Here is a 50873-nt window from a genome sequence, read left to right on the forward strand (position 1 = left end):
CCTTTGGTTATCGGCTCAGGCCGTTCGACAAGTCCCAATATGTTTTCGTTCAGAAAAGGAGATGCCATCCTGAAATACCTGCGCGTGTCGTCAAACTTTTTCAGTACAGGCTATTTCCGGAGTGAGGGCCTCAAAAAAGAAGGAGAAAAGTATGTTTTATACAAAAAGCTGGAAGTGCCTTACTACCAGCCGCTGTCTGCTGCGCTGCGAAAGGAAAATGGGGATTATGCCTTGTCTCAAAGTATAGATGGCCGGTTCTGGAATAAGATGGATTTTGAGAACAGGCCGGTTAGTAATGTGAAAACGCTGGAAACGACAGTAACGGTGGAGGAAAAGGAGGGCAATAACGAATTAACCTTCAAGGTAGCAGGCTCGGATAATGTGCCGGTCACCATTGAACTTTGCTTTAAGGAGGGCGGGAAGTTAGTGGGTGTTACTCCTTCAGATGACCAGACGGGTAATAACTTTTTGGAGCAGGGAATGGGGAAGTACCAGTTCGGGGAGCAAACGATAACCTTTGGGCCAGGTACGCTGGCACATAAAAGGCTTCGAGGACTGGAGGGTGAAATGTATACCTCCCATTTCGGGTCTTTACGAACGGAAGGCATGCATGTATACCTTACGGGGTTTACTCCTTTTGAACATAAAATAACCATTAGCTAAGCGATATAAATGCGTTTTCAGAGAAACAGATACAGGATGAGCAAAAGAATTACCCTATTGGCATGCCTTCTTGGCTGTCTTACTTCCTGCCAGTCAGAAAAGGATTCGGGAGGACAGGAAGTCACCCTTACCAATACTTCTTCAGTGAATTTAGTTGAAAAAGCTATCTCGATTAAGAGAGGTGAATTGACGGGGGCACCTGATGGAGAACTTTACCCTTTGGTGCTGAGCCAAAGGGGCGATACCATTCCCGCACAGCTGGATGACCTGGATGGAGACAACAAATGGGACGAGTTATTTTTTGTAAAAGATCTGCCTGCGAACGGGGAAGAAACGGTTCACCTCAAATGGATAGATACTCCTGTTAATTTTGAAAAGCGCACCAGTGTACGTTTTGGGGTACGCTCCTCTGTGGAAGGCAAGGTGCAGCCTGCCACCAGCGACACCTTTTATGCACATGAATTACCCGGGGTAATGGGCTATCAGCCATATCAGACAGACGGGCCCTCCTGGGAGAATGATAAAGTAGGCTTCAGGCATTACTTGGATGGCCGTAACTCAAAAGATGTGTTCGGGAAGAAGGTGTCCTATATGTCACCGGATAGTGTGGGAATAAACCAGGAGGGCGTAACAGAAGATAATTACCACGTGATGGAGGCTTGGGGGAGAGACATCTTATCAGTGGGGAATTCAGTAGGAATTGGCGGAATTGCCCTGATGATAGGGGATACACTGGCCCGCCTTGGCGTAACACAAGCGGATTCCCTGAACAATGTAGACAGTACTTTCTTTCAGATCCTCTCAGAGGGACCGGCGCGTTCGGTGATAAACTACCAGTACCACAACTGGAAGCCCCTCAACAGAAACTATGAGGTAGAAGAGACCACCAGCATCTGGCCAGGTATGTATGCCTATAAAAACTCCGCCCGCTTCTCTCATCTTCAGGGCGATGAAACGCTGTTAATAGGTCTTGTGAATTCTGAAACACAGCAGCCCTTAACAGAAATTGCGACGGATGACAAGTATGTTATACTGCTTACCCATGACAAACAAAGCTATAACAAAGAGTGGTGGCTGGGGCTGGCGTTGATTCTTCCAAAGGAAGCCTATAGGGGATATATGAAAGCACCGGAAACAGGTAGCCTGTCCAAATCCTACCTGGCTAAGCTAAAGGTGGAGAAAGACAAACCTGTAGAATACTACGCAGTGGCAGGTTGGGAGCTTAGTGATGAGGGGTTTAGGAACCCGGCCTATTTCCAGGAATATGTTCGCAGCTTAGCTAAAAAGTTAAGTGCAGAGGTGAAGATAACTGTTGAAGAATAGGCATTCATTTTACAGGCAATCAAAAGAATGGAAGCTTATGATATTTATAGTTAAGCCGCTTCGCTTAAGCAACTGTTGGAAGTGTAATTCTAACAGTGTCATCTTCACTGCGGTAACTCCCATTGAAGCCCCCTCAACAATGCCGCTTTAGCATTAGCTTCTCTAGCTTGAGCTGCACGGATTGCAGAACTGGTACAGGATAATAAACTGACAGTGCAGCGGTGGCTGCAGCGTTACTAGGCTTCTTTGTTCATTATGCTTCCAGCCTTAGAAATCTGTCTTTGATTATCCTTTTATAAGCTTCTTTATATGAATGGCTGAGAAAGCTGGTATCTATTAAATCCACCCATTTAGCTTTTGCCTTTTCCATCTTCCTGAAGATGTTTTCCTGTTGCCTCTCACCCAGTTTCAATGTGCGGAAGGCAGCGGTAAAATCCTGGCGTTTTATTTTCTTCTTTCTGCCGTTCAGGGTTAGCGCTAGGTCTTCGTCATCGGCTGGATTTACCAGTGCCGTTGCCACCATGTCGTAGGCCGGTGAAAGTGCCGGGCCAACCATAGGCTGGTAAATCAATGAGAAGTTCTTTAAGTGCATGTCTGCATTACCCGTCAGAAAAGAAAACAAGACCTGCTCAAAGAAGTTGACCACATCCAGCCCCGGGTTAGCGGAGTACTTTAGTATGGCTTTGGCTATTTGTTCGTAAGAGCCATGGTATTTGTCTTCCGTTAACCGTTCCGTGAGCTGGCACATGTCTTCCATGTGCAGTTTGGTTTTGCAGGTACGGTCAATGCGCTTTGTGATATAAGCCAGAGAGCCTGACTGCAAGCGTATCAGGCTATGGGGTACTGCGTTTATCCTGGCTATGCTGGCCAGGTGCATCGTTACATCCTCCAGCTCCGGCAACTCCGGGTAACGAAGGGTTGGAGGTTTCAGAATATAGCCTCCCCACAACCCGACAATTGTGAAACGACCGGGTTCATTTGCGTTCTCTGCAGGAGACAGGTCCAATGATAACTTAGGCTGAACCCCTGTGACTGTTACCTGGCTGCGTACCACCTGCCTGGCCAGCTCCTCCATCTGGGCTTCGCTATAGGGTAGTACAGGAGGAGGAGTTCGCCCGAACATCTTTCTACTGCATGCAGCATGAAAATCTACTTCGTTTTCAGGCAAAAGCTTGTAACAGAACAAACACCTGCTCATAAGTCCTTGTCCTCCTGTAAAGGGTACACACTTACAGCTCCAATGCAATCCTTGCAGCAGGTCATTAGCAGTCCCATCCGGTCTCGCGGATTCAGTTTCCAGTTTCTTTCGGCAATGTCAAGCAGCCAGCCTTCCGGGATGAGCCCATCAAAAAACGGGAACAGCACGTTGTTGCTGAATGGAGCATCCTGCAAGGGCAGCGTAAGGCTGACTGGCTCCGGGTTTGGTGTTTGCAGATAAGCAGCATCATATACAAAGTGATACCCGTTTTCATCTTGTGTCAGCCAACCGGCCGTGGCTTTCTGCATTTTTATCTCAGCTTTTCTCATCTATCAACTCATTGCGGTTCAAAGGAACGGGCCCCGCCTGGTACCCGAAAAGTTGTAATACCTGGTTTACTTTGTCCAGGCGGAGCGTTTCTTTTCCCTGCTCCAGGTCTCTGATGAACCGAAGGCCCACTCCCGCTTTTTCCGCTAATTCAGGTTGCGTTAGATGAGCAGTAGCTCGTTTGTCTTTTACAAATTTGCTTAACTCCATATAATATACCTTATCGGGTATAAATATAGTTCTTTATTTTGTATTATACCTTATCGGGTATAAAAAAATGTTTTCAGTAGTTGTTATACCCGATAAGGTATAAGTGTTTCGGATAGAATAGATGATTGAACAGTGGCATCTGGATGAACTCCACAGTATTGTTGAAGCTCTATAATACTCACCGGGTTTATTGCCACTACTTTGACTGAAGATTAAAATTAAGTTAGTGGAACAATGAAAGGAGAAAGAAGGAATTTCAGTGCAGCCTTTTGAGCATTCACCGCAACGGTCTCAATCACGCGCCCGCTCAGGAGAGCGAGGAGAACCTGGAGATAATGCGCCGAAGGATGAGCATCACCTGGATAAACCCATGCACGTGGTCTTGCAGATGCAGGACTACCTGCGGTATGAGGGACATCGGGTGAATCACAAGCGGGTCAGAACGTCCAGGGCAGCCATTTCACCTGTAAGGAGTGGGTGGAGTATCTGAAGGGGAAGACATCTGCAGCAGCATGGATGGCGAAGGCAGAGCGTTCGACAATGTTTACATCGAGCGGCTGTGGCAGAGGCTGAAGCGGGACTATGTTTACTTATACCCGGCAAAGGATGGATGGGAGCTGTATCAGGGGGTGAAGAGCTTCTTCAGTTTCTACAACCATGAGAAGCACCACCAGGGAGTCGGGAGGTGCGTTCCGGTATAGGTGTACAAGCAGCAGGCTGCCTGAATGGGGCAGAGTACAAGTAGAAATTCAACTTAAAAACAGCACTGCATGGTTCTGCAAACAGGGCGTATGAGTTTCACAAGAATGACTACGTGGTCATCCAGCGCTACAGCCAGCCCCCTCCCGGTTCACTCCTGAAGGCAAGCGCCTACCTCTTCGATGACCTGGGGACGGAGAGCAGCGGGAAGCACTACGGCAACACCTGCAACGTGATGGAGGAGGTGCTGCTGAGCCGCTACGACCATATCGTTCTGTGGGGCGTGAAGACGCACCTGACCACTAACCAGGCCAGCGCAGAAATAGAGCAAAGCTAGGAAAACGGGTGCGGTCCCGAATGCGGGAGATGTTCAACCTGGTGAGCTTTGGGGCAGGGGTGAAGGACAAGAGAGAGTAAGAAATGGATAGTATACCTAAGCATCATATGGTACTGGTTTTCTGTTGAAGAAAATGTAAAACGCCAGCCAATTTTAAGTGTCTCATGCGCTGTTATTTCAGCGGGATATCCTTCATTCTGCACTCATAAAGCTTTTGAACCAGAAAAAACAACAGGGAACATTGTACCCCTGTCAGTACTCCATATCTGTTGTTACTTATAAGAGAAGTATAGGAAAAGAGAACACGAAAGCAGCAAAAAGAAGATGATATGGTATCAATAACGTAATCAAAAAATTGGTTGCTTCTATTTAAGAAGGCAAAAGAAGCAACTGTTCCTGCATTGTTCTTTGAATTATGAGCCGATAGTATAGGTTTTTCTGTATTTTAGTCAACCCTACATAGGTTAAATCTAAACCTTTTTAATCACCATATAAGTAGCATTGTACTATGGAAGCGACCATTCCTTCAGAGTTGCAATATCTGCAGAAATTGATCCAGTACCGGATTGGCCGGTATTTGAAAGCAGAGAAGCCAGAGCCCAAACCAACGTTGCCGAAACTTCAGCAGTTTTCTTCACACCTTGAAAAGTTTATCAAGGAAAACGAGCTAAACCAAAGTGAAATAACGCTGCTTCTCATTTCCCTTGCTCCGCACACACAGCCAGACTTGTTTGACCAGTCAATTCAACAGACTCTCAGCAGTTCAGGCGATTTCCCGAGGATAGGAGGGGTGCGTGGTAAAAACTTCAGGGGATTCCTGCCTACTGGCGAAACAGCTTTGTTTCTGTTGGATGAAGATGACTGGAATAAGCGACTACAAATACAAAAGCTGTTTGGTGAAGATCATCTGTTTAATAAAAAAGCAGTACTCTGGCTGGAAGACCTTCCACAGGGGGAGCCTGTGATGAGTGGGCGAATTATTCTGTCTCAGGAATATATAGATTACTTTTTAACGGGACAAATCTCCAAACCCCGGTTTGGTATCCACTTCCCTGCACAGCAGATAGAAACGCTTCAAGATTGGGAGGACTTGGTCCTGAACACGGATACTATGCAGCAAGTACGTGACTTGGAAAAATGGCTGAAGTATGAATATGTACTGCTGAAGGATTGGGGCTTGGCAAAGAAAATTAAACCAGGATATCGTGTTCTTTTCCATGGTCCCCCAGGCACCGGCAAAACACTCACAGCATCATTATTAGGGAGGCACACCGGAAGGGAAGTCTATCGGGTTGATCTCTCGCTGGTTGTTTCAAAATTCATTGGGGAGACGGAGAAGAACCTCGCGCACCTCTTCGACACGGCTGAAAATAAAAACTGGATTTTATTTTTTGATGAGGCGGATGCCTTGTTCGGGAAGCGCACCTCCGTACGGGATGCCCACGACAAGTATGCGAACCAGGAAGTGTCTTTTTTATTGCAGCGGACAGAGAATTATGCCGGATTGGTCATTTTGGCCACTAACTTCAAAAGCAACATAGACGATGCCTTTGCCCGCCGTTTCCAGTCGCACATCTATTTTCCGCTGCCCAAGTATGAGGAACGTTTGCGGTTATGGCAAAACACGATACCTGAAAAAGTAAGGCCAGGCACTCATGTTGATCTTCATCAGATTGCCAGTCAATACGAACTTACTGGTGCTCACATCATCAACATTGTGCAGCATGCCTGCCTGCAAGCTATTTCCCGGGGGGCAGCCACCATCGCTGAGCAAGACCTTCTGGAAGGAATCCGGAAGGAATATGTGAAGGAAGGAAAGATACTGAAGTGAAATGTTGCAGTGAATTCAAATTCTGAAGCAGTAATAATTTGGAAAAAGAAATGTGTTTCGAATCAGAGGGGGCAAAATTTCAGGTTATAGTGATTTTATTACTTTTTTCTTGTGTCTGCTTTATTGTTAGTGCGACAGAAACGAAAGAGGGAAGGAATTTTTGATAAAATGCACCCGTGTTAAAATCATATGATCATGAGGATAAATATCAGTATTGCGTCTTATTAAAAACTCGTGCCAATACCTGTCGATCTTTCATTCCTGTGGCTCCCTCTTCTCCGCAACTGACTAAGCCTGTCTTAATTGCAATGCAACCTGTAAATAGATTTGATATGGGCGGATCAGCAATCCGATCACCAGGTATACCTGCAGCTTTCAATGCTGCTGCAATAAAGCGGGAGCGCCTTGCCCCCAGTTCCCGGTTGTAGGCGGCTCCTCCTTCGGGAGAGGTCCGCCCTACCAACTGCACTTTAAGGGAGGGATCATCCTGAAGTGCATTTACCAGTTTATCAAAGTTATTTTTGCCAATAGCGGTTATAGCGGAATTAACTGTAGCACTGGTTTCACCGGAGAAGGGGCGGTCGAGGTCAAAGAAGATTTCTATAGCTTGCGGAACAATAGGCTGAGGTTTCGGAACGGGCGGTTTAATATCTGGTAGTCCACAGCCTAGCCCTTTGGGCACCTCAGGCAGAAAGCAGCACTTGCCACCTAAGGCAGATCGCTTTCCCGGGAAAAAACATAGAGGGCCTATTGGTGACAACTCCTTCATTTTTTTGCAGTGATTTTCGGCTACCACTTCATCGGGCTTGCAACAGCGGAGGTCCAAAAAGCTAATCCTGTTAGATGGGCAGCAATGTTCTTTATTGTCTACTGATGAACCGAAGCAACATTGGTCTTCAAAGCCTTTGGATCCGGCTGCCCGCCATCCGGGAGGACAATTGGTCTTAGGGTCATTTGGTTTAGCGCAACCAAAAAATTTGCCTACCGGACCGCAACCTGGTAGATCCATTTTCGAGCATGGTTTTGCCGCCCCGGAACCACAAACCTCACCTAATCCCGGAGCGGTTATACAAAGGTCGGGCTGCAGGTCAAGCGGACCTCCTATTCCTTTGCACTGCAAAGGAATAGGAGGTCCGACACCAAACATATTTATCATAGGATCTACTGCCTGGAAGAAGGTGTTGTGCTTTCCATATTCATTTTTCATCTCAAAGGTCTTCTATATTGCATTGTGCTAGCAATAGCAGCACCTTTTCTTTGATTTACAATGGAATGCTCTAACTCATAGTTATTAGGATCTTTCATCCAGTCTCTTACTTTTTTAGACTGAGCGCCATACTTGTAGCCCTCTTTATTCCAGTATTCTACTGCGTCAACAGGCACATGTCCCATATCCACCTCATCAATGTGGTACCATCCTTCCTTTCCATCAGGGCCTATTACTTTAACAGATTCATTTGGCTCGACTCCATTCACTTTGCCTTGTTTCCTCATCCTTCTTATTACTGCTTCCACTGTACCATCTCTTCTTGGCTTCCAGCTTGGGTTTTTACCCATATACTGGTCCCTTGCTCTCTGAAGTTGACGAAAGAGGTGCATCATTCGTTCCTCTTTCGGGGTTTGGGCTTTGACATCTCTTGCGGCTTTTTTTCCTTCTGTTTCCCCAAGTAACTCTCTGTTCCATTTTTCTTCGAGTTCAGGATCCCACCCTATGTAATCATCAACAGGGATATCTCCGCATCCTTCCGGATAATCAGAAAACCTGCACCACCCGGAACCATCCTTCTTTCGACGGTACACATGACCATTGGGGAGCTCAATTTCAACATCATACCCTGGTTCTAAGGAGCGGCGAGGACGAGATTTTTTAAGTCCGTCAATTTCAAGCCTCAACAAATCAGGACTTCCTTTTACCTCAGTCCAATTCTTATCTTTGTTGGCTATAAAGTTGTCCCATTCCTTGTTAGAGAAACCTAGTCTTTTTTTATCTCTTAGATCTTTGGCCGTCTCTACTGCTTTGCCCTTACTAGCTTTGAGCCTTTCTACCGTTTTTGCTCCGGACCTAACAATGTTATCGAGGGAAGGAAACTTTTTAAGAACTTTTGCCAAACGGCCAGACCATTTAAGGGCGGTTACCACTCCGGCAGTAAGAATAGCCAAAACAACTTCAAAGATGATCATACCTACAATCTCGCCAATAAATTTCCACCGCTGACGAGGGTTCGGAGTATTCCATTTGTCTATAAATGATTTATAAATACCTTTGAAGAAACCAGAAATCACTCTCCAAATACCGCCAATTCCTTCCTTCTGATAAAGCTCAATAAACTGCTTCACCAATTGATAACCCTTTTTGAATAGTTCTCCGGTAAAAATGCCCTTTACCAAATCCCACAAATCCACCACCATATCAACGGCAGCCTGGGCAAAGCCTGCAACAACCCCTTCAAAAAATCCTTGCACTCCTCGCCCAATGGCTATAGTCGTATTCTTCCACTCTAGTCTTACTCCAACCGCTCCTAAATCCCGTTGCAAATTGATATAATAGATACTTGGAAAGCGTATCCAATATCCATGATACAGTTGAATGGTTTGGTAAATCTTTCGTGTTTCGGAAAAATCCCGATCTAAAATGGTGTCTTTCCAGAACGAATCATCATAACTTCCTGTCAAGCTCACACCGGGGTTTTCTTCATTTAAAATAAAAAAGGCATAAGCAATTGTCCTGCGATCATTGCCGGTTTCATAGGGGTAGTCTTTATAGTATTTATCAATCAAGGTTTCCAGCTTATCCCCCGGCTCAATGTAATGAAGCTCTCTGGTAAGCTGGTCTATCGGCGGTCTGGTACTTCCCTTCCTGGTGTCATCGGTGACAGGAAGAGGAATTAAAGATTGAAGAAATCTTTGCTCAATCCATCCTGTGAATCCGGTTTGGGTTTTGATTTTCACCCATCCCACATGGGGATGGGTTCCAACACCAAGAATTGTCACGAAGGATCCCTTGGGTTGCACATTAAAATCGCTAGCTCTGCCAGTTTTATTCTGATAGTCGGGATCCTGGACTGAAGGAGTGGTATGAAGCCTTATTCCTGATGCAGGAAGCACTTTCGCTATGGTGTAAAATGGTATTGATCTAAAGTTATTGACTTCATCAACATTTATTGTATGAGCCTCTTGAGATTCGCAAACTCCTTGACTTTCATCATATATTGGCGTTTCATTGAGGTTGTAGTCAGGAGCTTCACATACTTCCTGTTTATGAATAAAGTTTCCTGATAATTTTGACAAGCCCTTCTGGTTTACTCCCTCACCTCTTTGCTGCACTACGTGGGTCAGTTCATGGGCAAGTAGGTGCTGTCCTTCGGAAGAGCTGACCTCATACTTTCCTTTATTAAAATAAATATCTGAACCATGCGTAAACGCCTGCGCATTGAGATTTTTATTCATTTGAACCGCCTGATTGTCTGTATGTACTTTTACTTCACTAAAATCAGCGTCAAAAGCATTTCCCATAGAGGCTTTGGTATCCTCAGATAAAGCAAATCCACCTTCTTTTGAGGCATTGAGCTGGCTTTGTAGACTATTAGTTTGAGCTGGTTTATCAGACGCTGGCTTGGCCATCATCTGAGGCTCTTTCTCTTCTTCTTCCTTCTTCTGTACCCTTTCTTCTTCTTCACAGGCCGAACACTTAGGCTGTAACAAAGGCGAAACAGCATGAGTCAGGTGGTTAGGTTTGGTTTGTATAGTTTCAGGATTGTTGAGTCGCTGCACCACCTGGTCGGCCATCGCATCCGCTTCCTGCTCATATATGTCGCCGGGCTGGCCGATGGTGAGCTTTGTTTGTACAATAGGAGAGGGAGTGGTGAAGAAAGAATCATATGCCGCATTTTTGCCAAAGAAAGACTGCTCGCCTTTTCGCTGAAAGAAAGGCTTATTCTGTTTAGAAGTTGTAGCCGTTGTTTTGGCTTCAGCAGTTTTCATTTTATCTGTCTATCAAATCATCTCCACTCCACATGCAGTAGTTCTTTCATCCAGGGCAGTTTAATGATACTCCGGTTCCAGGGAAGGTAATCCAGTAGCACATCCACAGCACTTGTCTCTACCTGTAGATGGAGGCTCTCATTTTGGGTAAACAGTTTGCCGTTGCGCTGCAGAAACGTTTCCTGCAAACCGGGCGGAGAAGTGCTTTTCAAAACTTCCCATTGCCGGATAACCTCCTGCAGCAGCTGGTCGGCTTCTTCTGTTTCCTCTTTAAGTAAGCTGATTTGTTTTGATACCGGTTTCTGCAGCGGGTAAGCACACAGTACTTTAGGAAAAACAAGCTCATACTCTTCGGCTGTCGTTTCACCTGTGGACACGTAGTGCAACAGGTAAAGGGCTTTTTGCTGCGCTGCGCTGTTGGTGAAGACGCCCTCTTCTGTAAGCCCTAACCGGCTGAAAAACATAGTCAGGAAGGGGTGCAGTAAAACCATACCGGCATGCTGAACAAAAATGCCATCTTCCTCCACTTCACCCTCCGCTCCTTTTGCTTCCTCTTCACCTGGGAAAGGATCTTCCTTCAAAATGCTCCGGACAACCGTGGTAGCATCAGCATTTTGTGGGGGTGCTGCCGCAATTGCCAGTATATAGCTCCAGAGCCGAGGTCTGATACCTGGCTCATTTAGGCTACGTAAGTCGGTTTGGAAGTCGGAAGAGGCTTTGAAGACCCGTTTCAGCTCCTGCAACAGGGAGGGTAAAGGAGGGTGAGAAGGAGTTGAAAGAATTGCCGCCAGCTGTAGCAGAAATTTATCTGTATGTTGCTCCGTAACTCTTCTTAGAAAGCCTTGTTCTGATAGCAAAAGCTTTCTGAGGACGTTTATGTTTGCTTCGTCCTGTGCCAGTGCCTCCAGCACCTGCTGTTTCCAGCCCCCATCAATTTGTAAAGTATTCCAATGCAGATACCCATGCTGCATATAGTATAGCCATTGCTGCACCAAACCTGCAGATTCTTTCTGCAGCTGCACAGTTGCTTTTGCTCCGGCTGCACCAGCGCTTAGCTTTTCGTAAATCTGCTCCGCCATTTTAAAAAGCAACGCATCGCTCCACTGCTGGCCATACAGTTCCTTCTCGGTCAGTAGGCCCAGGTCTATCTCCAATTTTTCGACGTAAATGATTTCCCCTTCCGGGCATACTTCATCAAAAAGCTTTTCCAGGGCAGGCACTACGCTGTGCCAGTAGTGGCTGCTCATCAGGTGCTGCATCTGAAAAGCATCTGCTTTTCTGTTTAGCTGCAGCTGTATGGTTTGCTTTCTGATAATGTGTTGCATCGCATTTATTTACCTGAGCCCATCAGCAGCTGCCGTAATTCTTCCAGGTCTGCCTCCGGAATAAAATTACTTACTTCATCCGTAATCCAGTAGCGGTAGATTGCCTGCATATCTGTTTTTGCTTTTCTGAGTTCTTCTAAAGCCTCACTGATGGCGGCTATGCTCTCAAGATCCTTTTTGCCAAAGTAGGACTTGTCGAAGTAGTAGCTCAGGGTATTTTGCAACAGCCCAAGCTTCTGCTTTTTAGGTATAGGTGTCAAGTCCCCGGTGTATATGATCTCATATAGAAGAGCTGCTACTCTTGTAGCAGAGGGTTTTGAAGCTTTAAGAAAAGCCTGAACCTTCTCTACCGTAGGATAATCTTTTAAATTTTCAGGTACCTGTTCAACAGCTGTTCGGTATCTGGCATAGCGGCTTCTGAGTAATTGTGGTGCCGGGTTTAAGTTATTTACTGCGGCATGGTCAGGCTTTGTTTCTTCCTGCTGACTTTCTGCCTCCGGGCCATCGTCTGGTTCTGTCGCAGACCAGGGAACAGCTGGAATCATATTTCTTGAAAAAAGTATCACATCGTCATCAGGATCATCCACCTCTGGTGTCGCATTGCATGGAGTAAACTCATACTCTTCTTCACATTGTTTTTTCCAGCAGAAGAGCTCGTTTATCTGGTTCTGGAACTGTAGCGGATTTTTGGTGCTATTTATTCTCCCCTCGAAGCAAACGTTAGTTTGCGATTCCTCTTCCGGGCATGGCTTGCAAACCTCACATACTTCCAGGCACTCAAAGTTCCTGTTGAACAGGAAAGTCAGAAAATCGCAGGTAGAAAATTCTTCGGGGCAGCTTTTCCTGAGTGCCAGCCAGCTGCCCCAGTCCTTATACTTACTTTCAAAGCAGCAGAAATCGTGCGGGGCGAGCCAGAGTATTCTGAGGAGCACATGGGCAGGGGCTTCGCGGTATAAAATATTTTCCAGCAGCTGCCGGTTCTCAACTGTTCTGAAACGGGCGGGCCATGCGGGCAATACCACTGTCGTGATGAAAGAATAAGGATCTGCACCAGGGATAAAACAACTCTCCAACTGATCTGCACACGGGTCCTGGGCCGGCTCTTTCCACGGAAAGCAGCAATTGGTCTTGTTTTTGCAAAAAGCGCTGTACTGTTCACATTCGCAATCTTCTTCGCAGCGGGGCCGCAGGAGGATATGTTCTACCACATGTAAGCCTTCGCTGTTAATGCGTTTCAGGGCCCGATCAACGCCCTCACACGCCATCTCTGGGCTGGTATAGCACTGAGGATTTAAAGCCACAACTTCGCTGTTGCTCAACCTATAGCCCCGTCTCCTGTTTTCCTGTTCCGGATTGTCATCATAAATGCTGTAGTGCAGCGTAATCCCATATTCATTACAGGCACATGTATAAACAGGATGATAGTTTTCGTGCCGGAGGAGCAGGGGCTCTATATCCCGCAGTGCCGTCATGGCTTCCTCGCAGGTAGTAAAACAGCAGGGGCTTTCCCAGGCTACGGAACAGGCCGGTTCTTCTCTTACTTCTTTATCAAAGCAACCACAAGGACTTTCTTCTACTGTTTCCTCACAGAGACTAAGGCCGGGTATTTTTATTTCGATGCAGTACTTAACCTGATCGTCCTTCCCATTTGTTTTCTTTACAACCGGGAAATAGTAGGCAAACGCCTCCAGTGTTTGCTGCCACTGTTCTGGTGCGTAACCTTCCTGCGTTTGTATGTTTAATCCGGTTTCATCGTCCTGCACATAGGGGCTCCCGTTTTCATCTATGGGATACCCCACCTGCTTTTGTGCAACTTTAGAAAGTAGTTTGATCAAGGGGGTACAGGTTATCTCCTGATCGTTGAAGACGACACGGGCAAACGACACTCCCTGCTCATCAGTCAGCGTGTAATACCGATTTTCCTCATCCTGAACTATCTGCCAGGCATCGCTACGATACATGTAAAGCTTTTGGATCGCTGCGTCCCGCTTCTGAGGCGTGTCGTATTGGCAAGGGTGGTAAAGCGGCGTATCAGCGCAAGCCACATAAAAGGAGAAGCAACAATCTTCTTTCCGCTGATAGGTATGAAAAGCATCCTGTGACTGTGCAACACAAATGAACTTCTGTACCCCCTCTTTTCCCCAGGCATCTGCTTCCTTGCCAAATCGGCGGGTGCTTTCTGCCAGTACCTCTCTGAGGTAGATGCGGTAGCTGTTCTTTTCCTCAGTACAAGGGTCGCAGTCCAAGTAGAAATTACCGTGGTAACAAAGGAGCATCCTGAAAAAATAAAACTGTTTCCGTGCTTCTTCGGGGGTAGCATAATACGCTATGCTTTGCCAAAAAGGAGGGGCTTCTTCTGTGTTTTCAGAGTTGAACCCATTTAGCCTGAAATAATACACATAATCTTTCTCCTCTTCTCTACAGGCTTTTTTTTGTTTCTCAGGCTTGTCTTCGCAGGGGAAGAGGTTAAAAAAGGCTTCAGACAGTTTGTCAATCAGCCGGATAGGGTAGGAATTAGCAATAGCAACCAGCGTACGAATAACTGCTTCTGTATCATCTCCCAACTCCTCCAGGCTTAAGGTTTCTTCTGGAATAAAAACGATATTTTCGTTGCTGTCGCAAGCGTCTGTGCTATAAGCTGGAATTTCTGCTATGCTGATTCTTTTTCCATACTTATTGAAGTCAGAAGCCCAGTGAAGAATGTGGAGGTAGTTTTCTGAAAATGCTTTTTCGGCTTCTGTTTTACTTGGGTAACCCTTGGTGCTCTCAAACAGGACCAGTTGTTCTCCGGAAAGGGTAAAGCGGCTGCGGCATATTATCTGGTAGTGATACCATATTTTTCCTGAATTTTTTTCTTTCCGCTTCCTGATGATATCCCCGCCCAAACAGATTTCAAGGTGCCGGTAAGCGTCGCATTTAATTTTTATCAGCTCTTGCCTTTTGGCTTCAGCATTTGTTCTGTCTTCAAAGGATTCACTGTAAAAAGCTGGTATAGTGTCTTTATCAATCAGGCGGTACACATAGAGGCCTGCCCGGCTGATACGATCAGTCGCAACACTTGCCTCAAAATCTTCGGGGGCGGCATTAAGCTGAAGTTGTCTGATTTCAGCTTGTACCTGCTGCCACTCTTCAACGGTGCTCCTGGCCTTTACATTGTTCTCTGTATCACCGCGTACAAGCCTGAGGGAAGAAAATTGCCTGCTATTAGACCCGGCTTCCAGCCTAAGTTCATTTTTATGTTCCTGCAACAGCAAATCTGGCGCTGTTTGCCTGAAAGCCCTGGCAGCATCTGCTGCTTCCTCCGGTCTGTTGTAGCTCTTTATACTTTCAAATGTATAACGGGCTGTGTCTGCTAAGCCTGCCTCATACTTATACTTCCACTTGCTGGGCAATTCCTGGATGTGAAGAGTGAAAAGATGCTCATATACGATATAGAGAATCTCGTTCTGCATGTGCCTTGCTTCATTTTTACTGTCGAAGCCGGTATAGCCAACTCCCTGGTCCACCTCATCCACTGTAATGTAAAGCGTGTACTTTTGAGTAGTGGGTGTGTATCGAATCTGGTAATGCTCCGCACTCGACATCCAGGCCAGCAAGCGCTGTGCATGTGTTCTTGCCTGCTCCTCCTCGTCAAACTCCGGCACCGGGCCGAATCTGAACCGGTTGCCCATGTCGAGCAAATCATACGTGAATTTATCTGGCTTCCCTACAATGGTGTTTGTAATGTCCACTTTAAAGGCATCGAGGTCAATAAACTGTGCTGGTATGGTATTATGTGGGTCCCGGTAGAGGGTGCCAGGTTGCTGCATAGTAGCATTCTCAGATAGCCACTGCTTTTGATTGTTGATTGCTGCGTCCATCTTTTCAACCACACGCACAGCTTTATCATGGCTGTCGTAGTTTTTCACAGAAATGCACACAACATTGCCTTTGTAATCCAGCAGTTGTAAATAGTAGATATAGTTACTGACAAAAACATCCTCTTCAACTGGCGGGCTTTCTGAAAAGAGGTGTTGCAGCCGGAGTAGAATACGCAGCGCTTCCGCGTCAGAGTGATAAGCCTCCCGGAACGTGGCAACGGTATGGTTGTCTTGCTGTAGGACAATGGTGTTTGCCTGCCCATGTGGCAACTCCTGAAGCTGATAGCTGGATGTTTCAGACAGCAACAGGAAAACTGATCGGGCAGCTTCCTGTGCTGCTATGCGCGTATCAAACTTCTCATGCAGGGTAAAGAAATCCTGACCGGCAATTCTAAGCGTTACCTCAAACTGCTCTTCATATTTGTACACTTCAAAATTGCAGAGGCTGTGCCGCTTCCAGCTGTCGATGCCGCTGAGCGCGTTTACTCTTTTTTCAAAACCGGACAGGTTGTGGTTATTCCACTTGTCAGTTAGATAGTTATAGGCTTTGCCACGGTTGCTGCTCAGGTCATCGTAGTGAGTCAGGAATTTTTCTGTGGCCTTTATCTGATTTGCCTCCACCTGTTGGTTACTAAACAAGCCGAATGACAGCAGGGCATAATCAGTGAATTTCTCTGCAAACCTGGCCAGCAAATGATGCAGAAAATCCTGGCGGCGGTGCAGGTATAAATCTCTGTCTTCGGCTATCAATTGCAGGTATTTGGAGAAGGAAGCCAGGTTTAGTTCAATATCAAAAGAGAAGTTCCCGGTGCTGCCAGAGTAGGAACGGTAGTTTTCGCTGAAGGTGCCGATGTACTTGACTGAGCTGGCCTGTAGTTTAGCGTCCTGTTTATTTTTAAAGTACCTTTTGCTTAGCAGCGCAATTTCTTCCGACGAGGTGATTATGTAATAGAAAATGCAATCATCCTTTTTTGTCACAAACTCACAGGTAACAGTTTCGTTATAGAAATCATTTTGAAGCTGATGAACAGCTGTGGCCTGCTCTGCCAGAGAGGGGAAAGTATAAACTTCCAGTTGGCTATCGGTTTCACCGGGTTTTTCGCAATAGCCCAGTTGTTCTAAGTCCAGGTGCTTTAATTCGTCCTTTTCTAATAATCTTTCAAGCTTCTTTTTGTCTACCGGAAAAACAAGGGTGCTTCCCTCAGTGCCCAGTCTACTGCTGCCGTTCTTTTCCCCTGTCTGAAAGCGCAACAGTTTGGGCAAATCAGGTACTGTTGTTAAATGATTGATAAAGTACGTATGCTGTTCTTCTGCCTCAGGCGAGGAAAGCGCAAACAAGGACCGGATACTGCTGAGTTGGGTGAGGTAGTTAGCGAGCAACTGGTCAAAAAACATAAGATAACCTTTCAGCTGCAGGGCTTGTGCTTTCCGCAACGCGGGGGCGTCATCTGGCAGGCCACCTTCCTCAATACCATACACTTTCGGGAATTCATTTTGAATGGAGTAATAGGCTGCCAGATCGTTACGGTAGAAGCCTTTCGGAATTTGACCGTCCAGATAGGGGGAAGGAGCCTGATACAGTACTTTTCCGCTATGGTTGAAGTTAAGGTTAAATAAGCCTTCGTACTTTTTAAAATCAGGAAACAGGGGCATGCCGTTTCGTAAGAACCGGAAGCCGGAACAACTTAAAGAGAATTCCGGTATATGGTTTTCCCTAATCTGGTACTTCCAGGCCGTTATTTCACTTCCGTCCGCGCATAACCGTAGGGCCAGGTTCTGAACTGCTTTCACACCAGGTACACCAAGTATTACATGGTAAAGATCCGACAGATGGATCTCCTTTCTTAACTGTAACTTCTCAAGCTCCTCCGTATCCACAAACCCGTGGCTTTGGGTAAGGTCATAAGGACGGCCGGCAAAAATTTCTTCGATAGGCTTTTGTTTGTCCAGTAGTTGCTGCAATGTATAAAACCGGGGAGTAGGGGTGAAAAAAGCACGAAGTGCCTCTGCTATGGCTATATAAACCTTGTCTGCCACTGCCGTTTCTGACAGCTCTATATCGGCACACACACCCAGGGGAAGCCTGCATAAGATGTAAATGTCTTGAAAATCTTCGCACAGGTTGCGATGTGCCATCAGGGCTTTTGTTACCCTTTTCACCGTTTCATCTTCAAAGATTTGAGCATCTTTTCCTGCGGGAGTAGGTTCAAGGTCGAGGTATACGTGGTATAATCCGTTCAGGAACTCATCGCAGACACAGTCTTCGTCTGCCTCATTGGCTCCTGTCTCATTAAGAATTTGCTGGCGGGGAGGGCGGCAAAAGTCCTGCACATCGGTGGCTGGCAGGAGCCATGCATTGCGGACACCTTCTATATCCAGGAGCAGCTTGCGATAATCCAGCATGGTCAGCGGGTTGCAGGACAGTATCTGAGCAGGAGTAAAGAAATTGTTGTCTTTGCTCTTGTCATCCGGGTTACGGGTTAAAATATCCTTTTCGGGAAGGTTGGTGCGGTAACCGAGGTCGAGTAGGGAGTAACAGAGCATTTCCAGGATAGTGATACCCGGATCGTGTACATTATGGTCTGTCCATAGTTTACCGGCCATATTTCCCAGGTGCTCAATACCCTCGCTCCGAAGTTTATCGAAGTTGAGATAAGCTGGAAAATCCGGATCATGTTTGCGGATTACTTTACTATTTTTCAGATCATCAGCCATTCACTTTGGTCCTGAATTAGTCTATCTTTTTGCAGTAATCTGCCAGAAGTATTTTTTTATGGCCGCAGGGCGGTTCCTGCTGCCATGCTTCACAATCCTTTTGTTGTATACAAACATCTATATCGCCAGCTATCAGAATAGACCGGGGAGTTTCAGGGCAGACCGGAAGTAGTTGTTTTTGCTCGAACTCAGCTTTACTTTTATCGGGTTGATCTTCTGTTTCGTGCCAGTATATAAGCTCTAGAATGAAATCGAGGTAATCGCGGGTTTCAAGGAATCGAACAACATCGGAGCGGTAGATGCATTGCCCGAACGTTAGTTTATCATATTGACCGACTGCCCAGGGTGCCAGAAACTCCCTTAAATCCTGCTTTAGCTTTTCTGTGTAGTAATTTTCATCTCTGCCCAGGTAAAGTTTTGCCTTTAAGCAGAAGTGTACTTTCTCATACCTCGGATTCATGATGCGCAGCCGCACAAAAGGAGAGGTACGCTGGTATAGGTAAGACTGAATTGCTTCCAGCAAGCTTACCGGTACACGTGGTTCAAAAGTTTGTGCGGCTTTGAGCTGGTTCAGGTCGGGGATAACGGCCAATAACACATAGCCCGGTGCCACCGGGAAATCGTTAGCGTACGTGTGGGCACTCAGGGCAAAGCTGTGGTTTACGCATTTCACTTTGTACAGCTGCGGAAAACCTTCGAGCGCCAGGCGTTCGTAATCAAATTTTTGAATGGCTCTCCCTTTGTGGCGCAGCATTTCACTTACCCTGACATAAAAATGCCCTTCTGTTTCTGGTATACGGCCGCCAAATGAGCTGTAAGGCTGCGCTACCTTTTTAATAGATACATCGGCCTCCCCTAATTTTGCAATGGAGCCGGCAGGCAGCGGCTGGCTTAACCTCAGCTTATCGTTTGCCTCCTCATTGGTAAAAGTTACCTGGATGGCCTGCGCATGTATACCTATCGTTTCACTGACGGAGCGACTGTTCTGATGGATAGCTGCTTTGATCCAATGCATGCCCTTTGGAAGTATGGTGTTGTCGCTTGTCATGTTGGCGGGCAGTGCAAGCTTTACTATGCCGGAGGTAGTGAGTCCATCGGTAGCATCGTCCAACACTTCGAAACCGGGGCGCAGGGCTTTCCATTGGTTGTTGTCGAGGTAAGCCCAGGTTATCCCTGCTCTTTCTGCTTCAGAATCGGCAGTGGCTTCTGCCAGTTGAAATAATATGTTTACATTGCTGCCGGGCACCAGCTGCTGCAGGCCCAGAAACAAAGTTCCTTCATCGCAGAATAAAGGAAAGAGCGCCGGGGCTAACGAAATTTCTTCGTGTTTGTAAGTGCCTTCGTAAGGGTAGAGGTGAATCAGATCAATGTCGGTTAACGTGGCCGTGGCAGTATAGTCCAAGGCAATATCTTTGATAACGGGTGTCCAGGGTTCATTGGGTATAATAACTTCCAGTGGCTTTATGACATTTCCATCAATGTCAAAAAAAGAGAAGATCGCCTGAAGTTGAGTTATTTTTAGTAACAAGGCATCTATATCAGTCTCCAGTTGAGCTGCTGAATTACTATTCCTGATATCATCTATGGCTTGAACAATGGAATCTAATTCTGCAGAAGTTATTGTGCTACCGCCAGGACCCGTAATTGCCTGTGCATTATTCAACCGGTTAATTATTGATTGTACTTCTGCTCGTACAGTGTCTGATAATGTTTCGATGGCAACAATATCATTCAAAATCTGGTTAATCAGAAGAATAGAGCCTTTGAAGGTTATAATATTATTGGTAGGGTGTTCAATATAGATAGCACCTTCTAAGGCCACATCAGGTAAACGGCCTAAAGCCATCATTTGCCGTGCCAGCACAAATGGGTATTCCTTGTGTAGAAAATCCTGATTTTCAAGTGTTAACTTCAAAAAACCATTCAAGGTGCTGGTTTTGTATTCTGTTATTGCTTCACATGTTTCAAATGTATTTGAGACATTGAAGAAATTCGAAGTTATTTCTATCACTTGTTGTACGGCATTCTGTTGTATACATTTTTCTGGAAGAAGAGAGCCCTGCTCATCTTTAAAAAGTTCTCTATTGAAATGATTAGTCCTGGAGTTCGGATTTACCTTTGTATTGTTTTGCTCTTGTTGCCATACACCATCCTCCAGAACAGCAAGGTTTATTTGGAATTCCTTTTCATCCAATCCATAAATTTTATTGCCTCCGTTCTCTCTTAAGACATAGGCCTTATAGTAATCATTAAAACTATTTGGTTTCTCTTTCCAGTTGATATTTAACCAAACATTTCGCCAGTGTTTACAGAATACTTCACGACTACCAATATAAAAGCTGGGACCTATCAAATTTAGCTCACAATAATTTTTTGTTGGATCTTTGAACAATCCTTCAAGTATGATTTTGTTCCCATTTAATGGAGGTGTAGTTAAAAAGTCAGCTAAATCCTGCTCAGTGATTCCGACTTCATATTTACCGGAGGAACTGATGAGGTTTTCAAGAAAAGTTTTGACCGCATTGGAGACTCCTGCCGAAATGGCATCATTGATAAATGTCTGGGTAACACAATAGGTTTTAGAAGGATTAACAATATTAAAATCAATAATATCCGGTCTTGTTCCAAAAGGGTATACAGGCCCATTTACGTCCTGCAGGCTTTCGTCATTCTGCACCACAATGCTTTTAAGCCCGCATACTTTTACGGAGATAGTAGTGTCCTTTAATATAACATTTCTAAAAAAGTGGTACAGCGATACAGGTAAGCCGTCTTCTTTTCTCTCTTTTTCTATGCAGCAGACTGTCTCCTGGGGGGCAGCAATCACATGCCATAATTTTATCCTGTCATCCAGCTCTATTTTTACAAGCGGCAACGTAGTACTGAAGTCTTCTTTTAACTTGTCTTTGTTGTAGAAAGTGATCGCAGGCTTATCTGCTTTAAGCACAGATTTGATCTCTATCATGAAGCTGTTGTCTCCCGGTAGCGCGGGCGGCGTAATAGTGATTTCACTTAATTTATTAGGCTCCAGCCATTCTTTCTCACCGCTGAACAGGACATCCAGTGCTTTTCTCGGTTTAAAGAAGTCCTTTAAAGTTTCTTTTTCTGCAGCATTGAAGATATCATTGAATCCGGGACCGGCTAATGTGCCTTTGGCAGGTATTATGCATTCATAGTTTGCAATATCAATTTCGCAGTAGCAGATTTTTTTTGAGTAGGTGAGGAGCTGATTAAGTTTATCAGTCAGAGCAGCGCTGATGCCTTTCTTTTTAGCCTTTCTGATCAATTCCTGATTTATGTAATAATACTTCCTGTTCAGGGTAGTTACAATCCGTTCATAAAAGTCTTCTGCAACAGCAAACCCTTGAAAGCCTCCGATATTTGCTGCCTGTAATACAGGATTTTCGTTGCTATCGCAGCAGGATGGGGAGGTGCCAACTCCGTTGTTGAGATCTTTACAGATATTCGAATTTAGCTGGCAGGACAATGTGGTGGTGATGGTTCTTGTTCCTTCGTTCAGGAGCAGAACCGGCGAGGCCAGTATGAAACCGAGGCGGGCGCTGGGGTAGGGTTTAGTATAGTTGTGCTCCGGATCAGTATACTTACTGTTTTTGGCTCCCAGTGTCGCAAAACTCTTGAGTTCATCGCCTTTAAAATCCTGCTCCAGACCATCCGCCTTATCAGCATTTGGGGTCATATGTACCCCCTCCAGATAGGTAGTTTTGTCAAAAGTCCGGTTGTTCAGAAACAGCGTTCTCTTATCAGCGATTTGCGTTTTATTTATTACTATTTCATCATCCAGCGCGAAAAACACCTCTGCCTTGTTGGTATCTTTCCCATCCTTTACCAGTAGCCCTTTGTGGAGCAGGTATTTATCCAGCTGTTTTTGTATTTCAAAAACAAGGTACGCTTTATCAGGATTGGTGTCACGGGCCTTAAGTTGCAAGACCTGTTTGTAAAAGAAATCGAGATGCTTTTTAGTGAAGCTGTTCAAGTCGTTTTGCAGATACCGGAACAATTTCAGAAAAGAGAACAGGATGGCTAAGTGAGGAGGATGTTTTTGCCGCAGCTCCTCTTTCAGGGGCAAGAGGCTCTGCTCTATACTCATTGCTGCCGCATCGGCTATTAGCTGCATAACATCCAGAATGGCAGGTACTATATCCCGAATCAAAGTATAGAGGGCATTGATTCTTTCCCTTTTGGTGTTTCCCTTGCTCCGGAAGCTTACATCCGACGTATACAGGTCTGCCATATTGAGCTCCCATACCTCATTGTCGGCTAAAGGCTGCCACTTTACAGGTTTAATACAGTACCACTTAACGGCTGCATTAGTATAGCTGATGAATGCTTTTACAGGATAGCGCAGCTTGTCTTTGATCAGATTCTCAAGCGCAAAGGCTACCGGCAGCTCACTCCCTTTTACCTGTAGGTGCCATATGTTGATGTTATATACGGTGCTGTAAAACACGTAATGCGTCAGTAACTGTAAACCGGAAGGAGCAGCGTGCTTCCGGAAAAGATCCTGGTAGATACTTAGCTTTTCGGTAACAGCAACCTGCTTATACTTACTCATAGCTGCCAGCGAGAAAGGCAGGCTTTTCTGAAAGAACGGCTGCCAGTCGCTGACAGACAGATCGGCATCATAGTAATTGACATGACGGGAGAGCTGCACAAAGTAGTCTAGCAGATCGGCTAATGTACGGCCATCTATTATAGCCGGGCCTGACAGAAGTTCGTCCATGATCCGTTGCCGCTGGCTTACGCCGGGATCAGTTTGGAAAGGATGTATCAGATTTTTGCAATCATCCATCTTGGCTTTGGTTTGAATTTTAAATCACTTTAGCTCAGAAAAGCTGAACAGGCTACACAGGTTTTAAAGCCTCATTTTTATAGTAATCATACACATAGTTGAATCGGGAATTAGTCTCCGGAATAGTGTATTCGATGCTGATGGTAAAGCGGCCTTCCAGCAAATCAAAGGAGGCGTCGGAAGTAACTTCTATTTTTTCGGCCACGATGCGTGGCTCGTAGTAGAGGATGGCATTCTTTACCCTGTCTTTGATATATCCGATAACGCCACTGCTCAACGACTCAAACATATAGTCCGAGAGGTTACAACCATATTCCGGCTGCATTACCCGCTCGCCTAGGCTCGTGGAAAGCAGGATATTCAGGCTTTGCTCAATATCCTCTACATTGCTCACCATCTCTACGGTGCCTGTATTACGGTTGAAGGCGGGAGGAAAAGACCATCCGGTTCCGAGAAAAGAATTAAACTGCTGATTCATATCATACCTGTATATGTATAAATATTCTGATGACTTGTGACCTAATACTTAAGTCGCTTTGAGTATCATCCTCCTATCTGAACAGTCGGGAAGCCTGCTACAACTACTCCACCATGGGCAGTAAGGTCTCCCTGCCGGGCAGCTGGCCGACCGCCTATCATTACCGTGGCGGATCCTTTTACAATCGTATCCGGAGGGCCCACACACACAAGTAAGTCACCAACAACGGCGGCAGGTAGGTTACCTATTAGCACAGTAGGCACACATGGGCCTGTAACTGGGCCACCTACATGCGGAACAGGTCCGTTGAAGAGAGGGCAGGTATGCATATCGCTGAGTCTGGCTGCTGAGGGCATAAATGTTTGGTTTTGCTAGTTTATTTTAACAAGTGATCCACTGATCTCCGTAATTCCCTGAGCCGACAGTTTTGCAAAAGCCCCTTCTATTCCTACGTTTCCGTCTGCCTTTACCGAAAGGGTTGTACCTCCGATGGTGAGTGACGCACCTGCCGATAAAGTCAGGTTAACACCGGCTTTTATTTCTACATTCAGGGGGCTTTCCAGCTTTATGCCGCTGGGCTCAAGCGTAACCTTATTCAGGTTCTGATCTTTTATCTCTAAGGTCTGGCCCTGCTCATCCAGTTTGATGCTGTTGCCGGCAGGAGTGTCTATGGTAATGGTGTTAGAGGCGTCGTCAAACTGGAGGTGCATTCCGCTGCGGGTGGTAAATCCTTTCTTGTGATTTACATTCTGTGCCGTAAGAGGGGCCGGTTTGGCGCTGCTGTGGAGCATCCCCAGCACCACCGCATGGCGCGGATCATCATTTAAAAAACCTACCAATACTTCATCGTCTATCTCAGGTCTGAAAAAAGCCCCTCTGTTGGCACCTGCATCCAGGCTGGCTACCCGAGACCAGATACCCTGTGCGGTATTATCGATTACCGGCACTTTTACCAGAATTCTATCCTCGCCGGCAGGGTCATTTTCCAACTGCACCACCTTGCCTATCTGCAGGCCATGTATCGCGCCCACTAACCCTGCTCCCAACAAATCGTGTGTGTCGGGATGTAATCGGGCGTAGCGTTCGGGATCAAGCCCAAACTGAATGTGCGTGTCCCAGGTGCCGTTGCCTACGTCGTGCCTGACGGCAGTAACAAAGGCTTTGCCGTTAAAGCGATCGCCCACGCCTGCCAGTTTTACCATATCTCCCGGCTTGATGCCAGGATAGCCGGTAACTTTTGCCCTGCCTCTTATTTTAGACAAGCGACTACGGAGCATCATGCCATCCACCCATTCCTGTAGTTCCTGTTCAGGTAAATTCCCGCTGTGCTGCAATTCAATGTTTTCCGGGCTTACAGCGCCGGCCAGTGCGCTGCCTTTTATATTGCCGTGTTCTGCAAAGGAAGCTGCCGCAGAAGCGTCGGCATCAAAAAGTTTCTGATTGGAGTGGTCCCAGGAGAAAGCCTTCACGCTCTTAAACTGAGTTTGTGCATCCATCTCTGCTTCAAATTCCAGGACAGAGGAGCCGTAGGTTACCTGCAGCACCGGGGTCGCACTGCTATTGGGCTGCGCAACTTTGATAGTTCCATCCTCCACCAGTACCAGCATACCGTTGGCTTCCGCCCGCAACAACATAAAATCCCAGTCAGTGACATGGTGCTGCACAATTGCTTTATGGGTAGGTACGGTGGGCGCAGGGTCACTCTTAAGGCCTTTATACCTCCCGATCAATACATCGAACAGCTGGCTGTCTGTCAGGTTCTGGTAATACTGGTTGTGCCTGCCAACTGTCATTTTTACGGCTTCGTCGCGGCATTCGATCTTAAGCTCTGTGTTTCCGTTTGCCCTCACCTTAATCGCATGTTTAAGAATAATGCCTTTGAAAACCTGGGTATTGTTCCCATCTAACCCGAGCTTTATTTTTATTTTATTGCCGGGAATAAATGTATCCTCGTTGCTGATCTCAAAGTTTCTTTCAGAGGCATTTCCGTCCCGGATAACAAGTCTGGCAAGGGGTACGCGGTTTACTTCTTTGGTGATGGAAAGCGACAGAATCTCATAGGAAGGATCCAAGGCGGTCTCGTTCACCAGAATGGTGAATGAGACGACATCATGTCGGGAGGCGTTGGGGATCAGGAGTTCTTCCATCAGGCTTCATTTTTATCGAAAGGAGGAAAGTATATTTCTTTGCCGGCTGCAACGTGTCGGATGCTACTGAGGGCATTTGCTTTGGCCACCTGCAAAAAGTAGTTTGAGTTGTTGTAGATCCTGTAGGTCATCAGGTCGAGCCGGTCGCTTTGGTTTACTTTGCGGTAATGGGTCAGGTCAGGAGAACTCTGTTTATTTTCGGCCAGTTGCTCTTCACGCGACTTATGCTTCAGGAAAGTGGCGTTGATCTTTACGCGCAGGGGACTACCATCCGGCTCAAAAAGGGTATAGTTTAAATCAAGGTTAGACAGCACACACCGAAAGTCTATCTCCGAACCCCAGAACACGATCAGGAAGCGGGGGCGGTGTATGTTCTTGTCCATGTCGTACACACAATGCAGGAAGTCCTGTAATTGCTCCTTCACGGGTTTATTTCTGTAGGTGCTGTTTTCTCCCCCGTAGCTCTCCATCGTTTTGGTGCCATCCAGTATAAACTCGAGGCGCAATTCCTCGGGTGCTGTGGACTTGTACCGCACTTCCGATCCTTCGCTGCCATGTCCTGTTCGGGTGTCGTTGTTTACCTTATAGTTCTTGGTGAAGGACTCCGGGTTGATGGGAGTAATAAATTTTCTGTCCGTGTCTTCGCCTGAAAAATCTCTGTTGGCAAAAGAACGGATAAGCAATTTTTCGAGTTTTTTTCTATCTGCCATTTCTTTCTTTCAGTATCTCCAGGACTTTTTCCACACAGGTGTTGATCAACGCTTCGGTGGGTGAATCGTTAATGTCGGATGCACGTGCTGAAGAGGGAGCTGAAGCAGCTCCATCTTCCTGGGCAACAGTAGCTTTTATGACCAGTTCACGAATCTCGATAGGCATAGCGTTTATAGTAATTCATGAAATAACAGGCGATTGTAGTTCAGCTCCAGTGTCTCGATGAGTACTTCTCCTCTTTCGGCGTTCAGCTCTCCGATTTTCCAACTGCGGGGCCATACATTATTGATTGTCCAGTACATCAACGGCTGGTGCCCCTCATCTAATAACGCTATATCCACCTCCGGAAGGGGTATTACCTGTTCATCATCAAATGCCTTCTTAAACCAGGCGGTAAGGCCGGATTCTGAAGGAGAAAGCAACCCACGCTTTAAGGTGAGTGGACCATACTTCCGTCGCACAGGAATAACATGCTCATAGCGGTTTTCTCCGCCCTCTTTTACACTTTCTGTTTCGAGGGTCGCATCCAGGCCTGTTACCGACTGAAAGCGCATATCTAACGTTTCTTTGCCAAGCCGGAACCCGACACTAAAATGAAAGTTGATAGTCTGGTACACATTGTCCGGAGATCTCTTTCCAATCGCCATCGTCGCTCATTGTTAGGTAAGTATGGTCAATCCTTCATGCACCAGTTCCATCGTTTCGATGGCCACTTCACTGGCATCGGCCTTTAGATCAGTGGATTGTACCTTCGACGGCCAGGCATTCTGTAAGGTCCAGGTGATGATGGGGTCGTGGTTTTCGTTGAGCAGCATGATCTCCACATTCCGGCGAAAACGGGATCCCGTCTGATTGCCTTCCTGAAAGTAATAGGTTTTCCGCCACTCCAGATAAAAGTCATAATCGCCCTCAAAAGTGCCCCGCTTCAGCGTAACATTACTAAACTTCTGCCTACCGGGCATTTTAATTGAGCTATAGGCTTTGCTGCTGCCCTCCCGGTACTCAATCACCTCTGTTTCAAAGTCGAGGCCGCTTACTTCCGTAAAACCTATCCTGAAATCTTTTCCCCACTGCACCAGAAAGTGGAATTTAGGAATCGGATAATTTCCTTTCGCTGCCATATCAGTTTTTGTTTAATGGAGGTTTGTTTAATTATTTACTTACACCTTGTCCTGGGGTCTGTTTCCTGAATGGCTGCCGTCAGACTTTGCTTACAAGCCAGCAGCGATTCCTTTTTCTTGTTCAGGTCGATCAGCTTTTTAGATAAATCGGCCGCCCTGGCTTTATCCACTTCATACTTATTTCTCAGGCTGTCATAATAGGGATCGTTACAGATGGGAAATTCCAGCACGGGCGTAAGCTGACAGCCTTTCTTTTCCTCCTCCTTGTGATGATACTCTTCTTCGTAGCCATAGCTTTCCTTCATCCTTCTGTTATTCTTGTCTGCGTAACCGCCGGAGGTGCTGCTGTTGCAATCTTCTGCGCAGTTAAGGGTTGTTTCCCACTCCTGTATTATCAGGTACAGGCCAAAGTCCAGTGCTATGTTCTTGTTGATGCGGTAAGCCAGGTATATGGCTGACATCGACATTTTCAGCAATTCAACCCGGGTGGTCATCAGCGCCTCTAATTTTTTGCCGTAGTCTTCCAGGCATTTTACCAGGCCTTGCCCCGGTGCCAGTGCCGGGTCGTTCAGGCACCTGATGCAGTTCATGATCTGGTCATACTTCAGCTTAATCAGATCTACCTGCATGTAAAAATCCCGAATCATGCAGTAGAGTATGTTAATGGCTCTTACCGCATGTTTTGTGTTGCGCGAGATCTTTTCAATCTGACTGAGCATCACCTCCAATTGTTCGCAGATGCTCCGCGACAGATCGTTTGCTTTGGTCAGTTCGTCATACCAGGTTTTGAGTTTATCCCGACGGCCTGTTATAAAAATCAATTCTGCTGATATAAGCCGTGCTTCTTCTTCAGCCTCACTGTACTTTGTGTTCACTTCCCGGAGTTCCTCTTTCCAGAGGTCATAGCAACAGTCGCAGCCTCTTGGATCATCAGGATTTTCTTCCTCGCAGCACTCTTTTATTCTATCTTGCCAAGAGGTCTCCTTTATTTTTTTGCATTTCAGGTCAGTTATCATACTTCATCTGTTTAAGAGCTTGTAAAGTACAGCGGAGCTTAGTAAGCAGTTCGTTGTTCGCTATTATCGGAGCAAAAGGTCTCTTTCACGTCGTCGCATATGTCGCAGATGTTGCATTTGCACTCCTGTAGCCTTGGTGCGCAGTTTTTGTCTGTCACGACACAACCACAGTCGGGGCAGCAGAGATAATCCACAGTTCTGAGGCTACTTTCAAAGTCGCTGCGCTTGCTATACATGCCTATGGTGGCTTTCGTACTTTCCTGCACCGCCTTTACCAGCTCGTCCTGCGCTTTTTTCAGGTCGTTTCCGCGTGTTTGCATGGTCATCAGCAGATGGCCTTCAAAAGCTTTTGAGCGCTCCGAGAGTGTTTTCTGAAGTGGGTCAAGATTGCCGAGATTGGAGAACACCTGAATACCGATTACCTCCGAGGTTGCCTGCGAAATGGAGTCTATGTCAAAACTGAGGGCTCTGGGCATACAAACCAGATCGCAGAGGAGATCATCAGCATTATCGCATTCCCGGGGCCTGTCCCGGGGTGAGTTTGTGTTTCGTGGAGGAGGACAGGGATCTCCTTTGCAGTCTTCCCCGCTCTTGCCTGTGATCAGCATCAGCTGCGTGCAGTTGCAGCTGTCGTTTTTGCAGTTCTCCAGTTTACAGGCCGACTCCCTCAGATCACTCATTCTCGTTTTGACGTCTTTCACAGCTCTTAACATGTTCTTCAGTGTTGTAGAGAGCTCTGTTCCCCATTTCATATAGTTGGTCACGCTCTCCCTGACCAGGTCATTGGAGGTAAGGAGTTCGGTTCCCACTGTTATTTCTGTATTTCTGAAGCGCTGGTAATTGTCTTCTGTCCACACGAACAGGCACTTTTTCCGCTCCTCCAGGCTCAGTTGTCCTTCCTTATACTTTTCCCACTTACTTACCACACCTGCGGCTTCGTACAGCTGGTCGCAGTACTTCCGCCGTGTGGCACTAATCGTTTTCTGGGTAGCAGAGTTATTCTCGTTACAGTTACTATTGCCGGAATCCCGCTGCTGGTGGTAATCTTTGAAATCATTGACAGCCATAGCTTTTTGTTTTTAGGTAAAATGAAGGCTAAGACTCCTGCAGCATCTTGTGCATAAAGCGCAGGATGATGAACTCAGCAGGGCGAACCACTGCCAGTCCGATTTCCACAATCATGCGGCCTTCCCATATGTCCACTTCGGTCATGGTTTCACCCAGACCTACTTTCACAAAGTAGGCTTCGCGGGTGGTGGTGCCCATTAAGGCGCCGGCTTTCCATTGCTGTGTGAGGTAATTCTCGATCATGGATTTGACCCTGACCCAGGTGCCCCGGTCGTTGGGCTCAAACACGAACTGCTCTGTGGCGTTTTTGGTAGACTCTTCCACCATGTTAAAAAACCGCCTGACGGAGATGTAGCGCCACTCATTGTCGTTGCCAGCCAACGTGCGGGCACCCCAGATAATGGCTGGACCCCTACCCGGGAAAGACCGGATCACGTTGACAGATTTTCCGGCTAGAGGGTCTACGTTCAGGTTTTCCTGCTGGGCCCGCGTAATGAGCAGCTCGGGGCGGACTACATAATCCATGTTGACGTTGGCAGGGGCCTTCCATACGCCTCGGGAGTTATCGACCTGGGCATAAATACCTACCACTGCCGATGAGGCAGGCAATAACATTTCCATGTCGTTGATGGCACCCTTTGCCATGTTGTAGTAGGCATTGTTATTTTCTTTAAGTTCGGTCAAATTCGTGCCCAGGTCTCCGGCTCCCAAGCTCACGATCGTGACGTTCTCGTCCAGCGGTGCTCCTGTTTCAGGATCTGCATAGTAAAAATCTACACGTGAAAAAATTCGGGGAAAGTATACCGCCGCATACTTCAGCTCCTCGGTGGTGCCGGCCAGTGTATTTCTCAAAAAGGTGATATCTCCCTGCCAGTTGTCCGCATTATCGGGGCTGCGGTAAACATCCAGCACAACAAACCTGTCCTTCAACTTGGTACATTGCCTGATCGCTGCTGTGTAGAGGGCATAGTAGGTACCACCATCGGCCATGTTCAAGGCATCAGGAAAAAGTAGTAGTGTTACCTCGTTTACTTTTTCTACCTCATCCAGTCCGGGGCGGAGGTCGGCTTCCAGAATCACACCGCCTGAACTTACGTAATCCCCCACCGAAACAATGTAGCAGGACCCGCCTCCGTTTATGAAAAACATCTGCAAAGAGTAGTACATCAGGAAGTTTGACCGCAGCTCAGGAATTATCTTTCCGCGTATTTCTGTGTTGCCAGGCTGCGAGGCATCTATAGTTACCTCAATGCCGGTTTCCGGTTGGGCAAAGCCAAAGTAGCGCTCGTAGTCCAGCATAGATTCAATGCGCCAGGGCTTGTTCCGCAGGTCGTTGTCTTCTTTCCGTTTTGCTTTTTGTGTGTAGCCTATAAATGCCGGAATGGCAGTCTCTACCGAGGCGATGGAAGGAGGAAGTTTCGGTATCTCCTCTATGTAAACCCCAGGGGTTTTGTATTCAGCCATAGTTTTTGTTTTTTATAAGTCAGATTATCATCATGCTTCAGCTATCAGGTCTTTGATTTTGGAGAGGTATATATCGGAGTAAACAAGGCCGTTAGGTTCAATTCGAAGGGTATTGCCGGATGGGTTGGGTAAGAAAATTTTTGGAGCAGCAGCAGTTTCATCTTTGAATTCGACTGGGGTAGAAAGCATTGGGATTGGATGGATAGAGCGAAGGGCGCCGTTTTCCGCAGAAAGGTAGGGACTGGTTTTGGGAGTAACGGTAAAGCTTTTTCCCTGCTCCGATTTATAACGCCAATAGGTGATTCTGCTCTTGAGCCGCACCTCGAAGACGGGGTGAGGTACTTTGAGCTTACCTGTGTGGGTAAAAATGCTGAAATCAGAGCCAGAGCTACTATTTTGAATTACGATTGCCCCAAAGTTCCGGGTATTGTAAAGCTCATTATGGAGGTACAGTTTTCTTTTATCCTGGTAGCCATTGTCACCGCTTACCTCCAGGTCATAAAATCCGTTGGCTGTTTCCTGGGGAGGAGAGGAACTGTTGGTGCGGAAATCGAGGTATACGTTTTCTAGCTTTCCGGCACCGGCTATGGCGATTGTTTTGATGGTGTTGGCGTTTTGCTTTAAGGTAAAGCTCGCCTGGGTCACGTTTTTGTTTTTATCGAACGCGTAGCGGAACTGCATCGGCAGTAGTAATCTGTCGCTTTCGTTAGCCACGTCCTGTGAGTTAATTTTTCTCCAATCTGTATTCTGATTGCTATTGGTGCGCACAATGGCTTCCCGAATGTCAGCACCTGATCTGGCCAGTTCTCCCATCTCATAGAAGGTGCCAGACTTGAAGGGCGCTACCGGCTCCGATAGAGAAGGGGAGGTTTTGGTGCCGCCAGGGTCGGCATTCGAGAAAAGATATTGTGCCGGTACAACAGGCTGAAGCCGGATATTGGTGAAATTGATGATGTATGGGTTTCGGATCCGGAGTTCAAATGAAAATAAAAGCTCCTGGTGCTGCGGAATAAAAGGAGTAAAATCAGGGCCACCGGCATTAATCCGGATACCTGCAAAAAAGCCTGTCTTTTGGGGCACGAAACGGATGTGGTAGTCTCTGAATAGTTTCTTACAATCCTCAGATGGTAAAATGCTGATGTCCTGGTTGATGTCGTACTGCTTGTGGAACATCCTGTTTTGGAGGATGCTTTTTCGCTCAGCTTCAGGCAACGCAAAATAGGGGAAGGCCGTATCTTCCGACAGGTAGTATTCGTGTAATACCCTCACCTCAAAAAGTTTTTTGTAATAGATGCCGTCCATGGCAAAAAGAGTTATAAAGTACTCTGTAGGCTATTTTGTATCTCTTCTATTAAAGGAGTCTCCCGGAAAATTTTCTGGTCCTGCAGCATCACAAGGCGTCCTTTGTACATAACAAATGGCATCTGTTTACCTCCCAACGTACCCCACAGGTGATTTATCTGCTCAAAAGACATGGTATAGAGATCCATCGTAAGGGAAAGTTCCAGTTCATCAGGGGCAGGGGTGGGAGGGAGCGAGGTGCCGTTGCCGATCTCGAAGGTTTTCCTGCTTTGAAAAAATCGGATAACAGCCGATAACCTGGTTAAAGCCTTATCATAGGACTTCAGGTAGTTTGCAGAAAAAAGTAGGTAAAGGTTTAGAAAAACAGGTGAGTGAAGGTATTGGGTGGTGGTTGGCAGGGGGTGATAATAGCGGTTGTTCTTCAGAGTGGCTTCTTCTTCTATATTTACAAGTGTTAGCACAATCTTCTCATGCAAGGCATCCTGGTCAGCGGCCTCATTCAGGGCGATATTCCCTAACACGACCTCCGGCGGATCTTCCGGAATATACAGGTTCAGCTGCGTGATGATTAAGTTCAATGCCTTGTCGATCATAAAGGAAGATAAGATTGAACAACGCGTATGTGTGCATTAAAGGAAGAGCCTGTCTTCCTTCTAACTATAGTATCTTTGAAATACTAAACGTTGGTGTAGTGCTCCAAGAGGTAAAGAGCGGTTCAGGTATTAGAATGCTATATTTGTTTATTTAATATTTAAATACTCAATTTTTAAAGCAAAGTTTCGGAATATGTCTTTTATTATAAATAATTTAACTACTTGGAAATAATTTACATGTAATTCTAGTTAAGTTCATCAATTAAAAGAGTAGTACACCTGCTTTTCTACCTCCTGAGAGTTCACCTGACTTGCTAAAGGGATAGGCTTTTGTGCTTGTTTGGCGACTTCTTTGACTTCTTCTAATATAGATTAAGTGATTTGGTCTTTATTTTACATATACTGTCTGTATCTCGCTCAAGCGGGTTGTGTAGCAGGGGGATTTCATGTCGCTGCGGAGCAGCCAAGCCTTGTCCACTCCCTGTGTTGCTACGCTCACCTTGCCTCTCCCGAACCTGTCTGTCAGGCCGTCTATCACCTCCATCAGCTTCGCGTGCTTTTTCCTGTTTACCGTATCCAATAGGTCCAGCTGCACCTGGTTCTCCGGCACAACGTCCGTCACGATTACGCCGGATTTCTTGTACCAGTAGCCGTCGCGGTAGATGGCCTTCAGGGCGATGTTGGCGTAATGGATGAGCTCGATGTCAGAGTTAGTGGCCACGGGCAGGCAGATGGTCTTGCTGCCGTAGTACTGGCTGTCACGCTCCGAGAACCTATTGGTGTTCACAAACACGGTAATCAGCCGGGCGCAGCTTTTCTGCTGCCGCAGCTTCTTGGCACATTTGGCCGCGTACGTTGCTGTTGCCTCCTGTACCTCTTCAAAGTTGTTGAGCTTCTTTCCGAAGCTTCGGGAGGTGCAGATGCCTTTCTTTGGCGGCGCCACTTCTTCCAACTCTAAACATGATTCACCCCGCAGCTCTTTTAGCAGCCGCACGCCCACCACCGTCATGTGCTGCCTCACCCAGTTCTCCGACAGCTGCGTGAAGTCATAGGCTGTATTTATATTTCGCTTCTTCAGGAACTTTGCGTACTGCCCGCCGATGCCCCATACATCCTCTATACTGGTTGCTTCTAGAGCTTTCTGGATGTGGTAAGGGTCTGTCAATACCAACACGCCGTTTGCCTTTTTGGATTTCTTGGCCAGCTTGTTTGCCATCTTTGCCAATGCCTTCGTCGGGGCCACTCCCAGGCTCACCGGAATACCCGTCCACTGGTGCACCGTTTCCTTTATCTCCCGGGCATAGGCGTTCAGGTCTTTGCTGTAGAAGTCGCCCAGATCCAAGAAGCACTCGTCAATGGAGTAGACCTCTATGTTAGGTGTGAACCGCGACAGGCATTGCATCACCCTGTCTGACATGTCGCCGTAGAGCACGTAGTTGGAGGAGAAGGCGTGCACGTGCCTGTTGTCTACTAAGTTCCTAATCTTAAAGAGCGGCTCGCCCATCTGAATGCCCAATGCCTTTGCCTCGTTGCTGCGGGCAATCACGCAGCCGTCGTTGTTGCTCAGTACCACCACCGGCTTCCCGTTCAGGGCCGGGTTGAAAACCCGCTCGCAGGAGGCGTAAAAGTTGTTGCAGTCGCACAGGGCGAAAAGAGTCGTCATAGCTTCACCGGCTTATGCAGTATCCACACCACCACGCCCCACACGCGCATGTCCATCTCCTCTGTCACTTCAATAGGTTTGTAGGCAGGGTTGGCCGGCATCAGGAAGGCTTTCCCTTCTATAAGTTTAAAGGTCTTGACAGTGAACTCCCCGTCCAGGAAGCACACCACCGGCACGCCCTCCGCAGGTTTCAGTGATTTGTCTATTACCAGGATGTCTCCTTCATGGATGTTGGCGTCCACCATGGAGTTGCCTTTCACGCGCATCATGTAGGTGGAGGTGGGGTTCTGCACCAGGTACTTTCCAATGTCGATGCGGTCCTCCAGGTAGTCATCGGCAGGAGAAGGAAAGCCTGCCGAAATGTAGGAAGCCAGTAAGGGTATCTCAATGCGCTCCAGGTACTCGAATACCAGGGGCTCCAGCAGTTGCGGGGAAAGAGGGATGACTTTTGCGCTGCACATATAAACCAACTTCTTTAAGTATTGCTAATAATGTTAGCAAATACGTAAACAAGAATAACAAAAGCTAAATATATTAGTTATATTTATTAACACCCGCCATAATTTGTAGAGAAAAACAAGAAAGCTTCAGCCATAATCCACTGTGTTTGATACAGAAACCTAAACAGATACGGCATTAAGATCTTACCTTCAGGCATCCCTTACTTTCATGCATTCCTATGAACTTTGACTTCTACCTGGGCGGCTACTTCCGTGACCACAGCTATCGCTTGGTGCTGGACAACGATGTGCTGCGTATTTCTGATTATGTAGGCTTGCCCATGCCAGAACATGAGATGATAGTTTCTGTAGATGACAATAAGGCCTGGAACGAGCTGGTGGGGTTTCTGGAATCCTGTGACTGGAAGAAAAGGAATGACTCCGAGGTGTTGGATGGAACGCAGTGGGAGTTGATAGCAAAGGGCAAAGGAAGCAAGATTAGCTCCTTCGGCTCTAATGCCTATCCAACTGATTTTGATGTGTTCCTGGCGTTGCTGAACAGCGTTGTGAATGCAGTGGGTGTAAAGATAACCAAGTGAAGATGCCGGCTAATCCCAAAGCCCAAAGCTCTCGAACGCTAGCGTTTCTTTCTTGCACCTTGGGCAGTGCCAGTGTTCCTTATGCTGCAGGTAGTCGTCAGTAGCCAAGCATGGCTGATCTTCAGCTTTGCTTTCCTTTGCGTCCTCTACATAGAATTTGACCTTCCTGCGGCATGTAGGGCACTTTGAGATGCTTTTGCAAATGTCTCTGCCGATGACTATGCCACAGGTATCGCAGTATGCGGGCTCTGTTCTAATTCCGTTCGTAAAATAACCGAAGCCTATTCCCTGTAGGATTTCTTCTGACTCCAAACCACACGGACACACGGCTTGTATGATATTTCCCATGGTTGATTTGCTTATCAGAGAGAATTGATCACCTCCGGAACGTTGTTAAGCGGTGAGTTCACCAAAGGTGACACAGGATAAGCCTTCATCTTATTTGCAGCATAGGGCTTCAGCAGCGAAAGCAAATCATCCTGCGACTCATGCGCATCCAGCCACAGCTCCTCTGCCTCCGGCGATAGTATCACCGGCATGCGGTCGTGGATCGGCTTCACCAGTTCATTGGCCTCGGTAGTGATAATGGTGTAGGTGTGCAGAATCTCACCGGATGATTTGTCCAGCCACTCATCCCACAGCCCGGCAAAGGAGAACGTGTTCTCATCCTGCAACAGTATCCGGTGTGGTACCTTTCCCTGCGGCGTGACCTGCCATTCAAAGAAGCCGTCGGCAGGCACCAGGCACCGCTTTGACTTAAGCAGGTTACGGAAGGAGGGCTTCTCTGTGAGCGTTTCTGCCCTGGCGTTGATAGAGCGCTTCACCGCCTTTGCATCCCTCGCCCAGAACGGCTGCAGACCCCAGGAAAAGAATTGGATGGTGTGCGGCTGGGTGTTTGTCACCACTGGTAGTTGCTGAGAAGGGGCCGCATTGAAATGCGCTTCTTTTAGGGCTTTGGCCAGCAGCTTCGCCGCCTTTGATTCGCCCTTTGCCTTCGGAATTACTGAGTATCTGCCGCACATATTGATTGCTTAATTATTCTAGTATTGTCCAAGTTGTACAGTTCATAAGTCCTCCGTGGAGTCCTACCTCATTGAAGTTTATCGTTTCTATAATTCGGCTTGGGTAGATCTGTTTAAATAAATCATACACTTTATCATCGTGATTTCCTTCTGCCTGAAAAACGGGAATAACAATCAGATTACCCACTTCTAAGAAATTTACATAGCACCCAACAGCATTGTCTTTGTGCTTTCTGTCTTTATGCTCAAAGAATGGTACATCAATATAATCCAAGCCATGCTGTTTGAGGACTTTGCTTATCCCGCTTTTCCAGTACTTGTATTCCTGCTCCCGGTCGTTACCGAGTAGGGTATTTCGGTCTAAAAACCGGACAAGCCCGTCTGCATGGCCTGTCATGTCTGATTTTATCTGTGGAATGACAATCACTTCAACACCTAACAGTTCTTCGATTTCAGAAATCAGCTTCGTTTTGCTGGTATAGTCTGTGTTTTCACTGAACACCCTATCTGTGATGATGGCCCTGTCAGCCCAGTTTACAACATTACCGCCATCCAGGTTGATGTTTGAGAACCTGGCTTTGAGGTTGTTCGCCTTACAGACCTCTCTTGGCACAGACTGTATATGCAGGTCGTCTTCCAGGTAAGATGGCTCATATCGAAACTGCACCAACTCTCCTTTATTAATTTGAAGGGGCATATAGTCCCGACACCAGATATCCTTTGTCCCTTGTATTTGTTTGTGTGAAATACCGTGTTTGTCCAGTATACGGGTTAGCGCCTGGCTGGCGTCGCTGAATCTCTCATCTGTGTGGAGTAATGCCGAGGTATATACAGTATTTGTCTGATTGCCAGTTATCATTTTGTAATGTTTAAATGCGAACAGAAGGTTAATCAAAGCTGTTGAAAGGACAGTAGTTCTATTGAACTCTGTGTTTTCAGCCTCACTGAACTTATCCTTTTAAATAGGATTCTTGCCTGCTGACTCTACAGATTGTGTTGCCCGCTGGAAGTTAGAAGAAAGTCGTTTTGAGTAGTTAGTATCGTGTCTGGCTCTAATCCTGATAGTATTAACGGTGTTTTTGTTTAGTTAGATTACCATTAAATAGTCGGAGCTTTCGAATTAATATTCGGCTTCCTCTGCGCTTTCCTCTTCCATCAGATAAGTATCTTCCTCCTCAGTCATATAGCTTTCATCCTCTTCATTTATGTAGGATTCTTCTTCCTCTGCTTCATCAACATAGTTGTCTGTGTAGCAGCTACCTCCTTCTCCTGTTATCGTTACAGTATAATGATAGCCTCTATCGCTTGTAAAGCTGGCATAGCCGTTACTAATGTCTGTAGAGCTGAAATGGGAATCATCAAGCCAGCCACCACTTGGCCAGTGTATTGTTGTTAGTTCATTTCCTTCTATTTCGACTTCTAAGGTGTAGGTCGAACTGGTGCCAGTGTTAGGGTTGTAATAATCTACTTCCGCACAATAAGTGCCATCTGAATACTCATCCTCTGTAACTAGTTCATGGTCAGAAGAAGCGTAATTCGAATCACCATCGCAGCCAGTAACTAGCACCAGTATCAAAGCTAAGGGTATAAGTGTTTTCATTTTCATATAATATAGTTATAGTGGTTTTGCAACAGTACACAAAGAATACTTTTTATATTCTTGGGTTCAATAGCACAATAATAATTAAATATTACTAATATTATATATTAATTTGTAGCTTAAATCATACAAGTTTTAGATATGGATAACAAACCTAATCTCTTCAAATTCGCTACAAGCGAGTTGAGTCAAGACGCCTTTATCCGTTGGTTACTTGCCTGGGCTGACCCTTCTTTTAAAAACCAAGATTCGCAACTATATGAGACGGGGCAAAAACTTGTAAGAACTTTGCTGAGTTTGAGTTCTAACAAAGAGTATAGTACTCCCTCTTTGTAGGACCACCAGGCACTGTTTCTAAGTTGATTGGCCATTCTGAATTAGGCAGCCTGTTGTTTGTACACCTCTACCGGAACACACCTCCCGATTCCCTGATGGTGCTTCTCATGGTTGTAGAAACTGAAGAAGCTCTTCACTCCCTGATACAATTCCCATCCATCCTTTGCCGGGTTTAGGTAGACATAATCCCGCTTGAGCGTCCGCCACAGCCGCTCGATGTAAATATTGTCCAGCGCTCTGCCTTTGCCATCCATGCTGATGCGGATGCCTTCCTCCTTCAGGTGTCCCACCCACTCTTTGCAGGTGAACTGGCTGCCCTGGTCGGAGTTAACTATGGCAGGCTTGCCATGGCGGGCAATCGCCTCCCGCAGCACCGATAGGCTTGCATCGGCCTCCAGGCTGTTGGACAGGCCCCAGCCGACCACATAGCGGCTATACACATCGATGACGGCCGTCAGGTACATAAACCCCTTCTCCAGCGCAATGTAGGTAATGTCCACCTCCCAGACCTGGTTTGGGTGCGCTATCTCCAGGCCCCGCAGCAGGTAAGGGTGAATATACTCAGCCTGGCCCAGCCGGCTCAGGTTTATTTTGGGGTAGATGGCCTCCAGGCCCATGAGCCTCAGGAGCCTTCTGACCCGCTTGTGATTCACCCCATACCCTTCATCCCGCAAGTAATCCTGCATCTGAAGCACCCCGTGCGTGGGCTTGTCCAGGTAACGCTCGTCCATCAGGCGCATGATCGCCAGGTTCTCCTCACTCTCCTGAGCCGGCGCGTAGTAGAGGCCGCTGCGGTGGATGCCCAGCAAGTCACACTGGCAGCGGACGCTGAGCTCGCCCGTCGGCTCCACCAGCTTTCTCAGCTCTGTTAGAGACCGAGCCTCCCTAAGCTTTTTTTTAAGAACTCTTTCTCCAACTCCAGCCTGCCGATGCGGGCATAGAGCGTCTCGGTGTCAGGCTCCTGTGAAGGCCCCTTCTCCTTTTCAAAGACAAGAGAAGAGTTCTCCACAAACTCCTGCTTCCATTTGCTGATCATGTTCGGGTGCACCTCGAAGCGTTTGGACAGCTCCGCCAGGCTCTCCCGCTCTTTGAGAGCCTCCAGGGCTACCTTGGCCTTGAAGGCCGCGCTGAATTTCCTTCTTTTCCCTTTCATTGTTCCACTAAGTTAAATGTTATACCTCAATTAAAATAGTGGACCTAAATCTGGGGAGTATTATAGAGAAACCAGAAGTTATAGAAAGTGTAAAGCTTGACAAGCTCGGTAAAATCGATGTTCTCTGTATTGTTAATCAGAGATATGCAATCCTAATAGAAGATAAAACAAACACGAAAAACCATTCAGATCAATTAGCAAGATATTATCAGAATCTGCAAACAAAATACTCTGAAGAGCTTATACATCCCATTTACTTCAAGACAGGTGATCAGGCTTGCTATAAAGGTGTGAAGGGTTACGGATATAGCGTCTTTCTAAGAAAAGACTTTTTAGAAGTCCTGAACTACGGAGCCGAATTAGGTATTATCAACGATATTTTCCACAGCTTTAGAGACTACTTGCAGCACATTGAAGATAAGGTTACTAGCTATTTAACTACTCCTTATGATAAGTGGGGTTGGTATCAATGGATTGGCTTTTACAAAGAGCTACAAAAGCAGCTAGGGGAAGGACACTGGGAATATGTTCCTCAGATAAACGGAGGGTTCCTTGGTTTCTGGTGGGAATGGCAAACAAGAAACCTTGATGGTATTCAATTCAGATCATACCTTCAATTGGAAGAAAAGAAATTCTGCTTTAAAATAATACCATCAGGAAAGAAGAATGCAGCTAAGGAAAGAGACTTCTATAGAGGAATTCTCTTTAAAAAAGCAAAAGAGCAAGGCATCGATATTAGAAAGAACGGCAGAGTTGGCGCTAGTATGACTGTTGCTGCGTTTAATGGGAAACATGTGGTAGTGGATGAAAATAAGATACTCAATCTGGAGAAGACTATTGAGAAGCTTAAGAAAATAGAGGACCTAGTAGGGCAATTATAATTTGCTTAAAGGGTATTTGATAGTAACTCTTAGTTCTTTTCTAGTGTTTTAGGTCCTTGTTTATAGGGTATAGAAGATTCATCTTAACACATACTTAATAACTGCCAAGGTGCATTTTGAAGCATCAATTAAAAAGATTGGCGACGATAGGTAAAAGCCTTGGGTGGATTAGTCTTACATGGGACAAATATTATAGCTTCTATCTATAATAAGGTAGAAGCCAATGGCAGAAAGGTAGAGGCAAACAAGGAAATAAAGCTGTATCTGTGAGAATGTCCCCAGCTTCTCCTACTTTTTATTTTCCCCTAACCAACTCAGCTGCTCTCCAATTCCCATATTAGCTAGAGGCGCCTCAACAGTATATCCTAATTGGGAAAGCCTACCAGCTAGAAACTCTCTGTAGCGGGCTCCAGCTAGAAAAACAACATGATCTCCTACAGTTGTGTTGGATAAAATTGACTTCATTACGTTATCCGCCCATTCAAGCCGCTCTTTTTTACGCATAGCGTTCAATGTCTTTTCATAGGGCTCTATGAGTGCATCTGGTCTTACCAATCCATACTGCGCAGAAAGAATGAACCATGCATCAGCGCGCTTCTCTGTATAAGCCCTGGCTTTCTTAAACCAACTGGAGATATAGAGGTCTGCAGCAGCAGCTTTGCTAGCTTTCTTTACACTGACACAGGAAATTAAATATACAATAGCCATGGCAGTTCTAAGAAACAATAGGAAGAGAACGAGCTGTCTCTTTTGCCTGCTGCCTAATTTTTGATAGCGTTCTGTGGAACGGATGATGTTGGTTTTGATCCAGGTTTAGGGGTAGCGGTATGCTCTTTATTAACTCTTCTTCCGGCTCCCATGGAGCAGGGTGTTCACACCAAGCGATGAATGCGTTCTGGTCCATCCATTCTGACAATGTTTCTTCTCCTTTAGAAAAAGTTAAGCGCTTGCCACTGCCGACTCTCCTCAACTGAATATTAAGTTCGGAACTAAGCAGGCAACCGAGAGTAAGCCGAAGTGTTGAGCCTTCTGCATTACCTTTAAAGTGGTAGCGCACGCGGTGCTGGACTGTTTGGCTACTAGGCTTTGCACCATTCAATGGAGGTGCTTTGGGAGATATACCTACATAAAGTAGCGTGTATTCATTATAGCGAATACAGTTTTCTGTAGGTACACCCGGAGGAACTTCTTTAAAGTACCAAGCATAAATTCCTGGTGCTTTTGGGATGGGACATAGCTTTTCTAAAATTTCTCTGCGAGACCAAAGCTGCGGTTGGCGAAATAACTGCTCTTCTACTTTATTCATCTATTTTTAACTGTTATTTAGCTTTTAAAAATGATTTAGTCTCTTCCCTGGTATACTTTGTTTGCACATTTAACCAGACTTCCAATGATGAGCTAATACTTGAATATATAAAGTATGTAATATATATTGCTAATCATATTTATACCTTTTGTAAATCTGGTGACGCTTCTGCAAACTTTAATAGTAGCATTTACTAAACAATTATATACTAAAAACTAGATGGAACAGGAACAGCTTTTTGAAAACGAACAGATTATCACTCAATCGTCCGAGGGGGTAGTTACATTAACTACACACAGAATAAGATATGCAACTTCCGGTTGGGGACATGCTCAAATTACTTCTATGATGTTAGAAAGCATTAGCTCAATCCAGTCACATTTCAAAAGTGTGCCTTTGCTTATAATATTGGGAGCAACCGCATTTATTGCAGGGATTTTTTTGGGTGCAAATAATGAGGGTGGAGGGGCAGTTGCTAGTTTTGCAGTAGGGGCCATGCTGATAATACTATATTTTGCTTCAAGAAAGCATGTAGTGACTGTATCATCTAAGGGAGGTGCAGCATTTTCTTTCTTAGCTAAAGGAATGGACCAATACGAAATAACAAGATTTATTGATCAGGTAGAGGAAGCAAAGCATAACCGCCGTGTATCGGTGCTTTAAACTATACCAGGTCTAGAAATTCAAAAACAGGAAATCCACCTACGGTACGATAGGTGGATTTCCTGTTTTTATTTAATAGTATCCTTTCCCCTCAATGCAATGCCTTATACCTCCTCTTGGGTCTGTCATGTCTCCCTTGTAGCGTGGTATAAGGTGGCAATGGAAATGCATAACAGTTTGGCCTGCTACTTCGCCACAGTTCATTCCGATGTTATACCCATCTGGGTTGAAATCTTTCTCAATTAACTTTTTACAAATCTCTATAACCTGTGCAAGATGAGCTCTTTCTTCATTTGTCAGGTCGAAGTAATCTGCCCTTAGCTGGTTAGAGACTATGAGAGAATGGCCATCAGATACAGGGTACTTGTCTCGGATGATGAAGAACATCTGGTCCTTGTAAATTATTCGGTCCTCTGGAATCTCAAGAAAAACACTCATGGTTAAAATGTAGATTGTAATTCAATTATAAGTTTCCGAGTGTGTATAGAGGCCTGTAAGGAAAGGTTGTAGTGGTATTCCAGAAATTGCCTCCGTTTCTCAGCGGTGCTGCCCGTCTGGTTGACAATCGTCTCTGACAGAGGATGCTTGCTTTCGATAAAGAATTCATTTCTGTTATACAGCCTTTGGAGGTATTTGATTTCAGGAACCCTTGCACTCTTCTCCCTATTTACGCTGCTGTCTGCCAATACTAGATTCCACACGCCGTTTATGTTTGCTGGAAAGTGGAGCTGCTTGTTTATATGTGGCAGGAAATGGTCCACATCACATATAGTAGGAGAGAGGCTATTCACAGAAATGTCCTGGAAGCTATAGAAACATTTTCCTTTTTGATAACCGTTTAACGAATCTCGCACAGAGGTAATGTCTATCCTTCGCATGATGTTGTTCTCAACAAAGAAGATGTCTTTGTCTGTATCGTACTGTACTTCCAGCAGGTTAGGATTAATGTCCAGGTTCCAAGCTGTCTCTACCAGCTTCCAACGAGCTTCTGTTTCTTGCCCGAAGTTCTGGAAGTGGAAGGACTCTTTCAGTTTTAGCAGGCTATCTGTGATGACAATTTCTTTTTTGCCGTTTTTGTAGTTCTTCTGATAAAAGGGATTGGGTATAGTGTCTCGGTTTACTACCTGAAATGCATCTACGACATGTTTGAAGCCAAGCTTCTCTGTTTGGATTAGCAGTTCGTCTTTCTCAATCTCATGATTTATGAAGCTTCTGCACTTATCCAGAAACGTACTGGATGTTGAGTTGCCTTGCTTGTCATTTTGCTTTAGATGGTCTACTACATGCCTTGAAAATGGCTCAGCAAGTTCAGATAGTGAAACCGTAGTCTTTTCCTTTTCAACCATCTCAAGAAGAGCTTTGGCAAAAGCGAACTTATAAGTTGCAGTGTTCTTTCCAAAAAGGATGATGGCTCTCCATTGAGACTCTAGTGAGGGGTCGTTTACCTGGAACTTAACCATCGTGGTTGAAGAATTTTTAATGATGAAATTAGAATTCCTACTGTACTCGTTTTTTGTATTTTCTTATGTTCGTGATCATATAAACAGGCACTTTTCTATCGTCGGCTCCAAACTCACCTTTGATGGTAAAAAGTGCTGTCGATTTATGGCTTGGGTTGATATTGCCGCCTGCTATCTGAGCTGCAAAAGTTTTGTGTGCTTCAGCTGGGCCGCCATAATTTTTACAATGATAGTCTCTGTAGCCTGGAGGCATAGACTGAAGGTCGTACTTATAGATGTCCTTGATTATACTCGATTTTATGCCGGTTCGCTTTGGCACAAGAACACTTTCCAAAACTGATGCTTCAGCCAAAGCCTCTTCTAGCCAATCGTCAGTGTACTGCAAAGGAGAAAACACATTTGTGTGGTAAGGTTTAAAAAAAGGCTGTGCAAAGGCAATTTCTAATTTGGTCGCAAATCTTTCGGTTTGGTAGTGAAAGAGCTCATGCCTGTACACAGCGTAAAGATAAACTGCCAGATACTGTTTTGAAGTGATAGAATAAGGTATATTCTTCTGTAAGAACTTAGCTCTTTCTCTTATAAGCTCAGGATATAGATATATGCCCCAGGGCGTTTTAGTGCTGTTGTAAAATGCATGCATTGGTAAATAGCAGCCAAAGGCATCTCGACCAAACTCGGCTACAAGGTTTGCAAGACCATCCGTTTCATCTTTATTAACACTAATACCAAAGTTAAAGCCTAACGACGACGTTGTATCTTCTGTTATGTAAGCTATATCTGAATTGCTGAGCTGCTCGAATATTGAATAAATGTCGACCTGCCTAATTTCAAGCCCATCAAAGCTTTCTAATGGAAACAGAGTTGGTTCCTGTTCGTGTAACTCCTCTAGTACGTCATCTAGAAAATGATACACATCACTTGCGCCATATAAGGCAGAAGGAACATGCGTTTCTAGAAAATCCATCTCTTCTCTGAAGGTTTTAGTAGATTTTATTTTAGTATTTGTTGCCATCTTTCAGGTACATTATTGTTCCACTTTATGGTAGCTGTAGTAGAGCCTTATTGGTTGTTAGATTTGATTTTTTGTAAAAAAAATTTGCATACTGTAGGAAAAGTTCTTTTACTCTAATTTATAAAAAAAGTATATGTATATATCAAAGCAAGAATATGTGCAATAAACCTGTTGTGGTTTATGTGATTATTATACAATAACAAAATTTATAAAATTAGTCATGTCATTTGTTTCACGCCACTAAGTGCATTGTGTCAAGGTGATAATCTTACACTACTTGTAGTTATCTAAGGATTGGTATTAATATTTATTAGTACTTTTTAATAGTATAACTACTTTAAATTTTAGCTAAGTGGGTTTTAAAATTACATTTAAACATACTACTATATTCAGACCATTCTGACACGCAAGTTTCTAAAAGATCTAGAAACCTTTTTCTTGCTTCAGGGGCTTTGATAGAATCTGCTGTTATTTCTACTATATTTTCTAAAGCTCTTAAACGTGCCAATGATTCAAGTCTATCTTCATTCAACTCCTCTCTATCCAGTCCAAGATATTTTATAGTAATAGTTCCTTTGGCTGTAGAAGATTCTGGTATTGCTCCATGAAAAGATATATGATCTTCCGGATTGATGTTCCCTCCTGGATCAATAAAACTCGGATCCTCTAAAGCTATATCTCTCAATAAGGGATTTGCTCTATTAAGATTATCTTCAAGAGGAAAATAATTAAGCTTATTACGACCATTACAAATCTGGCAAGACAAATACAGATTTGACCACTCATAAGCCAGCCAAAAGTATCCTGGATACTCTAAGTTTGAATTTTCATCCTGCTTATATGCAGCTTTAGGTCTAAAGTGTTCTACATCTCCATAAGATATATGGGTTATTTTTGCTTCACAAAAGCAACATTTATGACTTTGTATATGCTTAAGAAGTTCTTTAACAGTATCATGGGCATAAATGTCCGAAGAGAATTCAAACTTTGATCTTGTAGAGTTGTTAGTTAAATGAAAACCCGCAGAAGCACCTTCATATAAAGCACTATTCGCATTTCTTTCAGCTACTCCTTCATTCAATAATACAGCAGGAGTTTTATAATTTCCTTTATCTATTTTTATCATTCTTCAATGAATCTGCTGTTTGTTTGATAAAAGCCATAGCCTCTAATTCATCTATTGTTTCGCCTGTAGGTAAATAACCTATTTCGTTTTCATAACTTTTTAAAAGCTTTTTATCCTCCTCATTAAGGTTTCCTTTTCTTATTATTTCTAACCTCTTCTTCATTAGATCATCAATTTCAGGAGGACGTGTACTATCAAAATCGAAGTACTCGCTTGCTAATACTTGATCTATCCGCCAATTGTGAATTTTTAAATCATCGGAGACAACTTCTATTTTTCCACTCTCATACTTTTTATACAAAAAAATGTCTGCATTTTCCGCGGCTTGAACAATCAAAGGGCTATGAGTTGCGACTATGATGTGGCTATTGTCATCATTTAAATTAAACTGTTCAAGTAGTCTAACATATTCTCTTTGCCACCGAGGGTTTAGATGAGTATCAGGTTCATCTAAGAGGAAAAGACAGTCATCTTGGCCAGTAATTAGGATTAGCCCAAGGACAGTAATCAATTGTCTTTCTCCTTCACTCAGCTCAGTAAAATCATAAGAAATACCTTCTATTTTAGATTCTACCTTAAGGTTGATAGACGAAATAACGTCAATTAAAGACAAGGTTTCAAAGGCATCAAAAAAGCTAATTGGATGACCAAACTCTTCATAGATTTTTAAAGCGGCATCTTCTTTATTTATGGAGTTGAATTCTAAAAATTCTTTTTCTGTCTTTGAATCTTCTGCGTCTGTTACACCATATGTCGGCGGCGAAAAACTATAATCATAAAAGAACCTTAAAATTTTATTTGCTTTACCCTTTGCACCCCAGAAGGGGTATTGGGCTTTTTGCTTTCCTATAAGGTTTTCTTCAAGTTGTAGTACACCATGTTTTTTATGAACAGAATCGCCCAGCTTGTACCACTTAGGTTGTTGTAACTTTAAGTCAAATTCATAAAGCTTTTCGAAGCTTGTATAATTTTCAATCAATTCTTTGATCCTTTCTTGGAACTTCTTGCTTTTATCTTGCCCACGGTATAAAAGCAATGTTAGGAGTACCATTTGCGCATGATGATTATCTGCAAAAAATAGCCTTCTAAAATTTTTATCAAGTCCTTTGTTACCTTTTAAGTCATCCCACACCTTTTTCTCAAAAGGTTCTATGATTTCCTTTATTCTCTTGTTCTCGCCGGAATAGTAGCCTATTATATACTTAGGGAGAAGATTTTCGCTTTTAAGTTTTTTGAAATCTGAAAAGGGGAGCTCCTGTAACTCATTTATAGAACTTAATTTTTTGATCCATACTTTGAAGGTGCTTTCCTTACATTCTATTCGTACTTCATGATTTTTACATAAGTAATGGATATCATATTCAAAATGATTTAACTCGTAGGCCCAGTTTTCAAAATCATCTTGATTATCTAGTAAATCTAAGTCTCTAAAAATTAGCGCTAGTACCTCGATAAGATTAGATTTTCCTAATCCATTTTGCCCTACAAGCAGAGAGATAAGGCTATTGGCCTTGAAGTTTACTGTAAGGTTTTCAATGTTTTTATACTTTGAAATCCAGAGGCTTTTGATCTTCATGCTTAAATGTCTTACTTATGTTCTTCTTACCCTTACTAGGTTTTGATGTAGCGGCTTTTACAGCTTTTATCTTCTCCAGCAACAGGCTGGCGGGTTCATCATTGGGGTCTTGTGGCACCAGCTCGCCGCGGAAGGCTTTGGCTAAAAGGGCCTGCGGAAGCTTATCTATTTTTTCTTTTAATTTGATATAGTAGCCCTTAATGGCATCGGCTTTGGCAAACAGTGTTTCTACTCTTTTGACGATTTCTTTTTGTTCTGCGAGGGGAGGGATTGGAATTTCAAAGTTTCTGCACTGGGATAATGATATGTTCACCTGTCCAACCATGCCTCTTGTTTCCTTGTGGATGTCTCTAATTACAACACCTTCACAGAAGTAGAAGTATAAATACTTATTTAGTAAGTATTTTTTAGTTCTAAAGAGTGTAATTGCCTGATTATGATTCCACTCCTCATGTTCGTCAGGCAGTATGGCTATTTTACCGAGTGGAGGGCCAACGATATTCATCAATACATCTCCAGGAAAGGCAATTGACTTTTTTAGCTTTGATGAGTGGATGTCTGGCTTTACAAATTGAGGCTTGTAATTAAAGTCTATTTTCTGATTTACAATATTGTAAACCTTTAGAAATGGAACACCTGAGTCATCAAAACCATCAGGTTTAGGCGTTCCTCCACTTTGAACTTTTGAGCAACAGTCCTGTGCTTTCTCAAACTTCCAATCAGCCAACTCCTGGCTGTCTCGCCAATCCTCCGTCAGCTTGCCGGTAACGGCTTGGGTTAGGATGGATTGGCGGAAGCTTTTAAGAAGCTCCAGTATACGCTCCAGCCTTGCTTTCAGGGTATCAAGGTGCTGAAAGGCTTTATCCAGTTTTGCTACGATTCGCTTTTGCTCAGCAAAGGGAGGAAGAGGGAGTAGTAATTCTTCAACAGAACCTTTTCTAACAGAAGGCACAGCATTTCCAGCACTAAACTGAGCGAGTTCTTGTGTTAGAAGAAAGAAGTATAAAAACTTAGATTGTTCCTCCAAAATTGGAGATACTCCCATGACGTTATTGTCAACTAATGATGGCTCTGATAAAATAGCTCTCCTGTTCAACTTTAAAGCTTCACCAATTTTAGCAAACACAACGGTACCTTTGGGAAGCTTTCTGCCCTTAAGCTTTTTTAAATCTTGTTCGTCAATGTAGTTGTTAGCTTCTGTTAAAAATTGTTCACTTCTTAGATGAGCTTTTGAAATATCTCCAACCTTAAAAAAAGGTATATCCTTATCTAAACTCCCTTGATATGAATTAGGAAAACCTATTCCAGAAACTACCTCTGCAACATCTCTCAATTGTACATCAATCCAACCTTCAGGTAATTCTCTTTCTATCATCCCAACAATGCTATTATCTGGTTTAACTCTGCTTGTATAATTTTCAGCTCGTCGGCAGCTTCGCGGGCAATGTCTATAGGCTCCTCTGTGTGAGCGCTGCTGCTATAGTTATCGTCGGCAATCAGGCCAAGGTCCAGGGAGTCGTTCTTTTTAATAATCTCTTCGCGGGTGAGGCAGCTCCAGCGCTCGTCCTGCACCTCGGCCCGCTTTGCATGGTCTATGCTGCCGTCAAAAGCGTCTTTCACCTCGTTCAGCGGCACGCCTCCGGTATAGGCTGTTACAAAGTCGGAGAAGGCGGAGCGGGTAAAAGGCGTGCGCTTGCCGTAGCTTGGGGCGTTGGTGCGCATGTCGTAAAACCAAACTTTGTCGGTGTTGCCTGTCTCTGTTTGACCGCGCTCAAAAAACAGCACATTTGTCTTTACACCGGCCGCATAAAAAATGCCCGTTGGCAGGCGCAGGATGGTGTGCAGCTTACACTTGTCCATCAGGTCTTTGCGTATCTTACGGCCGTCGCCATCTTCAAACAGCACGTTATCAGGAAGCACCACAGCGGCTCTTGCACCACCGCGTTTGTGCAGCGAGCGGTAAATATGTTGCAAAAAGTTAAGCTGCTTGTTCCCTGATAGGTATACCAAGTCGTCGCGCGTAGGCCGCTCGCCGCCTTGCTTCGTGCCGAAAGGCGGGTTAGCTAGCACGCCATCAAAATTCTTAAAGTTCTTTCCTATTTCAGAAAGTGTGTCTCCCATCGCGATAGAACTTTCCAGGCCGTGCAACTTGGCGTTCATGAGGGCGAGGCGGTGGGCATCCTGCACAAGTTCGCAACCGCTAAATGCTTCATATACCTGGAACTGGCGTTGCTCGCTGTTCAGGTCGAAGTAGTTGTCAGTTTTGTCGCGCAGGTACTGGTCAGCAGCAATCATAAAGCCAAAAGTACCGGCGGCAGGGTCGTTCCAGCGCTCGCCCAATTTTGGGGAAATCAACTCTACCATCACGTTGATGAGTGGCCGGGGGGTAAAGTACTGGCCTGCGCCGCTTTTCTTCTCACCGGCGTTACGCTCCAGCAGCTCTTCATAAATAGTAGCAATCTTATCCTGCTCCACATCGTCATACCAGTCGATGGCGTCGATGCTCGTTACCAGCGTTTTCAAATTAACCGGTTTGCGCAGGGTAGTAGAAGCATTGGTATAAATTTCCTTTACCGCTGCATTGTCAGACTTGGTGCTGATAGTAGCCAGCAGCTCGCGGTAAGTGTCAAAGAGGTCTTTGTTATCGGTAATGCTTTTGAGCTTGCCCCAGCGGTATTCTTCCGGTATGGCCTCCTCAAAATCTTTTACTTCAGATAATCTCAGGAAAAGTAAGTAATGGGACAAATTTAGCTTGAAGTATGTTTTTTCTTAGCTATGGGAAAGATACGAACAATAGAGTTAAGTGCGGCACATCGCCAGGAGTTGGAGCAGGGTTACCGCTCAGGCAAGAGCCACG

General features: G+C 45.2%; 44 protein-coding genes (1 of these 44 only partly in view). 8 read left to right on the top strand and 36 right to left on the bottom strand.

Annotation, left to right across the window (positions count from 1 at the left end; genetic code table 11):
• Both E1919_RS17560 and E1919_RS17565 read left to right on the top strand, forming a co-directional pair.
• Positions 1 to 663, top strand: the 3' end of a protein-coding gene (locus E1919_RS17560) for a hypothetical protein (protein ID WP_162054717.1). 1134 nt of this gene lie to the left of the window's left edge; 663 of the gene's 1797 nt are visible here — the last part of the coding sequence; its start codon lies off the left edge, out of view; its stop codon occupies positions 661 to 663.
• 36 nt (positions 664 to 699) lie between these two features.
• Positions 700 to 1986, top strand: coding sequence for a DUF4861 domain-containing protein (locus tag E1919_RS17565; protein WP_162054718.1), 1287 nt, complete (start codon positions 700 to 702; stop codon positions 1984 to 1986).
• A 253-nt stretch (positions 1987 to 2239) separates the two neighbouring features.
• Here E1919_RS17565 and E1919_RS17570 read toward each other — a convergent pair whose 3' ends face one another.
• The 3 genes from E1919_RS17570 to E1919_RS17580 are packed head-to-tail and all read right to left on the bottom strand — an operon-like array spanning position 2240 to position 3721.
• A complete protein-coding gene (locus tag E1919_RS17570; protein WP_162054719.1) occupies positions 2240 to 3184 on the bottom strand; it encodes a HipA domain-containing protein in 945 nt (314 codons plus the stop codon).
• Entirely contained in the window at positions 3181 to 3492 is a 312-nt protein-coding gene (locus E1919_RS17575) for a HipA N-terminal domain-containing protein (RefSeq protein WP_237144582.1), read from the bottom strand. Before E1919_RS17575 ends, E1919_RS17570 begins: the two co-directional genes overlap by 4 nt.
• 7 nt (positions 3493 to 3499) lie before the next feature.
• A complete protein-coding gene (locus tag E1919_RS17580) occupies positions 3500 to 3721 on the bottom strand; it encodes a helix-turn-helix transcriptional regulator (RefSeq protein ID WP_162054721.1) in 222 nt (73 codons plus the stop codon).
• Between the two features lie 473 nt (positions 3722 to 4194).
• Between E1919_RS17580 and E1919_RS17585 the strand changes: the two genes are divergently transcribed.
• The 3 genes from E1919_RS17585 (at position 4195) to E1919_RS17595 (ending at position 6588) form a co-directional block, all read left to right on the top strand.
• Positions 4195 to 4422: an integrase core domain-containing protein gene (locus tag E1919_RS17585; protein WP_162054722.1), complete on the top strand. Its 228-nt coding sequence runs from the start codon at positions 4195 to 4197 to the stop codon at positions 4420 to 4422.
• A gap of 113 nt (positions 4423 to 4535) precedes the next feature.
• Entirely contained in the window at positions 4536 to 4757 is a 222-nt protein-coding gene (locus E1919_RS17590; protein ID WP_162054723.1) for a hypothetical protein, read from the top strand.
• Positions 4758 to 5265: 508 nt separating this feature from the next.
• Entirely contained in the window at positions 5266 to 6588 is a 1323-nt protein-coding gene (locus tag E1919_RS17595; RefSeq protein WP_162054724.1) for an ATP-binding protein, read from the top strand.
• A 208-nt stretch (positions 6589 to 6796) separates the two neighbouring features.
• Here E1919_RS17595 and E1919_RS17600 read toward each other — a convergent pair whose 3' ends face one another.
• The 19 genes from E1919_RS17600 to E1919_RS17685 all read right to left on the bottom strand — a co-directional run bounded on the left by E1919_RS17600 (position 6797) and on the right by E1919_RS17685 (position 35303).
• Positions 6797 to 7795 (bottom strand): OmpA family protein, encoded by a 999-nt coding sequence (locus E1919_RS17600; RefSeq protein ID WP_162054725.1) that lies wholly within the window; start codon positions 7793 to 7795, stop codon positions 6797 to 6799.
• Entirely contained in the window at positions 7792 to 10569 is a 2778-nt protein-coding gene (locus E1919_RS17605) for an eCIS core domain-containing protein (protein WP_162054726.1), read from the bottom strand. The genes E1919_RS17600 and E1919_RS17605 overlap by 4 nt, the downstream gene beginning before the upstream one ends.
• A 17-nt stretch (positions 10570 to 10586) precedes the next feature.
• The gene (locus E1919_RS17610) at positions 10587 to 11894 is read right to left on the bottom strand and encodes a contractile injection system tape measure protein (RefSeq protein ID WP_162054727.1); all 1308 of its coding nucleotides are present in this window, start codon (positions 11892 to 11894) and stop codon (positions 10587 to 10589) included.
• 5 nt (positions 11895 to 11899) lie between these two features.
• Positions 11900 to 18469 (bottom strand): hypothetical protein, encoded by a 6570-nt coding sequence (locus tag E1919_RS17615; RefSeq protein WP_162054728.1) that lies wholly within the window; start codon positions 18467 to 18469, stop codon positions 11900 to 11902.
• 16 nt (positions 18470 to 18485) lie between these two features.
• On the bottom strand, positions 18486 to 23279 hold the full coding sequence (locus E1919_RS17620; RefSeq protein ID WP_162054729.1) for a baseplate J/gp47 family protein: 4794 nt from the start codon (positions 23277 to 23279) through the stop codon (positions 18486 to 18488).
• A 52-nt stretch (positions 23280 to 23331) separates the two neighbouring features.
• Entirely contained in the window at positions 23332 to 23757 is a 426-nt protein-coding gene (locus E1919_RS17625) for a GPW/gp25 family protein (RefSeq protein WP_162054730.1), read from the bottom strand.
• Between the two features lie 65 nt (positions 23758 to 23822).
• Positions 23823 to 24113, bottom strand: a complete 291-nt coding sequence (locus E1919_RS17630; RefSeq protein WP_162054731.1) for a PAAR domain-containing protein — start codon at positions 24111 to 24113, stop codon at positions 23823 to 23825.
• Positions 24114 to 24128: 15 nt separating this feature from the next.
• Positions 24129 to 25904, bottom strand: coding sequence for a type VI secretion system tip protein VgrG (gene vgrG, locus E1919_RS17635; RefSeq protein ID WP_162054732.1), 1776 nt, complete (start codon positions 25902 to 25904; stop codon positions 24129 to 24131).
• Positions 25904 to 26614: a CIS tube protein gene (locus E1919_RS17640; protein WP_162054733.1), complete on the bottom strand. Its 711-nt coding sequence runs from the start codon at positions 26612 to 26614 to the stop codon at positions 25904 to 25906. The genes vgrG and E1919_RS17640 overlap by 1 nt, the downstream gene beginning before the upstream one ends.
• Positions 26604 to 26780 carry a DUF5908 family protein gene (locus tag E1919_RS27370; RefSeq protein ID WP_202915936.1) on the bottom strand — a complete coding sequence of 59 codons (177 nt, stop codon included), beginning with the start codon at positions 26778 to 26780 and terminating at the stop codon, positions 26604 to 26606. The genes E1919_RS17640 and E1919_RS27370 overlap by 11 nt, the downstream gene beginning before the upstream one ends.
• 5 nt (positions 26781 to 26785) lie before the next feature.
• Positions 26786 to 27262 (bottom strand): phage tail protein, encoded by a 477-nt coding sequence (locus tag E1919_RS17645; RefSeq protein WP_162054734.1) that lies wholly within the window; start codon positions 27260 to 27262, stop codon positions 26786 to 26788.
• Between the two features lie 12 nt (positions 27263 to 27274).
• The gene (locus E1919_RS17650) at positions 27275 to 27736 is read right to left on the bottom strand and encodes a phage tail protein (protein WP_162054735.1); all 462 of its coding nucleotides are present in this window, start codon (positions 27734 to 27736) and stop codon (positions 27275 to 27277) included.
• 35 nt (positions 27737 to 27771) lie between these two features.
• The gene (locus E1919_RS17655) at positions 27772 to 28752 is read right to left on the bottom strand and encodes a hypothetical protein (RefSeq protein ID WP_162054736.1); all 981 of its coding nucleotides are present in this window, start codon (positions 28750 to 28752) and stop codon (positions 27772 to 27774) included.
• A gap of 38 nt (positions 28753 to 28790) precedes the next feature.
• Positions 28791 to 29819 carry a hypothetical protein gene (locus E1919_RS17660; protein WP_162054737.1) on the bottom strand — a complete coding sequence of 343 codons (1029 nt, stop codon included), beginning with the start codon at positions 29817 to 29819 and terminating at the stop codon, positions 28791 to 28793.
• A gap of 28 nt (positions 29820 to 29847) precedes the next feature.
• Positions 29848 to 31284, bottom strand: coding sequence for a phage tail sheath family protein (locus E1919_RS17665; protein ID WP_162054738.1), 1437 nt, complete (start codon positions 31282 to 31284; stop codon positions 29848 to 29850).
• A 30-nt stretch (positions 31285 to 31314) separates the two neighbouring features.
• On the bottom strand, positions 31315 to 32586 hold the full coding sequence (locus tag E1919_RS17670; RefSeq protein ID WP_162054739.1) for a hypothetical protein: 1272 nt from the start codon (positions 32584 to 32586) through the stop codon (positions 31315 to 31317).
• An 11-nt stretch (positions 32587 to 32597) separates the two neighbouring features.
• On the bottom strand, positions 32598 to 33179 hold the full coding sequence (locus tag E1919_RS17675; protein WP_162054740.1) for a Pvc16 family protein: 582 nt from the start codon (positions 33177 to 33179) through the stop codon (positions 32598 to 32600).
• Positions 33180 to 33567: 388 nt separating this feature from the next.
• A complete protein-coding gene (locus tag E1919_RS17680) occupies positions 33568 to 34842 on the bottom strand; it encodes a Y-family DNA polymerase (protein WP_162054741.1) in 1275 nt (424 codons plus the stop codon).
• Positions 34839 to 35303 carry a LexA family protein gene (locus tag E1919_RS17685; RefSeq protein ID WP_162054742.1) on the bottom strand — a complete coding sequence of 155 codons (465 nt, stop codon included), beginning with the start codon at positions 35301 to 35303 and terminating at the stop codon, positions 34839 to 34841. The genes E1919_RS17680 and E1919_RS17685 overlap by 4 nt, the downstream gene beginning before the upstream one ends.
• A 218-nt stretch (positions 35304 to 35521) precedes the next feature.
• On the opposite strand from E1919_RS17685, the gene E1919_RS17690 reads away from it, so the two are divergent.
• Positions 35522 to 35881, top strand: a complete 360-nt coding sequence (locus tag E1919_RS17690) for a hypothetical protein (protein WP_162054743.1) — start codon at positions 35522 to 35524, stop codon at positions 35879 to 35881.
• A 362-nt stretch (positions 35882 to 36243) separates the two neighbouring features.
• Here E1919_RS17690 and E1919_RS17695 read toward each other — a convergent pair whose 3' ends face one another.
• From E1919_RS17695 to E1919_RS17715, 5 genes are all read right to left on the bottom strand, one after another.
• Entirely contained in the window at positions 36244 to 36903 is a 660-nt protein-coding gene (locus tag E1919_RS17695; RefSeq protein WP_162054744.1) for an SOS response-associated peptidase, read from the bottom strand.
• Between the two features lie 13 nt (positions 36904 to 36916).
• Positions 36917 to 37762, bottom strand: coding sequence for an agmatine deiminase family protein (locus E1919_RS17700; RefSeq protein WP_162054745.1), 846 nt, complete (start codon positions 37760 to 37762; stop codon positions 36917 to 36919).
• Between the two features lie 261 nt (positions 37763 to 38023).
• Positions 38024 to 38503 (bottom strand): hypothetical protein, encoded by a 480-nt coding sequence (locus E1919_RS27375; RefSeq protein ID WP_202915937.1) that lies wholly within the window; start codon positions 38501 to 38503, stop codon positions 38024 to 38026.
• 377 nt (positions 38504 to 38880) lie between these two features.
• Positions 38881 to 39690: an IS3 family transposase gene (locus tag E1919_RS17710; RefSeq protein WP_237144584.1), complete on the bottom strand. Its 810-nt coding sequence runs from the start codon at positions 39688 to 39690 to the stop codon at positions 38881 to 38883.
• 17 nt (positions 39691 to 39707) lie between these two features.
• On the bottom strand, positions 39708 to 39992 hold the full coding sequence (locus E1919_RS17715) for a transposase (RefSeq protein WP_162054746.1): 285 nt from the start codon (positions 39990 to 39992) through the stop codon (positions 39708 to 39710).
• Positions 39993 to 40030: 38 nt separating this feature from the next.
• On the opposite strand from E1919_RS17715, the gene E1919_RS17720 reads away from it, so the two are divergent.
• The gene (locus tag E1919_RS17720) at positions 40031 to 40873 is read left to right on the top strand and encodes a PD-(D/E)XK nuclease family protein (protein ID WP_162054747.1); all 843 of its coding nucleotides are present in this window, start codon (positions 40031 to 40033) and stop codon (positions 40871 to 40873) included.
• Positions 40874 to 41161: 288 nt separating this feature from the next.
• Here E1919_RS17720 and E1919_RS17725 read toward each other — a convergent pair whose 3' ends face one another.
• Entirely contained in the window at positions 41162 to 41581 is a 420-nt protein-coding gene (locus tag E1919_RS17725; protein WP_162054748.1) for a DUF6884 domain-containing protein, read from the bottom strand.
• A gap of 7 nt (positions 41582 to 41588) precedes the next feature.
• Positions 41589 to 42179: a GIY-YIG nuclease family protein gene (locus tag E1919_RS17730; protein ID WP_162054749.1), complete on the bottom strand. Its 591-nt coding sequence runs from the start codon at positions 42177 to 42179 to the stop codon at positions 41589 to 41591.
• Positions 42180 to 42398: 219 nt separating this feature from the next.
• Here E1919_RS17730 and E1919_RS17735 point away from each other — a divergent pair, with 219 nt between their 5' ends.
• A complete protein-coding gene (locus E1919_RS17735; RefSeq protein ID WP_162054750.1) occupies positions 42399 to 42842 on the top strand; it encodes a PH domain-containing protein in 444 nt (147 codons plus the stop codon).
• A gap of 72 nt (positions 42843 to 42914) precedes the next feature.
• Here E1919_RS17735 and E1919_RS17740 read toward each other — a convergent pair whose 3' ends face one another.
• The 7 genes from E1919_RS17740 to E1919_RS17770 form a co-directional block, all read right to left on the bottom strand.
• Positions 42915 to 43280, bottom strand: coding sequence for an HIT family protein (locus E1919_RS17740; protein WP_162054751.1), 366 nt, complete (start codon positions 43278 to 43280; stop codon positions 42915 to 42917).
• A gap of 2 nt (positions 43281 to 43282) precedes the next feature.
• The gene (locus E1919_RS17745; RefSeq protein WP_162054752.1) at positions 43283 to 44302 is read right to left on the bottom strand and encodes an HNH endonuclease domain-containing protein; all 1020 of its coding nucleotides are present in this window, start codon (positions 44300 to 44302) and stop codon (positions 43283 to 43285) included.
• A 37-nt stretch (positions 44303 to 44339) separates the two neighbouring features.
• The gene (locus E1919_RS17750; protein WP_162054753.1) at positions 44340 to 45314 is read right to left on the bottom strand and encodes a hypothetical protein; all 975 of its coding nucleotides are present in this window, start codon (positions 45312 to 45314) and stop codon (positions 44340 to 44342) included.
• 337 nt (positions 45315 to 45651) lie between these two features.
• Positions 45652 to 46440 carry an HNH endonuclease family protein gene (locus E1919_RS17755; protein ID WP_162054754.1) on the bottom strand — a complete coding sequence of 263 codons (789 nt, stop codon included), beginning with the start codon at positions 46438 to 46440 and terminating at the stop codon, positions 45652 to 45654.
• Positions 46424 to 48016: an AAA family ATPase gene (locus E1919_RS17760; protein WP_162054755.1), complete on the bottom strand. Its 1593-nt coding sequence runs from the start codon at positions 48014 to 48016 to the stop codon at positions 46424 to 46426. The genes E1919_RS17755 and E1919_RS17760 overlap by 17 nt, the downstream gene beginning before the upstream one ends.
• Entirely contained in the window at positions 47982 to 49391 is a 1410-nt protein-coding gene (locus E1919_RS17765; protein WP_162054756.1) for a restriction endonuclease subunit S, read from the bottom strand. Before E1919_RS17765 ends, E1919_RS17760 begins: the two co-directional genes overlap by 35 nt.
• Positions 49388 to 50761, bottom strand: a complete 1374-nt coding sequence (locus E1919_RS17770) for a class I SAM-dependent DNA methyltransferase (RefSeq protein WP_162054757.1) — start codon at positions 50759 to 50761, stop codon at positions 49388 to 49390. Before E1919_RS17770 ends, E1919_RS17765 begins: the two co-directional genes overlap by 4 nt.
• Positions 50762 to 50873: the final 112 nt, after the last annotated feature.

The sequence above is a fragment of the Pontibacter pamirensis genome (genome assembly GCF_010015475.1).
Taxonomy (GTDB): Bacteria; Bacteroidota; Bacteroidia; order Cytophagales; family Hymenobacteraceae; genus Pontibacter; species Pontibacter pamirensis.

Coding starts and splice junctions, on each gene's coding strand:
- E1919_RS17715 (WP_162054746.1), bottom strand. CDS start 39,992: ATGAAAGGGAAAAGAAGGAAATTCAGCGCGGCCTTCAAGGCCAAGGTA.
- E1919_RS17745 (WP_162054752.1), bottom strand. CDS start 44,302: ATGGTTAAGTTCCAGGTAAACGACCCCTCACTAGAGTCTCAATGGAGA.
- E1919_RS27375 (WP_202915937.1), bottom strand. CDS start 38,503: ATGAAAACACTTATACCCTTAGCTTTGATACTGGTGCTAGTTACTGGC.
- E1919_RS17665 (WP_162054738.1), bottom strand. CDS start 31,284: ATGGCTGAATACAAAACCCCTGGGGTTTACATAGAGGAGATACCGAAA.
- E1919_RS17765 (WP_162054756.1), bottom strand. CDS start 49,391: ATGATAGAAAGAGAATTACCTGAAGGTTGGATTGATGTACAATTGAGA.
- E1919_RS17655 (WP_162054736.1), bottom strand. CDS start 28,752: ATGATAACTGACCTGAAATGCAAAAAAATAAAGGAGACCTCTTGGCAA.
- E1919_RS17640 (WP_162054733.1), bottom strand. CDS start 26,614: ATGGCAGATAGAAAAAAACTCGAAAAATTGCTTATCCGTTCTTTTGCC.
- E1919_RS17660 (WP_162054737.1), bottom strand. CDS start 29,819: ATGGCTGTCAATGATTTCAAAGATTACCACCAGCAGCGGGATTCCGGC.
- E1919_RS17680 (WP_162054741.1), bottom strand. CDS start 34,842: ATGACGACTCTTTTCGCCCTGTGCGACTGCAACAACTTTTACGCCTCC.
- E1919_RS17755 (WP_162054754.1), bottom strand. CDS start 46,440: ATGATAAAAATAGATAAAGGAAATTATAAAACTCCTGCTGTATTATTG.
- E1919_RS27370 (WP_202915936.1), bottom strand. CDS start 26,780: ATGCCTATCGAGATTCGTGAACTGGTCATAAAAGCTACTGTTGCCCAG.
- E1919_RS17740 (WP_162054751.1), bottom strand. CDS start 43,280: ATGAGTGTTTTTCTTGAGATTCCAGAGGACCGAATAATTTACAAGGAC.
- E1919_RS17615 (WP_162054728.1), bottom strand. CDS start 18,469: ATGGCTGATGATCTGAAAAATAGTAAAGTAATCCGCAAACATGATCCG.
- E1919_RS17670 (WP_162054739.1), bottom strand. CDS start 32,586: ATGGACGGCATCTATTACAAAAAACTTTTTGAGGTGAGGGTATTACAC.
- E1919_RS17605 (WP_162054726.1), bottom strand. CDS start 10,569: ATGAAAACTGCTGAAGCCAAAACAACGGCTACAACTTCTAAACAGAAT.
- E1919_RS17735 (WP_162054750.1), top strand. CDS start 42,399: ATGGAACAGGAACAGCTTTTTGAAAACGAACAGATTATCACTCAATCG.
- E1919_RS17580 (WP_162054721.1), bottom strand. CDS start 3,721: ATGGAGTTAAGCAAATTTGTAAAAGACAAACGAGCTACTGCTCATCTA.
- E1919_RS17725 (WP_162054748.1), bottom strand. CDS start 41,581: ATGGCTATTGTATATTTAATTTCCTGTGTCAGTGTAAAGAAAGCTAGC.
- E1919_RS17595 (WP_162054724.1), top strand. CDS start 5,266: ATGGAAGCGACCATTCCTTCAGAGTTGCAATATCTGCAGAAATTGATC.
- E1919_RS17625 (WP_162054730.1), bottom strand. CDS start 23,757: ATGAATCAGCAGTTTAATTCTTTTCTCGGAACCGGATGGTCTTTTCCT.
- E1919_RS17610 (WP_162054727.1), bottom strand. CDS start 11,894: ATGCAACACATTATCAGAAAGCAAACCATACAGCTGCAGCTAAACAGA.
- E1919_RS17570 (WP_162054719.1), bottom strand. CDS start 3,184: ATGAGCAGGTGTTTGTTCTGTTACAAGCTTTTGCCTGAAAACGAAGTA.
- E1919_RS17695 (WP_162054744.1), bottom strand. CDS start 36,903: ATGTGCGGCAGATACTCAGTAATTCCGAAGGCAAAGGGCGAATCAAAG.
- E1919_RS17620 (WP_162054729.1), bottom strand. CDS start 23,279: ATGGATGATTGCAAAAATCTGATACATCCTTTCCAAACTGATCCCGGC.
- E1919_RS17645 (WP_162054734.1), bottom strand. CDS start 27,262: ATGGCGATTGGAAAGAGATCTCCGGACAATGTGTACCAGACTATCAAC.
- E1919_RS17690 (WP_162054743.1), top strand. CDS start 35,522: ATGAACTTTGACTTCTACCTGGGCGGCTACTTCCGTGACCACAGCTAT.
- E1919_RS17630 (WP_162054731.1), bottom strand. CDS start 24,113: ATGCCCTCAGCAGCCAGACTCAGCGATATGCATACCTGCCCTCTCTTC.
- E1919_RS17730 (WP_162054749.1), bottom strand. CDS start 42,179: ATGAATAAAGTAGAAGAGCAGTTATTTCGCCAACCGCAGCTTTGGTCT.
- E1919_RS17600 (WP_162054725.1), bottom strand. CDS start 7,795: ATGAAAAATGAATATGGAAAGCACAACACCTTCTTCCAGGCAGTAGAT.
- vgrG (WP_162054732.1), bottom strand. CDS start 25,904: ATGGAAGAACTCCTGATCCCCAACGCCTCCCGACATGATGTCGTCTCA.
- E1919_RS17760 (WP_162054755.1), bottom strand. CDS start 48,016: ATGAAGATCAAAAGCCTCTGGATTTCAAAGTATAAAAACATTGAAAAC.
- E1919_RS17565 (WP_162054718.1), top strand. CDS start 700: ATGAGCAAAAGAATTACCCTATTGGCATGCCTTCTTGGCTGTCTTACT.
- E1919_RS17575 (WP_237144582.1), bottom strand. CDS start 3,492: ATGCAGAAAGCCACGGCCGGTTGGCTGACACAAGATGAAAACGGGTAT.
- E1919_RS17700 (WP_162054745.1), bottom strand. CDS start 37,762: ATGATAACTGGCAATCAGACAAATACTGTATATACCTCGGCATTACTC.
- E1919_RS17675 (WP_162054740.1), bottom strand. CDS start 33,179: ATGATCGACAAGGCATTGAACTTAATCATCACGCAGCTGAACCTGTAT.
- E1919_RS17685 (WP_162054742.1), bottom strand. CDS start 35,303: ATGTGCAGCGCAAAAGTCATCCCTCTTTCCCCGCAACTGCTGGAGCCC.
- E1919_RS17750 (WP_162054753.1), bottom strand. CDS start 45,314: ATGGCAACAAATACTAAAATAAAATCTACTAAAACCTTCAGAGAAGAG.
- E1919_RS17650 (WP_162054735.1), bottom strand. CDS start 27,736: ATGGCAGCGAAAGGAAATTATCCGATTCCTAAATTCCACTTTCTGGTG.